We start from the raw sequence: 54,350 nt of genomic DNA on the forward strand, positions 1-54,350 counted from the left end.
TGATATTTTATGTACAGAGGTCCACAGCGTTATGCTCGATAAGCTTGATAATTCGTTCCAGTTCCAACAGCAGGCATTAAGCTTGTTGAGCAAGCGACAAGACATATTAGCGTCGAATATAGCCAATGCAGATACGCCAAATTATCAGGCGCGGGATATTGATTTTGCTTCGCAGTTAAAGGGGGCGATAGAGAAAGGGCAGTCGATTAATTCTTCATTTAATCTGACGCTAACTTCAGGCAATCATATTCCTGCCTCTGTATCCGCAATTGATAACAGTCAACTGTTATACCGGATACCGGATCAACCGAGTATCGACGGGAATACCGTAGATATGGATCGTGAACGCGTCAACTTTGTTGACAATAACGTGAAGTATCAGACCAGCTTAACGGTTCTTGGTTCTCAAATTAAGAACATGATGAGCGTCATTAGTCAGGGTTAATCACTGTTATGTCCTTATTTAGTATTTTAGATATTTCTGGATCAGCAATGGCGGCGCAATCCAAGCGCCTGAACGTCAGCGCCAGCAATATGGCGAACGCGGATAGCGCTGTGGGGCCCGACGGCAATCCTTATCGGGCGCGTCAGGTTGTTTTTGAAGTGAAAGCGGCGCCCGGGCAGGCGATTGGCGGCGTCAACGTGAGCGATGTTGTAGAGAGTAATGCTCCCGATCGCCTCGTATACGAGCCCGGCAATCCACTGGCCGACGATAAAGGGTATGTGCGTATGCCGAATGTCGATGTGGTCAGCGAGATGGTGAACACCATTTCAGCTTCCCGTAGCTATCAGGCCAACGTGGAAGTGATGAACAGCGCGAAAACGCTGATGTTGAAAACACTGACACTGGGTCAATAAGGATACACAGCATGGCCGTATCGGCAGTAATGAATGAAACCAGCGCCACCGCGCGCAGCAGTAACACGATGGGCGATACCGTCGATGAGTTAATGAATAACTTCATGACGCTTCTGGTCGCGCAGATGCAGAACCAGGATCCGACCAACCCGATGGATAACAATCAGCTGACCTCCCAGCTGACGCAGTTCCAGACGGCGGCAGGCGTTCAGCAGCTGAACACAACCGTCAGCGCGGTGGGGATGCTGGTAACCAGTATGCAGCAGATGAACGCCACCCAGTGGATTGGTCGCAACATCCTGATTGAAGGTGACTCCGTTATTTCTAATGCGGAAGACGGTAATCAGGGCTTTGCATTCTCTCTTAGCAGCGATGCAGACGTGGTTTCCGTGGTGCTGACGGATGAGCAGGGGAATGCGTACACGGCCGATCTGAAGAACGTGAAGGCCGGCGTTCAGCAGTACACCATGGACGATCTGGAAAACTTCCAGCCAGCCGATCCAGGAACTATCGAAAACGGCAATTTCACCGTTTCGCTTTCCGCCTCTAATTCGGATGGCAGTACACCAGAAATTGTCTCGCTCAAAAAAGCAACCGTACAGGGGGTGTCGTACACCCCAACCGGCGCGGTACTGGAACTTGGCCTGCTGGGTAATGCGACCCTGGGCGAAGTGTACCTGGTCGAGTAATCCACTTTTATATTTATCAATTTGCGTCAGGAAAGAAATTAATGAGTTTTTCTCAAGGACTTAGCGGACTGAACTCCGCTTCACAGGCCCTGGATGTGGTGGGCAACAACATTGCGAACTCGCAAACCGTTGGCTTTAAATCCGGTTCCATTGCGTTTGCTGATGTTTTCGCCGGTTCACAGATCGGGATGGGCGTACAGGTTGCCGGCGTTAACCAGAACTTCAGCGACGGCGTACTGGGTCAGGGTACCAGCAACCTGGATATGGGTATTTCAGGCAACGGTTTCTTCCGCATGGTGAATGAAGCGGGAAGCGTGTTCTACAGCCGTAATGGTCAGTTCAAGAGTGATGAAAACGGCTTCATCATGAACAACCAGGGCATGTATCTGACCGGTTACCAGGCGACGGGCACGCCGCCGACTATCCAGGAAGGTGCCGCCATCGGGCCGATTCAAATTCCCTCAGGTCAGATGATGGCCAGCGCCTCAACCAGCGGCACCATGAAAGGTAACCTGGATTCAGGAACGGAAGCTGTCGATCCGGATATTGAATTCGATCCGACCGATCCGAAAAGCTACAGCTCCGTAACGCAGGTTGACGCGTACGACAGCCAGGGCAACAAGCACACGATCAACGTGTATTACGTGAAAAACGATGATAACACCTGGACAGCTTACTCCAGCGACACCACCTCTCCGGTGCTGGATGACGATGGTGACGTGGTGTACCAGTCCACAGAGCTGACCTTCGATGCGGCAGGCCAGCTGGTGACTAACCCGGCAACGCTGAATGTAAAGAGCGCAGGCTACAACGGTGCGGATGCGCTGGACTTCGATATCGACATGTTTGGCATGACGCAGCAGGCCACTGACACGGCGATGGACAGCCCAAGCACCAACGGCTATGCGCCTGGCATGATGAATGGCTATGTGATTGGCGACAACGGCGAAGTGATTGCCTCTTACAGCAATGGTGAGAAGCAGGTTCTGGGTCAGGTCGTGCTGTCCAACTTTACCAACCCGGGCGGCCTGCAGTCTGAAGGCAATAACTGCTGGTCAGAAACGCCCCAGTCAGGTCAGCCGGTTAACGGTATTTCTGGCACCGGCAATCTGGGCACCCTGTACGGTAACCGTCTGGAAGCGTCGAACGTGGATCTGAGCCAGGAGATGGTCAACATGATCGTTTACCAGCGTAACTACCAGTCAAACTCGCAGACTATCCGGACACAGTCGGAACTGCTGCAGACTCTCGTAAACCTGGGCTAATGGCGGACTGATATGGATCGCGCGATTTATACCGCCATGGGGGCAGCGAATGCTGCCCTGAACCGTCAGGCGGTGACGTCTAACAACCTCGCGAATACCTCGACGCCGGGGTTTCGTGCCCAGCTCATGGCTTACCGTGCCGTGCCGGTCAACGGGCCGAGCGTAGAAACCCGCACGCTGGTAACGGAATCGACCCCTTATCACGACAGCACCATGGGGATGATTAACCATACCGGTCGCGATCTGGACGTGGCCTTACCGCAGAGCGGCTGGCTGGCCGTCGCAACAGCGGATGGCTCTGAGGCGTATACCCGCGCCGGGAATATTGAAGTGGATGCTGATGGTCAGCTAAGCGTGCGCGGGTTTGCCCTGATGGGGGATGGTGGTCCGATCGCCGTACCGCCACAGTCAGAAATCACCATTGCACCGGACGGCACGATCTCCGCTCTGGGAGCCGGGGATGAACCCTCCGCGATGGCCCAGGTCGGGCGCATTAAGCTCGTCAACGCGGATATTCAGTCCATGCGCATGGGTGATGATGGCCTGTTTTACGGTAACGACGGCGAACTCGCTGCGGATCTGGAAATGAAGCTGATTCCCGGCGCCGTGGAAAGCAGCAACGTTAGCCCGGTGAAATCCATGGTGGATATGATTGCCGGTGCCCGAACCTTCGACATGCAAATGAAAGTGATCAGCACTGTCGATGAGAACGCCCGCTCTGCTAACCAGCTACTTACCATCTCATAAGGCCGACAGGGAGAAATACGATGATTCGTTCTTTATGGATTGCCAAAACCGGTCTGGAAGCACAGCAGACCAATATGGATGTGATTTCCAACAACCTGGCAAACGTTAGTACCAACGGCTTTAAGCGTCAGCGTGCCGTGTTTGAAGACATGCTGTACCAAACGTTGCGCCAGCCGGGCGCGCAGTCTTCCGAACAGACGACGATCCCGTCGGGTCTGCAATTGGGTACCGGGGTTCGACCGGTCGCCACCGAAAGGATCCATAGCCAGGGCAGTCTGACGCAGACCAACAACAGCAAAGATGTCGCGATTCAGGGGAAAGGCTTTTTCCAGGTTCAGTTACCTGATGGCAGCACCGCCTATTCGCGCGACGGTTCGTTCCAGTTCGATCAGAACGGCCAGCTGGTCACATCAAGTGGCTATCAGGTCCAGCCGGCGATCAACATCCCGCAGGATGCGAATACCCTGACCATTGGTAAGGACGGCATCGTGAGCGTCACCATTGTGGGTCAGACGGCACCACAGCAGGTTGGACAGTTGACGCTGGCGACGTTCATCAATGAATCGGGTCTGGAAAGCATCGGTGAAAATCTGTATCGCGAAACCCAGGCGTCCGGCGCACCGAACGAATCCACGCCGGGCCTTAACGGGGCCGGAACGCTGAGCCAGGGGTTTGTCGAAACCTCTAACGTTAACGTCGCTGAAGAGCTGGTCAACATGATCCAGACGCAGCGAGCGTATGAAATTAATAGCAAAGCCGTCTCAACATCGGATCAGATGTTGCAGCGACTTATGCAACTTTGACCGCATCCCGGGTAGCGGCTTTGCTCCACGTGAGAACCGTTACCCGGGCATCCGGATGTCGTGAATGAAATGAAAAATCAACCTTGTTCCGTTATGACCGGGACGTCTCAACGCTGCACCCTTCCTTCCGTTTTCCAAAAGCTGGCTTGTATGTCGCTGGCGGTATTGCTGGGCGGCTGTGCGTATATCCCTCATAAGCCACTTGTAGATGGGCAGACGACTGCAAGTCCGGTTCCGGCGGCTCGTGTAACGGCGAACGGTTCGATCTTTCAAAGTGGACAGGCCATGAACTACGGCTATCAACCCTTGTTCGAGGATCGACGCCCAAGGAATGTGGGCGACACGCTGACCATCGTGTTACAGGAAAACGTCAGCGCCAGTAAAAGCTCATCGGCCAACGCGTCTCGTGACGGTTCCGCCGGTCTGAATTTTGAAACCGTGCCGCGCATGCTGAATGGTTTATTTGGTAGCGATCGCGCGAATACCGCCATCAGTGGCGACAACGGCTTTAACGGAAAAGGCGGCGCAGCCGCGCAAAATACCTTCAGTGGAACCATTACCGTCACGGTGAATCAGGTGCTTGATAACGGCAACCTCAACGTGGTGGGTGAGAAACAAATTGCCATCAACCAGGGCACCGAATTCATCCGTTTTTCCGGCGTTGTGAATCCGCGAACCATCAGCGGCAGCAACACCGTGGTATCGACCCAGGTGGCCGATGCACGTATCGAATATGTCGGTAACGGCTATATCAATGAAGCGCAACAGATGGGCTGGCTACAGCGTCTGTTCCTCAACGTTTCACCTTTCTAAAGGGGGGGATAATGAAACACATTTTTATGACTTTATGCCTCAGCCTGTTTTGTATGGGGGTCATGATCGTTCTGCCGCAGTCGGCATACGCCGAGCGCATCCGTGACCTGACATCCGTTCAGGGTGTGCGGAGCAACTCCCTTATGGGTTATGGCCTGGTGGTGGGCCTCGACGGTACGGGCGATCAGACGATGCAAACGCCGTTTACCACGCAGAGCCTGAACAACATGCTCTCTCAGCTGGGGATCACGGTTCCTCCCGGAACGAATATGCAGTTGAAAAACGTCGCAGCGGTAATGGTGACCGCCGACCTTCCTCCGTTTGCCCGCGCAGGGGAGAACATCGATGTTGTGGTCTCCTCTATGGGTAACGCCAAAAGTTTACGCGGCGGCACGCTGCTAATGACGCCGCTGAAAGGTGTGGATAATCAAATCTACGCGCTGGCGCAGGGCAACCTGCTGGTTTCAGGAACCGGCGCTCAGGGTGGCGGTAACAGTGTGCAGAGCAACCAGCTAAACGGTGCCCGTATTACCAACGGTGCAACGGTTGAGCGTGAAGTTCCTATGAACTTTGGTGAGCAGAATGTGCTTCGTTTACAGCTGAACGACGGGGATTTCTCTCTGGCGCAGCAGATCAGTGATGCCATTAACAACCGTTTTGGCGGCGGCGCCGCCATGCCGGAAGATGCCCGCGTGGTGAAACTCTTTGCCCCGATGGACAGCGCCGCGCGCGTGCGTTTCCTGGCCGATGTGCAGAATATTCAGGTCAACATTGGTCCGATGGATGCCCGCGTTATTGTGAACTCGCGCACCGGTTCGGTCGTGATGAACCGCCATGTGCGGCTTGATGCCTGCGCGGTGGCACAGGGCGATCTGACGGTGGAAGTCTCAACGAATAATGTGGTTAACCAGCCGGATACGCCATTTGCCGGTGGGCAGACTGTGGTGACACAGGATTCTCGCGTCTCGGTCCGGGAAGGTCGCGGCTCGCTGCAACGTGTGAATACCAGTGCGGATCTGAACAACGTGATCCGGGCATTGAACAGTCTTGGCGCGACGCCAAACGACCTGATGTCCATTCTGCAGTCCATGAAAAGCGCCGGCTGTCTGCGCGCTAAGCTGGAGACTAACTAATGAACAGCTCGTCATTACAGGGGGGCGCTGCGTTTGATCTTCGCACCCTCGATTCGCTGAAGCGGGCGTCGAGGGAAGATCCGCAGGAAGGCTTAAAGGCGGCGGCAAAACAGATGGAGGGCATGTTTGTGCAGATGATGCTCAAAAGCATGCGCGAGGCATCCTTCAAAGACGGTCTGTTCAATACGCAGCAGACCGAGATGTTCACCTCCATGTATGACCAGCAGATTTCTCAGGAGATTGCCGCCAAAGGCAATCTCGGCCTGGCTGATATGATGCTGAAGCAGATGGGGGTTGACCCGTCGGAAGGTAAAGCGGTAACCGAAACGGCCTATGTGCCGCTTTCGTTGGATACGTCTTCATTTAAGCCTTCACCTCAGCGTCCTGTGCAGCAGGAGAATAAAGAGGTTCAGGGAGAAACGGCGCGGGCGCGTTTTGCCAACCGCAGCATAAAAAGTGACAGCTTCATCTCGCGGCTGATGACGCCAGCCATTGAAGCTTCGCAGAAAAGCGGTATTCCTCATCAGCTGATTATTGCACAGGCCGCACTTGAGTCGGGCTGGGGCAACCGTGAAATCCTGACGCAGGAAGGCAAACCGAGCCATAACCTGTTTGGTATTAAGGCGACCGGCAACTGGAAAGGGAAGACGACGGAAATCACCACCACGGAGTACGTCAACGGCAAGGCGCAAAAAGTGAAAGCCGCCTTCCGCGTCTACGACTCCTATTCACACGCCCTGGAAGACTACGCGTCGCTCCTGTCCAGAAATCCGCGCTATCAGAATGTGGTCCGTGCATCGTCGCTCGAGGGGGCCGCTCATGCATTGCAGTCGGGGGGTTATGCCACTGACCCGAAATACGCCAAAAAACTGATCTCCGTGATACAACAAGTTAAACAAAATGTAAATGAAGCGTTAAATGCGTACAAAAACGACCTTTCTTCGATTTTTTAGTGGCTTAGTGTTTTAGTTATTTTTACAGGCACCGATAGATCAATAAGAGAGTGAGAATTTTCGCAGTTCGGTAAAGATGTTTAAAACCTTTCAGGTTCCGGACACAGAAGAGAGCACGAGAAACGATGAATCTGATGTATTTGGCTCAAAGTGGCCTAAGTTCTGCACAATCGGCACTGAACGTTGTCGGTAACAACCTGAGCAATGCGATGACACCCGGCTACAGCCGTCAGCACATCCTGCTGGGAGAAGCTGGCGGCAAAACCACGGGCTATGGCTATTTTGGCTATGGTGTTCAGGTTAATGGCGTACAGCGTGCCTACGACGCCTTTGTCAATAACCAAGTACGCAGCGCGGCGACAGAGTATCAGTCGATGGCCAGCCGCTACGAGCAGCTGAGCCAGATTGACAACATGCTGGGCGATGACACCTACAACATCTCTGTTTCTATGGGCGCCATGTTCGGCGCGATGGAAAAAATGAGCAGTGACCCGGTGAGTGCCGCAGCCCGCCAGGAAACGCTGTCTCAGTTCAATGCGCTGTCTTATCAATACCAGACCAACAGCAAGACGCTGAACGGCTTGGAAAAAAGCACCAATACTCAAATTACCCAAAGTGTTGATGAAATTAACGCCACGGCGGAACAGCTGGCGAAGCTGAACCAGGAAATTGCCAAGATCCATGGGCAAACGGGAACGATTCCTCCGAACCTGATGGATCAGCGTGACCAGCTCCTCAGCAAACTTAACGACCACGTGGGGATTCGCGTAACGGAAAACCCAACCACCGGCCGTGTCGATGTCACGATGGCGAACGGTTTACCGCTCGTGAACGGCGATCGCTCTTACAAGCTGGAAGCGTCCCCGGCGGCTGAAAATCCGAATAAAATCGTGGTTTCCTACGTGGATGCATCCGGCAACGCGCTGCCGTTAGACGAATCTAAAATCACTACCGGGAAGCTTGGCGGCCTGTTCAAGTTCCGCAACGAAGATCTGGAAGATTCCCGTAACCAGCTGAACATGCTGGCGTTACAAATGGCAAATCGCCTGAATGAGGTAAACCAGCAGGGTTATGACCTGAATGGCAACCCGGGTGGCGACATCTTCAATATTCCCGATCCTGTCGCGCTGGTGAACCGCAACAACACCGGGGATGCCGATCTTAAGACAACCTATACCGACGTAAGCCAGGTAAAAGCCCAGGACTATACGCTGACCTTTAAAGGACCAGACGCGAACGACTGGGAAGTGAAGGACAGCTACGGCGCGATTGTCCCGACGACGATCGGAGAGTACGGCGAGCTGATGTTCGACGGTATTTCGGTGTCTCCTCAGGGAAATCCGCAGGAAAATGATAGCTTTATCCTCAACCCGGTTGCCGGCGTAGCGGATAAATTGAGCGTCGCCATCACTGATGGCAATCAGATTGCCGCCTCCAGCTCTCCCGATCCTGACGATGAGAGCAACAACGAAAATATAAAGGCAATGATCGCCATTAAAGATGAAGCGCTCATTGGTAAATCGACGCTCACCGAAGCGTACGCGAGCCTGGTCAGCTCCGTGGGTTCAGCCATGACGGCGCTGAAAGCCAACGCCAGCACCAGTGCGAAAACGTATGAAGCCATGCTTTATCAGCAGCAGGCCATTTCCGGCGTAGATCTGAACGAGGAATACATCAATTTGCAGATGTACTCTCAGTACTACCAGGCAAATGCGCAGGTCCTTCAGACCGCCACAACGCTGTTTGACACCATTTTAAGTATCCGATAACCACGCCGCACTCGTCAGAATTCGAGTGAGTAATAAGATAAGGACAGCGTTATGCGTCTCAGTACTCAGTATATGTATCAAAGCAATATTGATAGCTTATCGAAGGCGATGGTCGGCGGTAATGATATCTATATGCGTTTGTCTTCCGGGCAGATCCTGCTCAAACCTTCTGACGATCCTGCGGGAGCCTCTCAGGCGGTGATTTACCAGAACGCGCTGGCGTCAATAAATCAGTTTGATACATCACGTATGTATGCTTACGATTCTCTGGCTCAGGAAGACACGGTTCTCAATTCCCTCAGCAACATCATGACGCAGAATCTGTCAGAGAAAATTGTTGCTGGCGGGAACGGTACCTATTCCGATGCAGACCGTCAGGCGCTGGCGACGGAGTTGCAGGGTATCCGCGACAACATGCTGGATCTGGCGAACAGCAAGAACAGCAACGGCCGTTACATTTTCGGGGGCTATAAAACGGGAACGGAACCGTTCCTGAAAGATGGTACCTATGTCGGCGGCGATACGGCAATGACGCAGCTTGTGGCGGACAGCACCGAAATGAAGGTGGGGCATACGGGCCAGGATGTGTTCATGTCCGGCACCGAACATGACATTTTTGCCGCGCTGGACGAAGCCATTGAAGCGCTGAACAAGCCGATTGAAACGGATGAAGATCGGGAAGCGTTACAAGCAACCCTCGACAGCGTCAATGTTTCCCTCAACAAGTGCATCGACAACCTGGGCAGGGTTCAGGCGGAAGTCGGGACGAGCCTCCAGCAGATTGAAAACCTGAGCTACAGTTCGGACACACAGAAAATCACGTTGCAATCTCGTTTACAGCAAACCGTCGGTTCCGATCCGGATTCAATGATTACTTTAGTTTCACAATCCAAAATGTCTGAGTTCGCGTTGAGTTCATCGATGATGGTATTCCAGACGATGCAGCAAATGTCGATTTTTAACATGTTAAGATAGTGTATGTTGCATGCATTATTTTCGTGAAGTGATTTTATGGAAGCGAAATAAACTGTTACAAGTTCGTTATTAACAGGGTTGAGGGTAAAACAGTTCCCTGTTTGAAATATCGTTTTTCACCAGGTCGGGAAAGTGAAACATTAATTCATTTTGCAGGGGGCTGGGTTCCTAACTTAAATAAAAGTTAAACATCCTTAGAAAATTCCTAGTGTAGTAACGTATGCATATTGTTTGTTTTTTGTACAGGACAGGAGGTGATAGTTACCTGGGTTATCAGGTAAACGTAAAAAACACCTCTAATGAACAGACTGTTCTTTACAAACAAAAATAAATGAAGTGTCGAATTGCGCATTAATGTTTGAGCTTATCAGGCTGTGTGATTTTGACATTTTCAACAATAATTATGCGGTGTTTTATAATGGGAATAAAGGAATTATGGACGGTCTATATACCCCCGGCGGGGTCGTTGATAAAAATGAAGTGTGGGCCCGATATAGCCCATTAGTTAGACATGAAGCATTACGCCTCCAGTTACGAGTTCCTGCCAGTGTCGATCTGGATGATTTAATACAGGCAGGGGCGATTGGGTTGTTAGGGGCAATAGACGATTTTGACCCCAGTAAAGGTATTGTGCTCAGTAAATATATTACGCAGCGCGTACGCTGGGCGTTGATTGATGAGCTACGTGAACGGGACTGGGTTCCGCGACGGGTTCGCAGTAACGCAAGGGAAATTTCAGCTGTTATTCAAAGGCTTGAACAAAGTCTTGGCCGTGCGGCAACCGAAGCGGAAGTCGCTGAAGCAATGAATATTACCTTGGAGGAATATCAGCAGATGCTGGCTGATACCAACACCAGTCAAATTTATTCTCTGGACGAGTTACAGGAAGAAAGCCCCGAAGGCATTGAACAGTCCGATGAGCAGAATACAAAGCTCGATCCACTCAATAGCCTGATGATGAAGAAGTTATTGAAGCAGGTTTCACATGAAATCGGCATGCTCCCTGAACGTGAACAAATGTTGTTAAATCTTTATTATCAACAAGAGCTTAATATGAAAGAGATAGGTATTTTGCTGAACGTGACGGAAACCCGGGTCAGTCAGATACACAGTCAGGCGATCAAACGATTGCGTGCGCGTCTGGATGCGGGAGAATAACGGTAGAGATATTTTTTAACCACCATTGAAAGGGTGCCATTAGTGAAATGGATGAGATATTGGAAATGTATATTTGGCCAGGTATTATGATGAACATGTCACCTTTTCATTAATTTACAAAACAACGTGCGTCTTGTTGAGCTTGCGTTTAATGAATGAAAATCGAACTGATACGTTGATATTTGGGAACGCTCTGTTTTGGTCCGTAAATTTGATTTGCTTCGATTTATATTGTCAGCATAATTAAAACCAATCGACAGGGTTACTGAACATAACTCGCTGCGGAATATAACGCGGTGCGGGCATCAGTCTCCCGTATGTAAATAAATCATATTCATTTCGTTACGCCGAATTGAACGCAGTAGAGCCACAGAGGAATACCATGCACTTCGACGAGCAACTTCAAAGCATTCACGATATTAATCTTTCTTATTTGCTACTGGCCCAGCAGCTGATCAGAGAAGACAAATTTGCTGCAGGTTTTCGTCTGGGTTTGCCGGAAGCGACGATCGACACGATTAAAGATTTGTCGCTGCCGAAGTTGATTAAGCTGGCATCGACGAACCAACTGATTTGCCGTCTGCGCGTAGATAACGAAATGGTTATCGACATGCTGACCAAAGATTCACGTATCGAAGCGTTACAGCAGATCCATACAGGGATCATTTTGTCGACCGACCTGCTTAACTCGATTTCCGAGCATAGCGTACCTACTTCCTGATCAGAGTTTGAAAAATGAGTGAGAAAAGTATTTTAGAGGAAATCAAAGAGGTGCAGATCGCGATGGAGCTGATCTCTTTTGGTGCCCGTATGCAGGTTCTGGAAAGTGAAACCAGCCTGAGCCGTCGTCGTCTGCTGAAGCTATATAAAGAACTCAGAGGCTGTCCACCGCCGAAAGGTATGCTTCCTTTCTCCGAAGACTGGTTTATGGCCTGGGAACAGAACATTCACTCATCTATGTTCTACAACATCCATTTGTATATCCAGAAGACGGAAGTGTGCCGCCCGATTGAAGCCACCGTTAAAGCTTACCGCCTTTACCTGGAGCAATGCCCGATAGCGCCTGGCGATAAGCCGGTTCTGGGGCTGACCCGTGCCTGGACGTTACTCCGCTTCATCGACTGCGGTATGATCGAACAGACCGAATGTAGCGTGTGCGGTGGTGGATTCGTCGTCACCAGCGAACATGCCAAAAACCCGTTTACCTGTAGCTTGTGCTGTCCTCCGTCACGCGCAATCAAAAAGAGTAAGGCCCTCGACTTTTTGGCCGAGCCGGCTCTCGAAGCCTGATAAACGGGCATTAGCAGGAAATACCAGGACCACATCGCGCTGTATGTCGCAGTGCCTCTCCGTATGTGCATTCGAAAGTAACCAGTCACATGGGTGGGATGAGATTTAATTTTAGTAAGGAGTTCATGTGCTTGTTATTGTTGGCTATCTGGTGGTCATACTGACCGTGTTCGGTGGTTATGTATTGAGTGGCGGTAACCTTGGAGCCCTTTATCAACCATTAGAAGTGTTAATCATTGGCGGCGCGGCCGTCGGTGCCTTTATCGTGGGGAACAATGGCAAAGCCATTAAAGCCACGATGAAAACCCTTCCACACCTTTTTAAAGGTTCATCATATTCAAAAGCCATGTATATGGACCTTTTGGCCATGCTGCTGCAATTAATGACCAAAAGCCGCCAGAGCGGGCTGATGTCGCTGGAAGGCGATATTGAAGATCCACAGAATAGTACGATTTTTACGGCCTATCCTCGCCTGATGGCCGATCCGGTTCTGATGAACTTCGTTGTTGACTATATGCGCCTGATGGTCAGCGGCAACATGAATGCGTTCGAAATGGAAGCATTGATGGATGAAGAGATCGAAACCGTGGAGCACGAACACGAAGTCCCGGCCGGGAGTCTGAATAGCGTGGGTGACGCTCTGCCTGCGTTTGGGATCGTGGCGGCGGTGATGGGGGTTGTTAACGCCCTGGCATCGGCCGATCGTCCGGCAGCGGAACTGGGTGAACTGATTGCCCACGCGATGGTTGGAACCTTCCTCGGTATTTTGCTGGCGTACGGCTTTATTCTGCCGCTGGCAACGCTGCTTCGTCAGAAGAGCAGCGAAGAGATAAAGATGTTGCAGTGCATCAAAGTGACTCTGCTTTCGTACCTGAATGGCTATGCTCCTCAGATTGCCATCGAGTTTGGGCGTAAAACGCTGTTCTCCACCGAGCGTCCGACGTTCGTTGAGATGGAAGATCATGTTCGTCAGGCGAAAAGCGGTGGCGGATCTGAAGGTGGATCGTCATGAAGAAGGACAAGCAGGTTATTGTCGTTCGCCGAGGTAAAAAACATAAACATGCTCACCACGGCGGTTCCTGGAAGATAGCCTATGCCGACTTTATGACGGCGATGATGGCATTCTTCCTGGTGATGTGGCTGCTGGCGACGTCGACGCCGACCCAGCGTCAGCAGATAGCGGAATACTTCAGGATGCCGCTCAAGGTGGCTATGAGCAACGGCGATCGAACCAGCATGAGCGATAGCCCCATTCCCGGCGGCGGCGATGATTTTATGAAATCTGACGGTGAAGTTTTGCGTCAGACACTGAACAAAATCGACCAACAGCGTAACGTCCAGGCGCTCGAGCGCGCGCGCGAAAAGCTGGATTCGCTGATTCAGACCGATCCAAGACTCAACAACTTCCAGTCTAACCTCATGCTGTCGCTCACGGATGACGGCCTGCTGATTCAGATCACCGATACGCAAGATCGCCCAATGTTCAACATCGGCAGTTACACCCCCGCCCCCTATATGCGCGATATTCTCCAGGCGCTGGTTCCTGTCCTCAATGAAATGCCAAACCGCATCAGCCTGACCGGTCATACGGATTCGTTGCCTTATTCTGGCGGCTCCGTGGGGTACAGCAACTGGGAGCTGTCAGCGGATCGCGCCAATGCGTCGCGCCGCGTGATGGCGGCGGCGGGGCTGGCGCAGAGCAAGTTTCTCCGCGTCATTGGTACCGCGGACATGATGGGTCTTGTCGACACCAGCCCGGACGATCCCTCTAACCGACGGATCAGTATTCTCGTACTGAGCAAAGATAAAGAGCAGGCGATTTTGAAAGAAGACACGATTATGCCGCCCCGGCCGCCTATTAAATCTCATGCTCAGCCAGCGCCGGAAGATGACATTAATCATTTAATGGGTCAGGTCGAAGGCATTTCCGTTCAACCGGGGCAGTAACTTTAAGCCAAGAAGAGGTGGCGTAAATGGATGTCAGTGATTTTTATCAAACTTTCTTTGCCGAGGCCGACGAGCTGTTGGCGGATATGGAAAGGCATCTTTTAGAGCTGGATGTATCCTCACCCGACAAGGAGATGATGAATGCGATTTTTCGCGCGGCGCACTCCATCAAGGGCGGTGCCGGTACCTTCGGTTTTACTGTGCTGCAAGAAACAACGCATATCCTTGAGAATCTGCTGGATGATGCACGTTGCGGACAGCTTCAGTTAAACAGCGACATTATTAACCTGTTTCTCGAGAGTAAAGACATTATGCAGGATCAGCTTGATGCCTACAAAGCGTCGCAGGAGCCCGACCAGGAGACTTTCCAGTATATCTGTGAGGCACTGCGCCAGATTGCACTAGAAGGAAAACAGGGGGCGGCGAAACCGACACCCACCGCCGCTGAAAAGACGCAACCCGTCCAGGCCGCACAGCCTGCACAGGCCGAAGGGAATGATGCGCCACTGTTAGATATCACCCTCAAAGGGCTGAAAGCGTCTGAACAGTCGCTGATGGTCGAAGAGCTGGGGAATCTGGGGGATATCGTCGACAGTAAGGTCGACGGAGAATGCCTGCAGGTTCGTCTGCGCACGGCGATCGCTGAAGATGACATCATCGCGGTGCTCTGTTTTGTCATTGAACCGGATCAGATTGTTATTGAGCCTGTAAAAACGCGGATTGAGCCGATTGAGTCGGTGGAGCCTGAGCCACAGCCGGAAGCTGAAGCCAAAGCGGAGCCAGCGGTATCGGCCCCGGCCCAGCCGGCGGCGGCAAAACCGGCGAAACGACCAAAGGCCGGGAATCGTGCGCAGCCATCGGAAGCGGGCAGCATCCGCGTCGCGGTTGAGAAGGTCGACCAGATCATTAACCAGGTGGGGGAGCTGATTATCACTCAGGCGATGTTGAGCCAGCTCTCTTCCACGCTCGACCCGGCAACGCATGACTCGCTGATCAGCAGCATCGGACAAATTGAGCGCAATGCCCGTGACCTGCAAGAGTCAGTGATGTCTATTCGTATGATGCCGATGGAGTATGTCTTCAGCCGTTTCCCGCGTCTGGTTCATGATTTGGCGGATAAGCTCAATAAAGAAGTGGAGCTGACGCTGCGCGGCGGTTCGGCCGAACTGGATAAGAGCCTGATTGAACGCATCATCGATCCGCTGACCCACCTGGTGCGTAACAGCCTCGATCATGGGATTGAGCCAACCGACGTGCGCCGTGCGAAAGGCAAACCAGAGAAAGGCAACCTGATGCTTTCCGCAGAGCATCACGGCGGCAACATTGTGATTGAGGTTGTTGATGATGGCGCGGGTCTGAACCGGGAAAAAATTCTCGCGCGCGCCCGCTCTCAGGGCATGGCGCTAAACGAAAATATCAGCGATGAAGAAGTCTGGATGCTGATCTTTGCGGCCGGTTTCTCGACGGCAGAAAAAGTAACGGATGTGTCCGGCCGTGGCGTAGGGATGGACGTCGTCAGACGAAACATTCAGGAGATGGGCGGACACGTTGAGATCCAGTCCGAACAGGATAAAGGCTCGGTTATTCGCATCATTCTGCCGCTGACGCTGGCGATCCTTGACGGGATGTCCGTTCGCGTGGGGGATGAGATCTACGTCCTGCCGCTCGGCACGGTGATGGAATCCCTGAAGCCTTCGGAGAAAGCCCTCTACCAGATGGCAGGTGAAGAACTGGTGTTGCAGGTTCGTGATGAATACATGCCGCTGGTCGAACTCCATCAGGTGCTCTCCATCCCGCGGGCGGCGAAGTCGGTGAACGACGGTGTCGCCGTTATTCTGCAAAGTGCGGGCTGTCGTTACGCATTGCTGGTCGATCAGCTGATTGGTCAGCACCAGGTGGTCGTGAAAAATCTGGAACAAAACTACCGGAAAGTTCCGGGGATTTCCGCCGCCACGATTCTTGGCGATGGCAGCGTGGCCTTGATCCTCGATGTGGCTGCACTGGCATCGATGTGCAAAAAGCAACGTGTCAGTTCCTTAATAACTGATAACCAAGGGTAAAATCATGACATTTTCAGTATCTGAAAAACAATACGGTGAGAAGAATATCGGTCAGGGTTACCTGGTTTTTACATTGGGTAATGAAGAGTATGGCGTTGAGATCCTCAAAGTGCAGGAGATTCGTGGCTACGACCGTGTAACCCGCATCGCCAATGCGCCAGACTTTATTATCGGTGTCACTAACCTGCGTGGGGTTATCGTTCCTATTGTCGATCTTCGCGTGAAGTTCCAGCAGGTTGTCGGTGAGTTCAATGAAAACACCGTGATTATCATTCTGAACATCGGTGAGCGTGTGGTTGGCATCATTGTGGACGGCGTGTCGGACGTTCTGTCACTGACGAACGATCAGATCAAGCCGGCTCCTGATTTCTCTGTCACCCTCTCCACAGAGTACCTGCTCGGACTGGGGACGGTTGACGAGCGCATGTTGATTCTGGTCGATATTGAGAAACTGCTGAACAGTGAAGAAATGTCGCTGGTTGAGAAAATCACGGAACACGCCTACGAATAAGTCTGCCCGCTGTCTCAACGGGCAGCCGGACGGATACGCACTCTGACCCTGGACGAAAGTCCGGGGTTTTTTACGAGTGCGCCCGGCATGGGCGTACTCCTGCGGGTGTGAGTCCCGCCATGAGTTGATCACAGCAAATGAAGTGAAGCGCAACTACATTAGGGCGACTGAGTGTGGAGAGGAAGCGTGGAGCATAAATCGTGAGCCGATGGACAAGAACCGGATATAAGGCGCTGTTAAGCAGGGTGGGCGGGCACGTCTCCGCGAAGCTCTCGTGATCAAGGCGAGGCAGCGTAAATTCGGCGGTTGTACGATGAAGGAGTGCGTTCTTACCCGGGGATATCTCGCAGAGAGCCTGAAAGGGCAACGGCACAGGACCGGAGCGAGAAGTCAGCAGGGGCCATAGTAGCCGGGCAGATGTAAAGTCTGCGCGGTAAAGGGCAAACGAGAGTGAGTGTCTGAATCTATGTTGATATCTGAGGCCATGCGCCAGAAGCCTGAACATACAGGGCAGTCTGCCGAATGTCGGGGTGAAGCCTCGTCCAGGGTAGGCTGTGGTGAAGCCGGAGATCCGGAAGACGCAGGGCCAGCATTGATTAAGGCAATGCTGACGCGAGAAAACCTACAACAAGCCTTTCGCAGAGTGCGAGCCAACCGGGGTGCCGCTGGCGTGGACGGTCTGGACGTAGACCAGACAGCCCTCCAGTTGCAGACGACATGGCCTGTAATTCGGGAGCAGTTGTTAAACGGGATATATCGGCCAAAGCCGGTATTAAGGGTTATGATCCCGAAACCCGGAGGAGGCCAGCGTGAGCTGGGTATCCCGACGGTGACGGATCGATTAATCCAGCAAGCATTGTTGCAGGTGCTACAACCGTTGCTCGATCCTGCTTTCAGTGAACATAGCTATGGATTCAGGCCGGGTCGCCGCGCGCAGGATGCGGTTCTTGCTGCTCAGGCGTTCGCGCAATCAGGCCGCCGTGTAGTGGTTGATGTGGATCTGGAGAAGTTCTTTGACCGGGTTGACCATGACATCCTGACAGGCCGTCTGAGGAAACGTATCGACGATGCCGGAGTAATCTGGCTGGTTCGTGCATATCTGAATGCGGGGATCATGGATGGTGGCACGATAATCCAACGGAAGCTGGGGACGCCTCAGGGCGGGCCTTTGTCCCCATTACTGGCTAACGTTTTACTGGATGAAGTGAATAAGGAGCCTGAACGACGGGGACACAGCTTTGTACGGTACGCCGATGACTGTAACGTATATGTCAGCAGTCGTCGGGCAGGACAGCGCGTGATGGCTCTGCTCGTCAGACTGTTCAACCGTCTGAAACTGAAAGTCAACGAAGCCAAAAGCGCAGTAGCCAGTGCGTTTACCAGTAAGTTCCTGGGGTACGCCCTGTGGGTGGCACCGGGAAAGGTGGTAAAACTCAGAGTTGCGCCTAAAGCAGTGGCAGCGTTCAGGCACCGAGTCCGGAAACTGACTCAACGCAACGGAGGTCGTGGTATGACGGAAGTGATACAACGACTACGCCCTTATCTTCTGGGGTGGCGGGCTTACTTCAGTCTGGCCCAAACTCCCGGAGTATGGAAAAAGTTGGAGGAATGGCTTCGCCACAGGTTGAGGGCACTTCAGCTTAAGCAATGGCGACGTGGCACGACGATGTTCAGAAAACTTTGCGCGATGGGAGCAAGTCTCAGTATTGCCGTCAAAATAGCGCATAACAGCCGACGTTGGTGGCGAAACAGTGACAAGCTTCTCAATAAGGTATTGGATCTGGCATGGTTCGACAGGCAGGGTTTACCCCGCCTCGTGTAACCTCAAACTTTCGAACCGCCCGGTGCGGACCCGCATGCCGGGTGGTGTGGCAGGGGTGCAGGCTGAGATGCCTGCCTCCTATGCCGATTTGTCGTACCGCATGAGATCTTTAGTAACGCCAGCGACAGGGGGAAGAGGGCATAAATAAATATTCTCCAGCATAGCCGGAGGTTTTTCGGATGCGCCTATAAGGCTCTGTTACCAGCCGCGCCCTAACAGGCGCACACGATCTGACATTTGCATCAGACTTCGTTACTTACGGCCCGTAAACGGGCTACCCGGATAAGGGATCGATAACTGCTCACCCATTTTATCTTCTGTAAGCTGGTGCTTTATGTATTCCTGTATCTTCACCGTGTTCTTACCCACCGTATCTACGTAGTATCCCCGGCACCAGAACTCTCTATTCCTGTACTTGAATTTCATATCCCCAAACTGCTCATACAGCATCAGACTGCTTTTCCCTTTCAGATACCCCATAAAGCCGGATACGCTCATTTTGGGTGGGATTTCCACAAGCATATGGATATGTCTGCACAGCATTCCGCTTCCAGAATCCGCACGTTTTTCCACTCACACAGCTTTCTTAAGATGCTGCCTATCGCCCTGCGTTTCTCTCCGTAGAACGCTTGTCTTCGGTATTTGGGCGCAAAAACTATGTGATATTTACAGTTCCATCGGGTGTGCGCTAAGCTCTTTTCGTCCCCCATTGGGACCCCCTTTTGATTTCTTGTTGAACTTTTGCAGTTGCCAGACCGCAAGGTGTTTTAACAAATCAAAAGGGGTTTTAATAACAGGCCCAAAGCTGAAAGCTTTCCGGAACTCCCAGCCTAGCTGGGGGTTTTCTGTGCACAAAAAAAGCCCGACGGATGTCGGGCTTGAGCTTCCTGGGCTGGATTAACGCAGCAGGGACAGTACGTTCTGCGGAACCTGGTTTGCCTGGGAGAGAACGGAGATACCAGCAGACTGCAGGATATTCGCGCGGCTCATTTCAGACACTTCAGAAGCGAAGTCCGCGTCCAGGATACGGGAGCGGGATTCGGACAGGTTGTTAACGGTGCTGTTCAGGTTGCTGATAACAGAATCGAAACGGTTCTGGGTGGCACCCAGGGAAGAACGCAGTTCGTCAACCTGGGCCATTGCCTGGTCGATGGTGTCCAACTGAGTGGTCATCGCCACCAGGCCGGCGGTTGCTGCGCCGGCATCAGCCGCCCCGTATTTGTCGCCCGGGGCAGTTGCAGTCAGGTCATTGATAGCCACGGTCTTCACCTTGCCGTCAGCAGCCACACCAAAGTAAGTGGTGTTGCCATCCTTATCGGTGGTGGAGTACACGTCGCCACCTGCCACAGTTTCCAGTTCAGCCAGCGCAGCAGCATCGAGCTTGACAGTTTCGCCATTGGCATCAGTGATGCTTGCGCCCACGCCCACTTTGGTGGCCACGCTGGTGACGTCAAAGCCGGACATTCCCAGGGTGCTGGAGTCAACCTTGTTCAGGTTGATGTCGATGGTCTGGCCGTCGTTGGAACCAACCTGAATCCCCAGAGTCTGGTCAGCGCTCAGAACCTTCACGCCGTTGAATTCGGTCTGCTCGGAGATACGGTTGATTTCTTCCAGACGGGCGTTGATTTCGTCCTGGATGGATTTACGGTCAGACTCGGAGTTGGTGCCGTTCTGAGCCTGAACGGTCAGACGACGGATGTTCTGAAGGTTATCGTTGACTTCGTTCAGCGCGCCTTCAGTGGTCTGTGCGATGGAGATACCGTCGTTGGCGTTACGTGACGCCTGGGTCAGACCGGTGATGTTGGCGGTGAAACGGTTGCTGATAGCCTGGCCGGCAGCATCATCTTTTGCGCTGTTGATACGCAGACCGGAAGATAGACGCTCAANTGCCGTTCTGAGCCTGAACGGTCAGACGACGGATGTTCTGAAGGTTATCGTTGACTTCGTTCAGCGCGCCTTCAGTGGTCTGTGCGATGGAGATACCGTCGTTGGCGTTACGTGACGCCTGGGTCAGACCGGTGATGTTGGCGGTGAAACGGTTGCTGATAGCCTGGCCGGCAGCATCATCTTTTGCGCTGTTGATACGCAGACCGGAAGATAGACGCTCAATGGAGGTGCCGAGAGCGGACTGAGATTTGTTCAGGTTGTTCTGAGCAACCAGGCTGAGGGCGTTAGTATTGATAACCTGTGACATGAATTAGCCTCTTACTTAAATTAGTATTAGTTAAAGACGCGGGACGAAGTGCAGTTAGCGTGTTATTCGTTCGCATATTAAAAACATCGGCGCGACCAGGAATCACTGAAATTTTTTTTTAAGTCATGCTATTCAAATGTTGCTTAAATAACCACATGTTAATTTTTTGTGGGTGTTTATTTCAATTTCCCTTGCCGTGGTAAAGAAAGGAAAAGAATGGGAATGGCGAGAATTATCCGAATCCACTGAAACGGGCTCATAAGTGTGCGCATTTCAGGCGTTAATACAATTATGCGATATGCGTTATAATCGCATCCGGACATCCGTTAAAATAGGGGACGCGGCAATTCGTTAAAATGCACGCAATATTGATGATATTTATTCTGCTGGTCCTGAAAATGAGTACGAAACTTCTTAAAGTTATCGGGTCAATGTCCTGAAAAGCGCAAGAGTGTGTATTATCTGTACCTGAGCGGTTGCCTGTGCAGAGACAAAAAATTAAACTTTATTTTTTTAAAACCGATATCTGGTAGTGTGTTGATAAAAATATAAAGCAGCGCCATAAAGGAGACGTAATGGCTTCAATATCATCATTAGGTATCGGGTCAGGCATAGATACAGCAGCCATGCTTGAGCAGATTAAATTAGGTGAACAGTCACGTTTGACCCCGTACACCAGCCTGCAGTCAAGCTATAAATCAAAGGTTTCCGCATGGGGGCTGATTTCAAATTCAATGTCTGCGCTGCAGACGAATGTTGGTAAGCTGAATGGTGAAGCCTTTAATACCCTGACGGTAAGCACTAACACCTCATTCAGCGCTACCGCGACGTCGGATGCCCGTGCAGACACGCATGCGGTGACCGTACATCAGCTGGCGACAGCACATAAGATTAAGACCGACGCCTACGAAAGCCAGGATGAGCGTCTGGGCGAGAATACGGGTGGCACCCGTACCATGACCATTTCGCAAAAAGATGGCAGCGAAATGGAAGTCGAACTGGCTGATGACGAGACTTCTCTTGCACAGATAGCCAAAGCCATTAACCGTGAAAACGGTGATGTCACGGCGAGCGTACAGCGTACGGATGACGGCTATCAGCTGGTACTGAGTTCGAAAACCACCGGCACAGACGGTGAAATTAGCGTCAACGTTGAGGGTGACGACACCCTGGCTGGCGTGCTCAATACCACCGGCGGCGGCGATACGGGCGAAGATGACAGTCCGGGCACCGGAATGAAAGTGGTCTCTGCCGCGACGGATGCCAAACTGACCGTCGACGGCAGTAACTATACGCGCTCGAGCAACACCATCACCGATATTCTTGATGGCGTCACGCTGACGCTGAAAGCCGTGACGGAAGCGGGCGAGCCTGAGCAGCTCACGCTGAACAAGGATAACTCTGCCATCGAGAGCAGCGTGCAAGAATTTGTCACGCAGTACAACTCGTTGATGGGACTGACGAGCAGCTCCAGCAAATATGTGCCTTATGATTCGTCGAGCCTCTCTAACAATGAGCTGGCGACGACCAACTCAGAAAACGGCGCGCTGATGGGGGATGCCACCCTGCGCGGTATGGTGGGTGAGCTTCGTTCTGCCGTGAACGGCGTGTACGGAAATTCCGATTCGACGTACCGTTCGCTGGCGGATATCGGTATTAAGATTGACGCTTCGACCGGCCAGATGACGCTGGATGAGGACAAGCTGAAGCAGGCGATCGCTGATGATGCGGACGGTATCGCCTTTATGTTTATGGGTACCGAGGAAAACCCGGGCCTGGCGGCGACCCTCGACGGCATCATCACAAAATATGTGGGTGATTCTGAGAACAAAGTGGATGGGATCATTAAGAACTCCACTGACAGTCTGAATTCTCAGGTCGACATTCTGCAAACGCAGATCGATAAAACCCAGCGTCTGATTGACGCCTCCGTAGAGCGCTATCGTGTGCAGTTCCAGCAACTGGACTCCACGATGGCACAGCTAAACAGCATGAGCGCACAGCTCTCTGCACTGTTGCTGACACTCTAAATTTTTTACAGATAGCGATTTTCAGGCAAAGGTGACGTTACTTTGCCTGTTTAAAACGGAGCTTATTATGTACGGTCAAGGAATAAAAGCATATGCACAGGTTGACCTGGAGAGTCAACTGGCCGGTGCGACACCGCATCAATTGATCAGTATGCTATTTGATGGAGCGCATAACGCCATTTTACGTGCGAAAATTTATTTCGAAAATGGAAATATCGCCAAGCGCGGTGAAATGATTTCGAAAGCAATTAACATTATTGATAACGGATTACGCTCCGCTCTCGATCACGAGCAAGGGAAAGAAATTGCTCAGGAACTTGAGATGCTATACGAATATATGTCGCGCACGCTGCTTGAATGCAACATGCGTAACAACCCGGATAAGTTAACCCACGTTGATGAGTTACTGATGAGTCTTGCCAATACGTGGAAAGAAATTGAACCCTCGCAGAAACAGGTGCGCCATGGATAAATCCATTACTGCCAATTACGAAAATATTTATCAACAAAACTTAGTATTACTTGAGATGGCCAGGCAAGGAGAATGGCAGAGTTTTATCGAGCTTGCAGCAGATTACATTGTGACGTTGCAGGACGCCATCACCGGTCATTCATATGATCTGTGCTCGGATGAAAAAGAACAGCTCAAGTATTATCTTCAGCGTCTGATGGATAACGAAGATATTATTATGAATGCAATGAAAGGGCGCCTTGATGTATTACGTCGGGATATGTCCGCATTGAACCTTGGAAAAAAATGCAATCAGGCATACTCCTCCAACTTCACATCGACACTTCAGTAATCTGAGACAAGGCTGTTTTCGTCTTCAAAATAGCCTTTGTCTATTCTCTTCGTTGTAAAAGTCTCCCGTCCTTCAGGGGACAGCATTGTTTTCCTCTTTTTTGCAACGCCTCTTTCTGCGTCATCCACGGCTTTTCCTGGCTGTCGGTTTCCCTTCTTTGTGCATCGTTTCTTACCGCCGTTGCTGCTGTCGCCATGTTTGATGGGGGCGCTCATGACCGGTGCTGATGTGCTCAGCGCGGTCAACAATAAAGAAAACGAGGGCGTCGTTGGCCCCGAAGGGGAAAAGAGGGGGATTAACGGTAATTAATGGTGAGCTGGTTGCTGACGACATTCAACGTCGGGCGAAGCTGCCCCTGGCTGTTTACGGAGTAAACGAAACGATAGGGAACCTGCGCCTGCATTGGAACGGTCACCGTCTGACGGCCGGTAAGCCCCGGCAGCCTGATACAGCGCCGGGCTGTGCACAGTTTGATTTCAAGGCCGGGGGGCGGGGGGGAAAGAAGCTGAATCTGCCAGCTGATGGACGTGGTCATGGCCTGGGCTGGAACACCCGCCGGAGCGGTCAGCGTGCGCGAGGCCAGGATTTGTTTCCCCGTGCTGATGGTGCCGCCCGCGGTTTTTTGCGTCCACGACCCGCTGGCGGCGTTCACCGCCAGCGGGAAAAACAGCCCGGACAACAGGATACGCTTTATGCGTATCACTCTTTGCCACCAATAATGTAAGTCATACGCACGGTACGGTTGTTGGTGATTTCCAGGTTGGAGAGCACCGTCAGCTGCGGGAATACGCGACGCAGGAAACGCGACAGCATAAAGCGCAGCGGCTGATTGACCAGCAGAACGATCGGCGCGCCAATCGCTTCTTGCTGCAAAATTGCTTTCTCGGTCTGGCGCATAAGATTTTCCGCAATGCCCGGCTCAATTGCGCTGCCGCTCTGGCTTGCCTGAATCAGCAGGCGCTCGAGGTTAAGATCCAGCCCAATCACCTGAATTTCGCCGGTCCCCGGGAACCACTGCTGGGTGATGGCCCGGCTCAGGCGAATACGAACCTGTGCGGTCAGCTCATCCGGGTCGGCCTGCACGCCAGCGAATTCAGCCAGCGTATCAACAATGGTGCGCATATCACGGATGGAAATGCGTTCCGCCAGCAGGTTCTGCAATACCTTATGGAAGTTCGTCAGGGTAATCACGCCAGGGATCAGATCCTCAACCAGCTTCGGCATCTCTTTTGTCAGACGGTCCAGCAGCATCTGGGTTTCCTGGCGACCAAACAGCTCGTCGGTATGGGTCGCAATCAGGTGATTAAGGTGCGTGGCAATCACTGAACTTGGGTCGACCACGGTGTAGCCGAGCGTCTGAGCATGTTCGCGCATTACTTCATCAATCCACACCGCAGGAAGGCCGAATGCCGGCTCCTGGCACGGCGTGCCGGGCAGCTCGCCCTCTGCGCAACCTGGGTTAATTGCCATCCAGCGCTCCGGCAGCGCTTCACCGCGACCAATTTCAACACCCTTTAACAGAATACGGTACTCCGTCGGGGAGAGATCCAGGTTGTCCCGGATGTGTACGGCCGGGGGTAAGAAGCCCATTTCCTGGGCGAACTTTTTACGAATACCGCGAATACGGGTCAGCAACTGCCCGTTCTGATCGCTATCCACGATAGGGATCAGACGGTATCCCACTTCCAGACCCAGCACATCTTCCATCTGCACGTCAGACCAGGACGCTTCTGAAACGCGCGCCGCTTCTGCCTGTGCTTTTGCAGCGGCTTTATCTTCTTTTTGCTGGCTCTTGCTGCCGCCACTTTCTTCCATCTGGCGTCCGCGCATCCACCAGGCAATCCCCAGTAAGGATGCGGTAAACAGCAGGAAAACAAAGTTAGGCATGCCCGGGATCATCCCCAGCAGGCCGACAATGGCGGCGGTCAGCACCATCACGCGCGGATTGGTAAACAGCTGGCTAATCATCTGCTCGCCAACATCTTCATCCGTCGAGACGCGGGTGACGATAACACCGGCGGCGGTAGAGATGATTAACGCGGGGATCTGACCTACCAGGCCATCACCGATGGTTAAGATGGTGTAGGTTTCGGCAGACTGCGATAGCGTCAGATCGTGCTGCATGATACCGATCAGCAGACCGCCGATGATGGTGACGGCCATAATGATCAAACCGGCGATGGCGTCACCGCGCACGAACTTGCTCGCACCGTCCATTGAACCGTAGAAATCCGATTCCTGAGTGACGTCTGCGCGGCGGCGTTTCGCTTCTTCTTCACCAATCAGACCGGCATTAAGATCGGCGTCGATTGCCATTTGTTTACCCGGCATACCATCGAGCACAAAGCGCGCGCCCACTTCGGCGATACGTCCCGCACCTTTGGTGATAACCATGAAGTTAATGATTATCAGGATGGCAAAGACCACGATACCTATCGCAAAGTTACCGCCCACGAGGAAGTGACCAAAGGCTTCAACAACGCGCCCTGCGGCGTTCGAACCGGTGTGGCCTTCCATCAGAATGATACGCGTGGATGCGATATTTAGCGCCAGGCGTAGCAATGTCGCGAACAGCAGCACCGTCGGGAAAGCGGAGAAATCCAGCGTTTTCTGGGTAAACATCGCCACCAGAAGAATCATCAGCGACAGAACGATGTTAAAGGTAAAAAACAGATCCAGCATAAATGCGGGCAGGGGCAGAACCATCATGGACAAGATGATGAGGATAAGCACCGGCCCGGCCATGATCTGCCACTGGGTATCTTTCAGGTTTGGTAATCGTAATTTTTCGGCGTATCCAGCCATCACTCTTTACTCTCTTTTGCAAAATCCATTGCCGGTGGCACGGACAAACTCTTCGGTTTAACAGGGGCGACACCGCCCGTCTGACGCCAGCGGCGCAGGCCGTAAACCCAGGCCAGCACTTCAGCAACCGCGCTGTACAATTCAGCCGGAATAGGGCTGCCAATATCGCAGTGGCGGTAGAGCGCACGCGCCAACGGCGGCGCTTCCAGCATAGGAATGTTGTGTTCTTTCCCTGCTTCCCGAATACGTAATGCCACCTCACCTGCGCCTTTCGCCAGGACTATTGGGGCGCCCGTTCCGCCTTCCTTGTAGCTCAGCGCGACGGAATAGTGGGTTGGGTTATTGACGATAACGTCAGCTTTTGGCACATCGGCCATCATGCGCGAGCGGGCTGATGCACGCTGGAGCTGCTTGATGCGCCCTTTCACGTGCGGATCGCCTTCGCTCTGTTTAAATTCGTCGCGAATTTCCTGACGACTCATGCGCAACTTTTTCAGATTACTGAATATCTGATAAAAAACGTCGTAGCCCACCATCGGGATCAACGACAGAATGACAACCAGCAGACAGCCTGCGATCAGCCCGCGCGCATCATTCAGCGCATTGGCGACGGAGCCTGTACCCAGCTGCATCATCTGCATCTTGTTGCTGTAGAGAAACAGCCCGCCGGCGATCCCAACCAGCGTTACTTTCAGAATACTTTTCAACAGCTCTGACACGACCTGGGCGGACACCATGCGCTTAAGTCCGGACAGAGGATTAATGCGCTTCAGGTCAAATTTCAAAGACTTACCGCTTAAATTGATCCCACCCAACAGCATGGATGCGGAAATAGCGGTCAGAAAAAGGCCCAACAAAATCGGCAAAATAGAGGTTGCCGCCATGGTGAGCAGCAATCGTAGCTGACGAACCATCGACATGGGTTCAAGCAGCATCATGCGATCGAAGCTCAGCCCGTTTTGCAACAGCAAGACCAGCTTGCGGGCGACGATATCACCGCCTAACAGAATCAGCCCCCAGCCCATCAGCAGCATCAGCAGCGAGGTCAGTTCCTTGGATCGGGGAACATTACCGTCTTTTCGCGCCTTCTCTTTTTTCTGGGGTGTGGGTTCTTCTGTTTTTTCTACATCACTATCTTGCGACATGCTTTCGGTACATCTTTAAACAGTAAAACAACAAAAATCGCTGCTGAGCCTCGCGCTGTGCGGGCGCAGACAGCGTTGTGGCAATTAAAAACCAAGGCTTTCAAGCAGGTCATCAACCTGATCCTGAGACGCGACGACGCCAACTTTAGAGTTGTCAATTTGCGGGCCATTCTTCAGGTTGTGGGTCTCCACTTCCTCTTTCTGGCGCTCCGGTATGTTTTCCAGCAGAACCTGAATCAGCTCTTTCTCAACATTCTCAATCAGGTTCATCATGCGTTGGATCACCTGGCCGGTCAGATCCTGGAAGTCCTGAGCCATCATGATTTGCATCAGCTGCTCGTTGGTTTGACCCGCCAGTTTCGGCGTATCACTCAGAAACTGACGGGTGTCATTGACGAGATCTTTGGCTTCGGCCAGCGCAATAGGGTCGGCGAACCAGGCATCCCAGCGTTCGGTCAGCGCTTTCGAACGGTCGTTCAGCTGATCCTGCAACGGACGGGCAACTTCAACACAGGTCAGGGCGCATTCCGCGGCCTGAGAGGTTTTTCCAACGACATAGCAGAGGCGATCGCGTGCATCCGGAATGGCGTCAGCCGCGTCCATAATGGCGCGGTCGAGACCCAGATTAGTCAGGCTGTCACGCAGCAGGCGAGTCAGATGCCCAATGCGTGAGAAGATATCTTTATAGCTATCGTCGGTCGTAGCATTGCTCTGCGAATTCATCCTTACCACCCAAGTTTTTCAAAGATTTTGTTGAGTTTCTCCTCAAGCGTTGCCGCTGTGAAGGGTTTGACTACGTATCCACTTGCGCCCGCCTGAGCCGCGGCAATAATGTTTTCCTTCTTCGCTTCCGCCGTGACCATCAGGACCGGCATCTGGCTCAGCTCGCTGGATTTGCGGATTTCAGACAGCAGTTCCAGGCCGTCCATGTTGGGCATATTCCAGTCGCTGATAACGAAATCGAAAGAGGATTCACGCAGTTTCGCCAGCGCATCCTGCCCGTCTTCAGCTTCATCTACATTGTTAAAGCCCAGATCTTTTAAGAGGTTGCGAACAATACGGCGCATTGTGGCGAAATCGTCAACAACTAAGAAACGTAAGTTTTTATCTGCCATTTTTTTTCCTGATATCGATAAGCCCCCAGGGGAGGCGCTGAGTTAATAAGTAAAATACTTAAATTCGACGAGCCTGACCGACAACGCTGTTGAGCATGTGCTGGCTCATATCTGCAAGGTCGACCACCTCGCACGCAGCGTTCAGGGCAATCGCCTCGCGCGGCATACCGAACACCACGCAACTTCTCTCGCTTTGGGCGAGGGTGTGTGCCCCGGCTTTGCGCATCGCCAGAAGGCCTTTTGCGCCATCGTTTCCCATCCCCGTGAGGATCACACCGATGGCATTTTTCCCCGCGCAGGAAGCAACAGAGTTAAACAGCACATCTACCGAAGGGCGGTGACGATTAACGGGGGCGGATTCGTTCAGCTTGAGGTGGTAGTTCGCGCCGCTACGGATCATCTCCATGTGCAGCGCGCCGGGGGCGATATAAGCATGCCCCGGCAGGACGCGATCGCCATCTTCTGCTTCTTTCACCGAGATCTGACAGAGCTTGTCGAGACGGTCAGCGAATGAGCGTGTAAAGCCCGGCGGCATATGCTGGGCAATCACCAGGCCCGGACAGTTACGTGGTAAAAGCGTTAACACCTGGCGCAGCGCTTCGGTTCCCCCCGTGGATGAACCGATGGCGAAGATTTTTTCACTGCTCAGCAGCGGCGCGGCAATTACGTGCGGAGTGGCAACACGCTGCTCGAGACGGTGAACCACGGCGAGCGATGCGGTGCGGATTTTCTCGGCAATCGCTTCGCTGTAGCTGTTCATGCCTTCTTTCAGCCCCATTTGCGGTTTGGTGACAAAATCCAGCGCCCCCAGCTCCAGCGCGCTCAGGGTGATTTCAGACCCTTTGCTGGTCAGGGAAGAGACCATGATGACCGGCATAGGACGCAGACGCATCAGACGTTCCAGAAAATCCAGACCATCCATACGCGGCATTTCAACGTCGAGGGTCAGTACGTCAGGGTTGAAGCGTTTGATCAGATCGCGGGCAATAATGGGGTCTGGTGCCGTCGCCACCATCTCCATATCGTCATGAGAATTGACGATATCGGTCATGATGTTGCGGATCAGCGCGGAGTCATCTACGCAAAGTACTTTGATTTTCTTCATCGTTTCTCCTGTGCCAGGGTATAGACCGACTGGCCGCGCAGACGAAACGGCCCGTTTATGTTGTTGAAGTGCTCTGAGTGGCCAACAAACAAAAGCCCGCCAGGCTTAAGCAAACGAGAAAAACGGTTCATCAATTGCTGCTGGGTTTTCTGATCGAAATAGATCATCACGTTGCGGCAAAAAATGGCGTCGAAAGGGGCAGGAATATCCCAGTTCTGGTCCAGTAAATTCATATGCTGGTAATGGATCGTATTCAGCAGGTCGCTACGCACTTTCACCAGATTTTTCTGGGAACCCGTACCGCGCAGAAAGTAGTTTCGTTTTTGCTCAATCGACATACAGTCAAGATCGTTCAGGCGATACACGCCCGCCATCGCGGTCGAAAGCACTTCTGTATCGATGTCTGTGGCCCAAACCCGCGGACCGGCACTGGTGCTGCCCAGCGCTTCATCCAGCGTAATGGCAACCGAACACGGTTCTTCACCTGTAGACGATGCCGTACACCAGACGTTGTAATTTCCACGGCGCTTGCGGGCGTGTTCTGCCAGCAGCGGGAAGTGGTAGGCTTCACGAAAGAATGACGTCAGGTTCGTCGTCAGGGCGTTGACAAACGCCTGCCACTCGTCGCTGTGTAAATTGTTTTCCAGCAGCTGCAGGTAGTCAGAAAATCGGGTTAAATGGCGCTCACGTAAACGGCGGGACAGGCGGTTATAAACCATATCACGCTTCTGATTGGTCAGAACGATGCCGGCGCGCTGATAAATAAGTTCGCTAACTTTTTCCAGTTCGCGGTCTGAAATACTTGATTCAATATTCACTTTCTTAGTATTCATGTTAATGACATCGTTTTCGTTGCCCATAAATGACACCCTTACGATGTCTGGTGTGTATCATTAATTCTATTATCCTGTCGGTTTACTCAGGATAATATCAACGGGCTCGGGTGTTAATATACAGTTAATTTTGTTATGACAGGGTGTTTTTTACGTTGATGTAGATGCTTAAACACTCATGTTCATTATTTCCTGGTACGCGCTGACCATTTTATTTCGAACCTGAATACCCATATTTAATGCGATGGACGATTTTTGCAGCGAAACCATGACGTCATTCAGGCCAATATCCGTTGCCCCTGCAAGGTAGGCCTCAGACTGCGTCTTTGCAGTAATTTGCGTTTGATTAATATTACTTACACTATTAAACAGCATCTCTGAGAATGATGCGGTCTTATCATTTCCAAAGTCTGAGATAAATGAGCTCTTTATGGGAGAGGTCGATATTTGCTGTGTCTGGAATTGAATCTGCTCCAGAACTCCCCCCATCGATTGAATAGCCATTACTTTTACCTTTTATTCTGAAAAACCAGGAAGTGGATGCACTTCTTTTATAGCTAAAGATTAACATGTCGACACCTTGTAAGAATAATTCAATAAGCCGACAGAAGTTTCAGCTTATCAGTACTTAAAATTTTCACATTTAGAAGATAATACACATTATGGAATTCTGTCGGCGGATGCACCGCTTCGTTTTCTGTCCATCCTTACAGGAGTACTGATACGCAATATTGCGTCCAGATTGCGTCACTTATTTTCATACAGGACTACGGCATGAATGCCACAACAAACGGAACAAAAACTAATTACATCGCCAGTGTGGTGACTGCACTCGACCGACTGCGTGCAAACCCTAAACTCATTCTGCTTATTGCGGCTGCGGCCGCTATTTCTGTGGTTGTCGCGCTTTTGCTGTGGGCTAAGGCGCCGGATTACCGCGTGCTTTACAGTAATATCAGCGATCAGGATGGCGGGGCTATCGTGTCGCAGCTGTCCCAGATGAATATCCCATATCGTTTCGACGATCGCGGCGGGGCGATTATGGTTCCTGCTGATAAGGTTCATGAAGCGCGATTATATCTGGCACAGCAGGGATTGCCGAAAGGTGGCGCGGTAGGCTTTGAACTGCTCGACCAGGAAAAATTCGGCATCAGCCAGTTTAGCGAGCAGGTTAACTATCAGCGTGCGCTGGAGGGAGAACTGGCGCGCACCATCGAATCGCTCGGACCGGTACAGTCGGTTCGCGTCCATCTCGCGGTACCCAAACCGTCGCTGTTCATCCGTGAACAAAAGCAGCCGACGGCGTCCGTCACGGTGAATCTGTATCCGGGCCGGACCATGGATACAGGGCAGGTCAGCTCAATTTCGTACCTCATCGCCAGCGCGGTTCCCGGTCTGAACGCTGACGGTGTGACCGTGGTCGATCAAACGGGCCGACTGCTGACTCAGCAAGGTGTTCAGGGACAGCAGACGTCGCAGCTGAAATACACAAGCGAAGTGGAAGCGGATTACCAGCACCGCATTCAGTCCATCCTGGCTCCTATTGTGGGTAGTCAGAATGTGAAAGCGCAGGTGACGGCACAAATTGACTTTACGCAGCATGAGCAAACGGCAGAGCAGTTCCAGCCAAACACCGCAACGGACAAAATGTCGATCCGTAGCCGTCAGAGCACGGATTCACAGCAGGGCGGTCGCAATATTAACGGCGGTGTTCCCGGCGCGCTGAGCAACCAGCCGCCAGCCCCGACTACCGCGCCGCTCACTCAGCCTGTGGGGCAAAATAACGATGCGCAGGGCAATAACGCGGCCCCCAATGCGGCCAATGCCCCCAATGCGGCTAATGCAGCCAATACGGCGCAACAGCCACAATTGATGCCTTACAACAGTAATACGGGTGAAACGACCAACTATGAGCTGGATCGCACGCTGACGCACATTAAACGCAGCACCGGCTCCGTTGAGCGTCTTTCCGTGGCGGTCGTCGTTAACCATCTGATCGGCAAAGCAGGCGAGCCTGAAGCGCTCAGCCCGGAGCAGCTGACGCAGATCACAGCGCTGGTGAAAGAGGCGGTCGGTTTTTCCGAAGCGCGTGGCGATACCGTCAACATCGTTAACTCCCCGTTCAGCACAGCGGATGATGAAGTCATGCTGCCGCTATGGAAGCAGCCGGAAGTCATTGACCTGATGTTCGCTGCGGCGCGCTATCTGCTGATCGCTATCGTGGCATTCATTCTGTGGCGCAAAGCGGTTCAGCCTGCGTGGATGCGTCACCAGGAGCTGCTCCTGCAACGCCTTGAGCTGGAGAAAGAGGCCCGTGAGGCACAGCTTAACGCCCTCAAGCAGGAGAAAGAAGAGAACGACCGCGGCAAAGCGCAACGGAAAATTGATGCTGAATTACATACGCAGCAACTGCGTGACATGGCGGAGCAGGAGCCACAGGTTATTGCGCTTGTTCTTCGTCAGTGGATGAACAAGGAGCACCCGTAACATGAACGCTTATGAAAAAAGCGCCATTGTCATGCTGACGCTGGGCGACGAACGCGCAGCAGAAGTTTTTAAACATTTGAATACCCATGAGGTCACGCAGATCAGTTCGGCGATGGTCAGCATGAGCGGCTTCACCCATGACGAGTTATCCGGCGTGCTGAAAGACTTCCAGCATGACGCCACGGAATTCGCAGTGCTGAGTGTGAACACCAGCGACTATCTGCGCAGCGTGCTGGTGAAAGCGATGGGTGAAGAACGCGCCTCCAGTCTGCTGGAAGATCTGCTGGATTCGCAGAACGGTAGCAACGGCATTGAAACCCTCAACTTCATGGAGCCAGCGACGGTTTATGATCTGATTCGCGACGAGCATCCGCAGATCATCGCCACGATCCTGGTTCACCTGAAACGTTCGCAGGCCGCGGACGTGTTGGCCAAGTTTGATGACCGGGAACGTAACGACATTATGCTGCGTATTGCCACCTTTGGCGGCGTACAGCCGGCCGCGCTACAGGAACTGACGGAAGTGCTGAACGGACTGCTGCACGGTCAGAATCTGAAGCGCAGCAAGATGGGCGGTGTTCGTCCTGCGGCGGAGATCCTGAACCTGATGAAATCTCAGCAGGAAGATGCGGCGATCGAAGCCGTTCGCGAATACGACCACGAACTGGCACAAAAAATTATCGACGAGATGTTCCTGTTCGAAAACCTTGTCGAAATGGAAAACCGCAGCATCCAGCGTATCCTGCAGGAAGTCGACAACGAATCGCTCATCATTGCGCTCAAGGGTGCCGAAGCGCCACTGCGCGAAAAATTCTTCAGCAATATGTCTCGTCGTCAGGCGGACATCATGATGGAAGATCTCAACTCCCGCGGGCCGGTACGTATGTCCCAGGTCGAGGCGGAGCAGAAAAGTATTCTGCTTATTGTTCGTCGTCTGGCGGAATCCGGCGAAATAGTGCTTGGCGGCAGCGAGGATGTGTATGTCTGATAACCTCTGGAAAAGCTGGCAGCCGCAGGATTTGCTGGCTGATGAATACCCACTTGAGCTGGACACGCTGACGCCCGTTGCCGCAGCCAGCAACACCACGCACTTCGAATCGGATGAGCTGTTACAGGCCGAACTGACGCGCATCCGCCAACAGGCGGAGAAAAAAGGCTTTGCTCAGGGCGAAGCGCGCGGGATCGAAGAGGGGAAAAAGCGCGGCTACGAGGAAGGATTGCAGTCAGGACGGAAAGAGGGGCTGGAACAGGGGCTGGCTGAGTCCCGCGCACAGCAGGACCAGGGCGTCGAGCGCCTTAACCGCCTGTTTGCCGAATTTAAATCCGCGCTGGATAGCCTGGACTGCGTGATCCCTTCACGCCTGGTTCAGCTATCCATGACGGCGGTGCGATCGATGCTGGGTAAGCAGATTACGATCGACAACGCGCTGCTGCTGGAAAAGATCCAACGCCTCGTGGAAGAGGACACCCTGTTCAAAAGCGACATTCAGCTGTGGGTCAGCCAGGAGGATGTCGCTCTTGTGGAAGAAAGTCTTGGCCCGATGCTGACCTCGCTGGGCTGGGAGCTGCGGGGTGATGCGGCCATGTTGCAGGGGGGATGCCGAATCACCGCTGCGGATGGCGAGCTTGATGCCACGCTGGAAACACGCTGGCAGGAGCTGTGTAACCTCAGCCGTGAGGGTTACTTCTGATGATGAACCGGCTAACCGACTGGCTGGGCGAGCTTGATTCGCGCGAAACGCAAATGGAATCGTTGCGCCCGTACCGTCAGTATGGACGATTAACCCGCGCGACCGGGCTGGTGATGGAGGCCATCGGACTTAAATTACCGATTGGTACGCTGTGCATTGTTGAGCGTAAGCAGGGACAGGGTATTCAGAAAATAGAGAGTGAAGTGGTTGGCTTTAACGGCGAAACCCTTTATCTGATGCCCCTTGAGAACGTGGATGGCGTATTGCCTGGTGCCCGCGTTTACGCAATGGAGAGCGAAGATGGGAAGCAACTCCCGCTTGGGCCGGAGCTGCTTGGTCGCGTTCTTGATGCCGGGGCCAGGCCGCTGGATGGCCTGCCGCCACCCAGCCGACACTATCACAACACTTTGTTTACTCAGCCATTTAACCCTCTCCTGCGCGATCCCATTAAGAACGTTCTTGATGTCGGCGTCAGGGCGATTAACGGCCTGCTCACCGTAGGACGCGGCCAGCGTATGGGGCTGTTTGCGGGCTCCGGCGTGGGCAAAAGCGTTTTGTTAGGCATGATGGCGCGCTTCACGAAGGCGGACGTCATTGTGGTGGGGTTGATCGGCGAGCGCGGCAGGGAAGTTAAAGACTTTATCGAAAATATCCTCGGCAAAGAGGGGCTAAGCCGCTCGGTGGTCATTGCCGCGCCTGCGGATGTGTCGCCGATCCTGCGTATGCAGGGGGCCGTTTATGCGACGCGCATTGCGGAAGATTTCCGCGATCGCGGTATGGACGTGCTGCTGATTATGGATTCCCTTACCCGCTATGCGATGGCGCAGCGTGAAATCGCGCTGGCTATCGGGGAGCCACCGGCAACCAAAGGCTATCCGCCTTCAGTATTTGCGAAATTACCGGCGTTGGTGGAACGGGCAGGCAATGGCATCAAAGGCGGGGGATCTATCACGGCCTTTTATACCGTCCTGACCGAAGGGGACGATCAGCAGGACCCCATTGCTGACTCCGCGCGCGCCATTCTTGACGGGCACGTGGTGCTGTCGCGCCGCCTGGCTGAAGCGGGGCATTACCCGGCCATCGATATCGAGGCATCCATCAGTCGTGCCATGACGGAATTGATCGATAAAGAGCATTACGGGAAAGTCCGTCATTTCAAACAGCTGCTTTCGGCGTATCAGCGCAACAGAGACTTGATTAGCGTGGGGGCCTACGCCACGGGTAGCGACCCCGTACTGGATAAAGCGATTTCAATCTATCCGCAAATGGAAGCCTTCTTACAGCAGGCCATTTATGAAAGCGCCGACTATGAAGAGTCCACTCAAAAGCTCAGTGAAATTTTTGCCAATAATACCGACCAGTAAGGTTAAGACCCCGTTATGAGAAGTCGTTCACCTATGGATGTTCTGCGCGATCGGGCGCAGCAGAAGCTCGACGACACCACCCTTCAACTCGGTAAAGTCCAGCAGGACTATTCTCAGGCCGTCACGCAGCAGGAACAGCTTGAATCTTATCAGCAGGAGTATCTGCAAAAGTTACACAATACGGTGGCAAGTAAAGGAATGCTGATTTCGGATCTGGTGAATCAACAATCGTTTATCGACTCACTGGGCCGGGTCGTGCGCCAGCACTCAACGCATGTGGCTGCCTGCCAGCAGTCCGTTAACCAGGTGCTTGTTTCCTGGCGTGACGATCGCCAGCGTCTGCATGCGTTTGACACCCTGAAAAGCCGGGCCGACGGCGTACAGGCACTGAAAGAGAATCGGCAGGAACAGAAAATGATGGATGAATTTGCCCAGCGCGCCAGCGCAGGGAAGGAGCTTTTATGAATGTGATAACAACACCTGGACTGGACGCTATTCTGACCCAGGGCAGTCAGGTTCTGCCTGACGCCGGGCAGGATGAGACAGGAAACTTTGCGGCAGCGCTGGAAGAGAAAATCAATGCGCTGACGCCAGCCGATACCTCAACCTATATTCAGCCTGATGTTGCCATTGTGCTCCTGGAAAACGTGGATACCGCGCTGGCTCAGGAGGAGACGCTCGCCGCCCAGCAGGCTGGCGCCCCCGTATTACAACTGATGATTCAGGTCGATAAGGTGGTTCAGGCCCTGAGTCCGGACGTCACGACGGCAGAGGGCGAGGAAAGTCTCAACACCACGGAAATGACCACGACGCTGCCTCAGGCCTCAAATGCTCAGGCCTCAAATGCTCAGGCCTCAAATGCTCAGGCCTCAAATGGCCCGACAGCCGCAGCGCAGGCCTCGCTGCCCGTCAGCAATGCGGATAAACGCGATCAGCAGCCAGTGACCGCGTCTCCGGCGCAGTCCGTTAAAATGTCTGAAATTGCAACGGGTACCGTAACGCCAGCTTCTCAATCGCCTGAAATGAGCACAAACATGACGGCAATTCCGGATGCCCCCTCAGCACCGTTAGTCGGGGCAAGCCTGTCGACACAAACGCCGGCTCAGAGTCTGCCGTTAGCCCAACCCGTGGCTACGCCTGTCCCTACCGCGGTCCTGAACCCGGAGCTGGGAACCGAAGCCTGGCGACAGTCGCTGAACCAGCAAATGAGCATCTATACGCGCAACGGCATACAGAATGCGGAACTCCGTCTGAACCCGCAGGAGCTGGGCGTTATCCGCATTAATATGCAGCTGAACAGCGATCAGGCGACGCTGCATTTCGTTTCAGAAAACCACCAGGTTCGCGCCGCACTTGAAGCCGCCATGCCACAGCTGCGTACTTCGCTTGCGGAATCCGGCATTCAGTTGGGAGAAAGCAGCGTTGGCGCGGAGTCGTCCTCATCGTGGGAGGACAACGGACAGCCTGCGCGTTTCGCTGCGGATCACGCAGGGGATGAGGAGAACGGGGATGTTATCGCCGATTTGGCAGAGCCTGATTCGGTCATCATGCAGAGTGCGATGCGCCCGGTTGGGATAAATACGTTTGCATGACGGAAATAGTTAACTGTTAAGTTGCCGACACTAATTCGACCTAATCGCTGAATTGTCTGAGAGAGGGTGTGTAATAGAATACATCCCTCATTCAGAGATGTTTTACCTGATTTGCTTAGTAATTTATAACAAGGTTTTCACATAATGCCAAAAAAGAATCAAAATTCAGCGGGAGGAAAGAAAAAAAACCTCACCATTCTTCTTCTTCTGTTAATCATGACAGGCACGTGTGTGATCGCTGGTTATACATTATATGAAATGAAGAGCATCAAGCAGCTGGCAGTGGACGGTGCGCCTGAACAGACCGTTTCCATTGAATCTGTGGTACCGGTCTATATTCCACTGGAAACCTTCACTGTCAGTCTGAAACCTACGCAGCGTGAGAACGACCGTATCCTGTACATTGGCCTGACCTTGCGCGTTCGGGATGATAAATCCCAGGAGTTGATCGAGAAATATCTACCTGAAGTGCGCAGTCGTTTACTGGTGCTATTTTCTAAGCAAACGGCAGATGAATTATCTACTGATGATGGGAAATATCAATTGGTCGATAATATTAAAACAGTCATGAATAAACCCCTTGCGGCTGACCAAAGCGCGGTCGTTACTGACGTATTATTCAATGCATTCATATTACGGTAATTTCAATGTCTGACAGTTCATTATCTCAGGCTGAAATTGATCGCCTGTTGAACGGAGGAAGCAGCACCGATAGCGAAACTGAAATAACCCAATCGCCGCTGGGCGAAGGCGTAAAACCTTACGATCCCAATATTCAGCGGCGTGTCATTCGCGAACGTTTACATTCTCTTGAGATTATTAATGAACGTTTCGCGCGTCAGTTTCGAATTGGTTTATTTAACCTGCTTCGTCGTAGCCCGGATGTTACGGCCGGAAACATTAAAATACAGCCCTACCATGAGTTTGCCCGAAATCTGCCGGTGCCAACTAACCTGAACCTGGTTCATATGAACCCGCTAAGGGGGACGGCACTGTTTGCTTTCTCGCCAAATCTGGTCTTTATGGCGGTGGATAACCTGTTTGGCGGTGACGGTCGTTTCCCGACGAAAGCGGACGGTCGTGAATTTACGCCAACGGAACAGCGGATCATTCAGCGGATTATGACGATGGCACTTGAGGCCTACGACTATGGCTGGAGTACCATTTACAAGCTAAAAACGGAATATGTTCGTGCGGAAGTGCAGGTGAAGTTTACCAACATCACTTCTTCACCCAACGACATTGTGGTGACGACGCCGTTCTACGTTGAGATTGGCGCGCACCGTGGGGAGTTCGAAATTTGCATTCCCTTCAGCATTATTGAGCCATTGCGTGAATTACTGACTAATCCACCCGTGGAAAATTCGAAACAGGAAGATGCGCAGTGGCGACAAACGCTGGCCTCCCAGGTTCGGGCGACCGAGCTGGAACTGGTGGCGAATTTTTCAGAGATCGAGACCCGACTCTCCCGGATTATGCAGCTGAAACAGGGCGATATTATCCCTGTCGATAAACCGGAAAATATTGAAGCCTTTGTCGGCGGTGTTCCCGTGCTGTCCGGTAAATACGGCTGCGTGAACAACCAGTACGCTCTGAAGGTAGAGCAGATGATGAACCCTGTTTTAGGATCTTTTAAGAAGGAGTAATTGCTGATGAGTAACATCACCCCATCCTCTGGTGGCGATAAGGAATCCATTGACGATCTCTGGGGAGATGCAATGAGCGAGCAATTATCCACTGAGAGCAGTGCTGCGGCGCCGCTTTCCGCCAAAGATAATCTGGCTGCGCATTTTTCACAGGATCTGGACCTTATTCTCGATATTCCGGTCAAAATGACGGTGGAATTAGGCCGTACAAAAATGACTGTGAAGGAATTACTGAGCCTGAGCCAGGGGTCGGTTGTGGCACTGGAAGGCCTCGCCGGAGAACCGCTGGATATTTTAATTAATGGTTATTTGATCGCACAGGGAGAAGTGGTGGTGGTATCCGACAAGTTCGGTATCCGTATCACGGACATTATTACTCCTTCGGAGCGAATGCATCGTTTGAGTAGATAATGAAGAGTCATACCCTTACTGAGATTCAAACATCAATTCCTAATGTCGATAACAGCCCGCCAGGCTCTGTTCTTTTCAACGTCGGTGGCGCGCTATGCTTAATCATTCTGTTTATCGCCGGCATTGCATGGATTGCGCGCCGTGCTGGTTTTGCTCCCCATGCGATTCGCGGCAACAAACTTCTTACGGTGAAAAGTAGCCAGTCGCTGGGGCAGCGTGAACGTGTCGTTATTGTCGAAGTTGATGACAAATGGCTGCTGCTGGGGGTGACGCCGTCCAGTATCAACTGTCTCGCCACTCTGGAAAAACGCGATGATGAGCCGCAGGATGCGGTGGCCTCGCGCACGATTGATTTTCAGTCGGTGTTAAGCAATATGCTGAAAAAGCGCAAAACGGAGCCAACAGAATGAGTTTGTTCAGGCATCCGTCTCGCAGCGGCTGGACGCTGCTGTCAGTACATCTTTTGCTGGCGATCGGACTTCTGCTGTCCGTGGATCCCGCCCAGGCCGCAAACAGCGATTTAATGCTGACGCGCTCTGACAGCGGAGAATCGTGGTCGCTTCCGGTGCAGACGCTGGTTTTACTGACCTCGATTACGTTTTTACCTGCCATTTTGTTGATGATGACAGGCTTTACGCGAATCATTATCGTGCTGGGTCTGCTGCGAAATGCGCTTGGCACGCCCTCAACGCCGCCGAATCAGGTACTGCTTGGGCTGGCGCTGTTCCTCACGTTTTACGTGATGTCGCCGGTGTTTAATGATATTCATCGCGACGCGTGGGTGCCCCTGACTGAAGATAAGATCTCGCTTGAAACCGCGCTGGATCGTGCGGTGGTGCCGCTGAAGTCGTTCATGATGGCGCAAACCCGTGAAACAGACCTGGCGCTGTACACGCGTATTGCGAAGTCTGAAAATTTCGATACGCCTGCTGACGTACCGCTGAATATTTTGCTGCCTGCGTTTGTCACCAGCGAGCTTAAAACGGGTTTCCAGATTGGTTTTACCGTCTTCATCCCTTTTCTGATTATCGACCTGGTGGTCGCGAGCGTCCTGATGGCGCTGGGTATGATGATGGTTCCTCCGGCGACGATTTCACTGCCGTTCAAACTGATGCTCTTCGTGCTGGTCGACGGCTGGCAGCTGTTAATGGGCTCGCTGGCTCAAAGTTTCTTTAGTTAGACAGGATAAAAAATGACACCTGAAAGCGTAATGGCGATGGGATTTCAGGCCGTGAAGGTCGGCCTGATGATTGCGGCGCCTCTTTTGGTGACTGCATTGCTGACTGGTTTGACCATCAGTATTTTGCAGGCCTCCACACAAATTAATGAAATGACGCTGTCGTTCATTCCGAAGATCCTCATGATTCTGGCGGTGGCGATTTGCCTCGGCCCGTGGATGATGAGTCTTTTTCTTGATTATATGCGTACGTTGTACAGCAACTTACCCTACATGATCGGTTAGGGTCATGCTTACTCTGCCCGTTGAGAGCCTGTATCAGCAAATCAGCCATGTTTTTTGGCCTACGCTCAGGGTATTGGCTATCTTCACTACCGCGCCTATTTTTAATGAGACTGAAGTTCCGAAAAAGGTGAAGGTTGGCCTCGCCATAATTATTGCGTTCCTTATTAGCCGTAATTTACCCGACGAAAATCTGGTCATGATTTCCTATCAGGGATTATGGGTGACCGCGCAGCAGTTAATGATTGGCGCAGCAATGGGATTAACCGTTCAGCTAATTTTTGTTACGGTAAGAACCGCGGGTGAAATTATGGGCCTGCAAATGGGATTGTCATTCGCGACTTTTTTTGATCCTTCCGGCGGCGGCAATATGCCGGTGATAGCCAGGATACTGAATCTGTTGGCGACCCTGTTGTTTCTGTCATTTAATGGCCATCTGTGGTTTTTAACAATCCTCAGCGAAAGTTTTACCGTCCTGCCCGTAAACAGTGATGCTGCGGTGGATACCAGCGGTTTTTATTATTTAGCCCATGTCACCGGGTTAGTTTTCCGCTGCGGGTTAATGTTAGGCTTGCCCATTATTACCCTGCTGCTGTCGATTAACTTTACGCTTGGCCTGCTGAACCGTCTGACGCCGCAACTCTCTATCTTTGTCGTGGGCTTCCCGCTAACCCTGTCGACAGGAATGACCGCGTTGACGCTGGAGATGTATACGCTGTCGCCGTTCATTGAGAGCCTGATGGCTGATATCTTTAACCATCTCTCAGTTATTATTATCATGCTAAGCGGTGGATGATTTTTCTGTATTTATTTTGCACACACTTTTGCTCGCTTTTCCCCCGGTTGCTGAAGGATATAATTATTGCATCCGCAGAGAGAATGATTAGGATCGACATGTCAGACGTATAAAAATAATAGTTCCTGACGTGGTGTGTTTTTTAGATTTATATCCATGGCACAACAACATTAATTTTAATCACCTCCATCTGTCACTGACTCTGGGTAATATATGAAAGAATATAGCATTTCTGCGCTTATAAAAGGGGTACTGTTCGTTCTGTGTCTCGGTATTGTTACCGTTTCGCTGTACTCGATTAAATCGATGTATAACGTCAGTGATACTTTCAGCAATCTGGAAGCGGACACAGATAAACTTCGCGATTTGCGTTTAATGAGTGTCCATCTGACCATGGCCAGAGGCGACCTTAACTTTGTCCATAATGATACCCATGCCAGCAAGGAGCTGCTCGATCGAAAAGTCATTGCCGTACGTGACAGTATCGGAAATGCTAAAAAATATGCCGATGCCTTTTACCATGCTGAAGGGATCGACGATCGCGGCGCGCAGCTGACACAGGCTATCTATCAGCGCTTCAATGACCTGATTGACGGGTATAACGGCAACCTGAAACAGCTGGAAGCTTATATTAACAGCGGCTTCAATAATGGCGCGAGGGAAACGGCGCTGGACCAGGCCATTGAAGAGTACGCCACCTACAGCAAAACGCGCAGCAACCGCTATATAGACGAGTTTGAAGCCAGCCGCTCCTCTTACATTATGGTGGCTATTATTCTGCTCTGTGCCGCCGTGGCGCTCTCTGTATACTTCTGGTTCATCATTAAACGTAATGTTTTTCAGCGCCTTACGTTGACCGCGACGATGCTGCAAAAAATTGGCAAAGGCGAGCTTTACCATCAGTTTGAGATCGGATCGCGCAATGAAATTGGCTTGATGCTGGTGTCTTTGCAGGAGATGAAAGATTCACTGATTAGCATGATCTCTTCGGTTCGTTTGAAGTCCGATCACCTGAATAACGAAGCGGTAAACATTGAACGCGGCAACCTTGAGTTAGCGTCACGTACAGAGCAGCAGGCCAGCGCACTGCATCAGACAGCCGCGAGTATGGAAGAGATAAAAACCATCGTCGCCAACAATGCGGAAAACGCGCGCCAGGCGAACGACCTGGTGCAGCAGGCGCGCAGCACGGCGGGCAGCGGGTCTGAGGTGATGTCAGACGTTGTCATTACGATGGATAAGATTTTGTCCAGCGCGCGAAAAATTTCCGAAATCAATAATGTGATTGACGGAATTGCGAATCAGACCAATATCCTGGCGCTGAACGCCGCCGTTGAGGCTGCCCGCGCCGGGGAGCAGGGGCGCGGTTTTTCCGTGGTGGCAACGGAAGTCCGTCATCTGGCCAAACGCAGCGCTGACGCTGCAAAAGAGATCAGTTCGCTTATTAATGACTCGATGAAAAATGTCGATGACGGCGCACGATTGATTGAAGACGCCGGTACCACAATGCAGGAGATCGTGGCTTCCGTTACCCACGTCAGCGACATTATGCTGGAGATCACTCAGGCTTCTAAGGAACAAAGTTCGGGGATCAGCCAGATTTCTGAGGCCGTTAACGAGATGGATCTCGCGACCCAGCAAAATGCGACGCTGGTCGAGCAGTCTGCGCAAATCACCCGGGACATGAATAACCTGGCGAAGGCGTTGTTTGATACCGTCGCGGTGTTCCATGTGGATGAAAACCCGCCCGCGCGGGAAGAACGTCCTGTCGTTGCACTGAAAACGCCGTCTAAAAAATCTCAGTCGACCAGACAGAAAATACGTGCGGAAGAGGGCACCTGGACCGAGTTCTAATCCTTAGTGAAATACGATAACGCCAGCTTGTCTGGCGTTTTTTATCCAGAAGCGCCGTAAAACCCCGTTCTTTTAGGTCGGGGATATAAGGCTTGCCGTTGACCTTCTACCTAATCGTTTCTTGATTTTTACATAAAGCAGCACAAAATGTAAGCCATGAAACGTGCATATAAATACAGATTCTATCCTACTCCCGATCAGGTTGAGCTTTTGGCTCAAACGTTCGGTTGTGTGCGTTTTGTCTATAACAGCATCTTGCGCTGGCGCACTGACGCGTACTATGACCGACAAGAGAAGATCGGCTATACGCAAGCCAGCGCACGATTAACCGCACTGAAAAAAGAGTCAGAATTTGCCTGGCTTAATGACGTTTCAAGCGTCCCGCTACAGCAAGCGCTACGCCACCAACAAGCCGCCTTTTCCAACTTCTTTGCAGGGCGGGCGAAATATCCGACCTTCAAAAGCAAGCGCCATAAACAGGCGGCTACGCTGACCGATGCCGCGTTTAAATACCGCGACGGCAAGCTATACATGGCAAAGAGCAAAACGCCTTTAGACGTGCGTTGGTCGCGCCCTTTGCCGTCCGTGCCGTCTACCGTCAACGTGTCCAAAGATTCAGCGGGGCGCTACTTTGTTTCGTGCCTCTGCGAGTTTGAACCTGTATCACTGCCGATCACCGCGAAAACGGTCGGCATTGATGTTGGTTTAACAGATTTGTTCGTCACTGATACCGGATTCAAAACTGGCAATCTCCGCCACACCGCTAAATATGCGAAGCGTCTCGCGTTGCTACAGCGCCGTTTGAGCAAGAAGAAAAAAGGCTCAACGAACCGCGCCAAAGTCGCCCGCATCCACGCGAAAATTGCTGATTGCCGACGGGATAACTTGCACAAGCTATCCCGCAAACTCATTAACGAGAATCAAGTTGTTTGCGTCGAATCCCTGAAAGTGAAAAACATGATCCGCAATCCGAAACTATCCAAAGCGATAGCAGACGCAAGCTGGCGCGAATTCGTTCGCCAGCTTGAATATAAGGGCGAATGGTCGGGGCGATCAGTGGTCGCAATTGACCAGTTTTTCCCGTCCTCAAAACGCTGTAGCGGTTGCGGCTATACCATGCCAAAAATGGCGCTTAACGTTCGTTCGCTCGTGGGTATGTCCTGAATGTGGGGCTAACCATGATCGTGACGTAAACGCCGCGAAGAATATAAAAGCGGTCGGGCTGGCCGCGTTAGCTTGTGGAGAGTCTGTAAATCCTAAAGCCGCTTAAAGTGGTTTAGGTTCGACTCCGCGAAACAAGAATCCCCTTCCTTTAGGGAGGGGAGTGTCAAATCAAGCTGTCGAATACGGTTGACATCCTCCATGCCCTGAAGGACGTGGATTCCTGCTACGTTCAGGCTGTCGCCTGAATCATTTCGGTGGGTTCCTGCTTCAACGGGCGGCCTGACTGCACCATCCCTCCACAGGCAAGCACGGCCGTGTCCCGCCGCTAAAATGTTACGAGCGCCGTTTACATCGGCGTTCGCTGTATATCCACACGCCTGACACCTGAATTTACTTTGTGACAGGCGATTTTCTTTCGCTGTATGACCGCAGCACGCGCAACGCTGGCTTGTGTACGCTGGCGGAACAGCCAGTACCTGACCGCCACGCCAGAGCTGCTTGTACTCAAGCTGGCGGGGCATTTCATACCAGCCCTTACTTCGCTTCATCCTGTGGTGGTGCGCCGATTTCCATCGTGCGCCAGTACATCGAACAGCAGCAGACACCTCACTGAAAACCAAGGAGGGCTACGCCGTCCGCGCTATCCTTTCCCGTCCTTTCAGGGCGGGCAGAGTCAAATCCCACCCGATGTCCTTATTTATCATTAGCCTGTGAGAAATCCCATTCAGGGACGATATTCTCATGCCTCTGTCAGGTTCGTTCGGTCCGATACCTCTCTTTTGCGTAACCCTGCCGTGCTAAACCAGAGGCAAGGGGCCAAATTGGGTTAGCGGGAACGGGTGAAGGTGACCGGTTCACCGGTACCGTCTCAGACCGCCGATAGATTGCGTGGGTTTGCCGGTTCTGTGAAGGTTGACTCTCCGGACGTGATGCCCGGAGGACTTTTACTCGTGCTCTGAGAAAAAAAATCCCCCTGTGCCGAAACACTGGGGGAGGCGTTTTATCTTACGTTTTCCCGGCCCTGATGGTCAGAAAATCAGAACTGTTCCCAGCTGTCGTTTTCTTTGCTGCTATCCGTGGTTACCAGCGAGCGCGTTTTAGAACCTTCCAGAACACGCGGCGATTTTTTTTCGACAGTGCGGTTAGAGAGTTCATTCGCGTAGCTGTCCTGTAAACCTTCGCTGATATGGAACACGGCTACGGCTTTATTCAGACGGCTTGCCTGAGCTTCCAGTTCAGCAGAGGCTGCAGCAGACTCTTCCACAAGGGAGGTATTCTGCTGAGTCACGCGATCCATTTCTGCAACAGCGATACCGACCTGTTGAATGCCGTTGCTTTGCTCTTCAGAAGCACAGGCAATCTCATTCATGATGTCAGTGACGTTGCTGATAGCATTGATAATGTCACCCATCGTTTCGCCGGCATTTTCCGCAAATTTGGCACCGCAGGAGATCTTATTAACGGACTCATCAATGAGGGTTTTGATCTCTTTTGCTGCCTGAGCGCTGCGCTGGGCGAGGTTACGTACCTCACTGGCGACGACGGCAAAGCCCCGGCCCTGCTCACCGGCGCGGGCAGCCTCAACGGCGGCGTTCAGCGCCAGGATATTGGTCTGGAAGGCAATCCCATCAATAACGCTGGTGATCTCTGCAATTTTCTGCGAGCTGTCGGCAATATCATTCATCGTCATTACGACATTTTCGACCACTTTCCCACCTTGTCCGGCGGTTTCAGATGCACTGTGCGCCAGCTGACTCGCCTGCTGGGCATTTTCGGCATTCTGCTTAACGGTCGCCGTCAGTTCTTCCATGCTGGCTGCGGTTTCTTCCAGCGAAGCGGCCTGTTGTTCAGTACGTGCAGAAAGATCGCTGTTGCCGTTCGCGATTTCCGTCGCGCCGGTATAGATAGCATTTGCACCGGTACGGACTTCACCCACCGTTTTAGCCAGCGCTTTTTGCATGTCGCGCAGACGGGTCGCAATTTGCCCCATCTCGTTGGTGCCTTCAACACCTATCGATGTGATGAGATCGCCTCCGGAAATGCTCTTAATGCCGTCGAGGATCTTGTTCATCGGCGCAATCAGAATGGTTTTAATGCCGTACAAACTGATGATGATAATGGAGGTCGTTACCATTAAGAGGCCCAGGGTAGACCAGAACGCGGTATTGGATGATTGCTCGGTCTGCGTCGCCAGATAGTTTGAAATGCGCTCGACTTCTTTACGATACTCGCTCAGTGATGACTCGAAAGCGTCGTGATGAACTTGAGTCGGGTATTCCAGAAAACCATTAATATCATTGGTTTTTAGGAGTTGAATCACCTCAGAAAGGCCTTTGGCGTAAGCGTCGAAATCTTTGGCCAACGTATCAACAATGCCTGTTGTAACTAATGGGTTAGAGGGGGCGTTCTGGAAGTCATTCCAGTAACGTTGAGAATCTTTTAACTCTGATTCGGCCTGAATCAGAAGCTCACGAACCTGAGGGTCTGTAGACTGGTTGTTTTCCTGCGTTAAGGAGCGGGAGCTACGGTTAATAGTGACGCGCGACTCCAGCATTGAGGCCCATGCCTGGTTAATAAAGTCAGCACGATTATTCAGGCGTGTCATTGTCTCCAGAGCATCATTGCTCGTACTTTGCGCTCGGATGGAAAGACCGGAAGAAAGAACCTGAAATGTCAGCAGGATGACCAGAAGGATGATTAAGCTGGTAGAGATTTTAACACGATTTAACATGGTATTGATCCAGAGTAAAGAGATGTACCTCAGTTAGCCTTCAGACAAGAAATCCGGAGCTTCTCGCTCCGGATTTCATCATTTATGACTGCCAACTTAACGCAGCAAGGACAGTACGTTTTGCGGAACCTGGTTTGCCTGGGAGAGAACGGAGATACCGGCAGACTGCAGGATATTCGCGCGGCTCATTTCAGACACTTCAGAAGCGAAGTCCGCGTCCAGGATACGGGAGCGGGATTCGGACAGGTTGTTAACGGTGCTGTTCAGGTTGCTGATAACAGAATCGAAACGGTTCTGGGTGGCACCCAGGGAAGAACGCAGTTCGTCAACCTGAGCCATGGCCTGGTCGATGGTGTCCAGCTGAGTGGTCATGGCCAGATGAGTCGCGGTGACGTCTACACCAACATCGAATTTATCTGCCAGCGCATCTTCGCTCAGGTCAACTTTAATAGTCGTAGCCACGGTGTCGCCATCTTCATCCTGACCTACCGCGAAGTAAGTCACGTTACCGCCCGCGTCGGTGGTGGAGTAGATTTCCGCATTGTCTAACTCGGAAGCCGTTTTCATAGCCGCCAGCGCAGCGTCATCCAGCTTGAAGCTTTCGCCACCTTGCACAACGCTCGCACCAGCGGTGACATGGGTCGCGACGCTGGTGACGTCAAAGCCTGTCATGCCGAGAGTGGACGAGTCCACTTTGTTCAGGTTGATGTCGATGGTCTGGCCGTCGTTGGAACCAACCTGAATACCCAGAGTCTGGTCAGCGCTCAGAACCTTCACGCCGTTGAACTCGGTCTGTTCGGAGATACGGTTGATTTCTTCCAGACGGGCGTTGATTTCGTCCTGGATGGATTTACGGTCAGACTCGGAGTTGGTGCCGTTCTGAGCCTGAACGGTCAGACGACGGATGTTCTGAAGGTTATCGTTGACTTCGTTCAGCGCGCCTTCAGTGGTCTGTGCGATGGAGATACCGTCGTTGGCGTTACGTGACGCCTGGGTCAGACCGGTGATGTTGGCGGTGAAACGGTTGCTGATAGCCTGGCCGGCAGCATCATCTTTTGCGCTGTTGATACGCAGACCGGAAGATAGACGCTCAANTGCCGTTCTGAGCCTGAACGGTCAGACGACGGATGTTCTGAAGGTTATCGTTGACTTCGTTCAGCGCGCCTTCAGTGGTCTGTGCGATGGAGATACCGTCGTTGGCGTTACGTGACGCCTGGGTCAGACCGGTGATGTTGGCGGTGAAACGGTTGCTGATAGCCTGGCCGGCAGCATCATCTTTTGCGCTGTTGATACGCAGACCGGAAGATAGACGCTCAATGGAGGTGCCGAGAGCGGACTGAGATTTGTTCAGGTTGTTCTGAGCAACCAGGCTGAGGGCGTTAGTATTGATAACTTGAGACATGTCTTCTCCTTGATGATTGCTCTGGAGGCAGGCATTTCGTGCTGCCGTCTAGAATAAACATCGGTGGAAAATGAAATTACTGAAATTTTTTTGGCGGAAAAGTGACAGAAAAAAATAAACACAAAGATATTATCCCCTCTTAACGAGAGCTTCCGGGCGGTTTTATCAGGGAAAAAACGTGATATCCATGACAAACGAATGTGACCATGATGGCAAAAGGGGAATTCAGTTCGGTGAAAAATAGCGGCATAGCATTTTGCTATGCCGCTTCAGAAGGGATGGCGGAGAAGATACGGTTAGCGCCGGACTGCCTGAATTATGCTTCTTCGTTGCCTTCCTCTTCGTCGTGACGGGGAGCACAAATCACGCGGTTTTTACCCTGATGTTTTGCTTCATACAGCAAAGCATCAATGCGGGCAATGAAGGCCTCGGGATCTTCGCGTTCCCAGCTGCCCATCCCCGCACTGAATGTCACTTTCAGACCCTTTTCACGCCAGTCGTGTTCTTCGACCGCGACGCGCCATTGATTGAGTTGTTCTTCCGCCCATTCCGGGTCGTCGCTTTCAAAGACCACGGCCATTTCTTCCCCGCCGTAGCGGAAGAGTAGCGCGCCGCTGAATTCGACCACCTTCATGCCGGCTTCCGCTACTTTGCGAAGCACGATATCACCGAAGATATGGCCATAGGTGTCATTGAGCGATTTGAAGTTATCGATGTCCACCATTGCCAGACAGAACGGTTTTTTCGATATGACATTTTGCGCCAGTTTCTCATCGAACGCCCGGCGGTTAAGCAGGCCGGTAAGCTCGTCCGTCGTGGACTGCTTGCGGAAGGTCTCTACTTTTTGGCTATTGTTAATTAATTCCTGCGCCATTACTTCTTCGGTCGCATTGAACGGCGTACCCGAATTGATGCTGGAGATCACGCGCATAAACATATTTTTCATTACCGACTGCACGAGAAGCCAACAAATGATGATCATCACAACCGAAATGACCTGAGCATAGATAACTTTCGAGCTTTCTTCCCACACGATCGCGGAGAGTATTTTTTCTTCAACCTTATAAATGAACAACCAGTCGGGATTAGTATAGGAATAGTAGTAAAAGTAATTTTTGTTATCTTTGTCATAGACGAATCCCGACGCGTTACGCATTTTTGCAATAACATTTTCCGGGACCAATACTTCATTTTTAAGTGACGGGTCTGGATGAATAACCACGCCGCCTTTCCGCGTAACGATAAAGGATTCACCTTCCAGCGGCGTCACTTTCTGGCGCAGGGCGTGGCCCATTTTTTTAATATCAACTTCAAATGACAGAATAGCCGTCATAACTGCTTGCTTATCGTAAGTTGGAACTGAAATGTTAACTTTACGTTCGCCGGTATACAGATCTAAATAAGGCTGGCTATAGGTAATAGATGAAAATGATGACGAATCATTTATATACCACGGTAATTCACGAAGCGTTGCCCCCTGGTTTTCATGGCTGGAAAAGTGAGAGGGGATAGTCAAAATCTCATCGTTTTTATCGATAAGAGAAATGTTAGAGACGCCCGGCAGGAGTGACAGAGCCCTGAGTAAGTTATCTTTGAACGTCGAGTCGCTAACGCTTTTAAGATCGGTAAAGCTGCCGTCTCTGGTGAGCACTTTTGACATCGATGTGATTGAGTGCTCCATCATTTGCAGCGTATTTTCAGTTTGACCACGAGCAAAGTTGTAAACAAAGGTGTTGTTAACTTTATGATAAGATTTACGGATGTCATCCAGTTGTTTTTGTGCAATGAAAAAACAAAAAGCAATAAACATCATAAATATTATCAAAAAGCTTAAGTTCAACGTTCGGCTAAAATTTACCTGCCTTTTACTCGAGTTACTCACTACTCATCTCCGGCGTCCTGGCTGAAAAAACAGACGATTATAAATGTGAGATCTATAATCCATCAACTTTATCATGAACTAGTTGTTTGTAATGTTACGTCTTTTCGACATAAAGTTATGAAAACATGAGGGGTATTACTATATAATACTTCAGTAAGGTTGGAGTATCAACAGAGTAACGGCTGGTTGCTATTTGAAAAATAGAATATTCCTGCTCTTATACGGCAGAAATGTGAAAAACTTAAATGTATTATTCTGAATTATTCGGTTTTTATTTATGGGGATGAACTGAAATTTAAATCGCGATTTAAAAAATATCAAATAATTCAGGCACATTAATACTAAAATCTCGCCAGGAAAGTCGTTACTTTTCCCCGCTATGAACGAATTGCTACGTTGTCATGATGCGGGCATCGTCCATCACATTTAAAACCGTGATTTTTCCAGACGGTTTGAGCCGCCCGGTAATTCAGCATTGCTGCTGGTTATTCATTGTACAGCCAGACATCACGACTCATTCGGTTTGGGTACGGGGGTTACCGCCTGTCATGGGGCCTGCGGAAGGAGGAATGTGTTTGACATTGCAGTGTATAGTATTTGCTATACATAACCCTTATGCTATGCTTGTAAAGCAATTGCTATACAAGAGGTTCAATGTATGAAATCAGATGTTCAGCTCAATCTTAGAGCGAAGGAATCCCAGCGGGCACTTATCGATGCCGCCGCAGAAATCCTTCACAAATCACGCACAGACTTTATCCTGGAAATGGCGTGCCAGGCTGCAGAGAATGTCATTCTCGATCGTCGGGTATTCAATTTTAATGATGAACAATATGCCGAATTCATCGGTATGCTCGATACTCCGGTCAGAGATGATCCAGCCATCAATAAGCTGCTTGCAAGGAAAACTCAGTGGGACGAATAACTGCACCAGAACCTTTATCTGGTTCCCATCAGCTGGCGGAGTTTGTAAGCGGAGAGGCTGTGCTCGATGAATGGTTAAAGCAAAGAGGGATAAAAAATCAGACTATCGGTGCTGCCAGGACGTTTGTTGTCTGTAAGAAAGACACGAAACAGGTGGTTGGTTTTTACTCGCTGGCAACAGGTAGCGTCAACCACACCGAAGCCACCGGTAGTCTGCGTCGTAACATGCCTGATCCTATACCCGTAATCATACTTGCTCGTCTGGCCGTCGATCTTGCATTTCGGGGCAAAGGGCTTGGCGCCGATCTTCTGCACGATGCGGTACGGGGCTGCGGATGTTTTCCTGGACTGTTATGTTGTGATCCCAAGATGCTGCCGGTACTTCACCGGGCTCATTGCACCCAATGATAACTTGATGCGCTTCTCGTTATACCAGCGTATGTACCTGTCCAGGAAGCAGATAAATTTTTCCTGCGTGATGCCTGCCCAGTTTCTGCCGTAGAACATTTCATTTTTGACCCGCCCGAAGAAGCCTTCACACGCCGCATTATCCGACGAGCATCCTTTGCGCGACATAGACCTTATAAGTCCGAATCTGTTGATACGATCAAGCCAGCCCGGCCATCGATAATGGCCACCCCGATCGCTGTGTATCACCGGTTTGTCATTTGCGTTCAGCGTATCGAGCGCATCATCGAGCATGGTATTCACCAGCGTCGCGTCCGGACGTGTTCCTATCGACCAGCTCACTACCTGGCCGTCAAAGCAGTCGATAACCGGCGACAGATAGACTTTTCCAGCCGGAAGCTGGAACTCGGTAATATCGGTCAGCCACTTTTCATTTGGCCTGCAGGAACTAAAATCCCGGGCGAGCAGATTTTCCGGTGCCGGGCTGATTTCTCCGCAGTAAGAACTGTATCGCCGTCGCCTCGTACGCTTAACTACGAGCTGTTCTTCTGCCATCAGTCTGCGGACGACCTTCTCAGAAATAACCCTGTTGTTACCACGAAGCATCGCGTGAAGACGCCGGTAGCCGTAACAGCGGTAATTCTCTTCAAAGATATCAGCCATGATCACGCGTATTTCCGCATACTTATCATGCAGGCGCTGGCTGGCTTTGTGGTAAAAATAGCAGCTACGGGCAAGTTGCAGAACGTTCAGTAACTCAGTAACGGGATACGTTTCCTTAAGGGCATCAACGATCTGGGTTTTCTCCCTGTTCTTCAGGGTCAGAAGGCTGATGCCCACGTCTTTTTTTATCAGTTCATTCGCTTTTGTCAGTATGTCACGTTCGAGCTGCAGTTGATGAATCTGCTGTCTGAGCTGCTGGATTTCTTCCTGCAGCTCATCCTGTTTTTTGTCGTGAGAAACGCTATTTCGTTTGCGCATGGAGCGATAAGCCTCGTCACTGATAAGGTCTTTCTTCCATTTGTACAGGACCGGAACGCTGACGCCTATGCTTTGTGCCACTTTACGCGCGGTTCCGCGCCTGCTACAGAGCTCACGAACGGCCTGAGACCTTTCTTCCGGACTGAAGCATTTATTCGTGCCTGAGCGAATAACCAAAGGACGGCTGTTAGGGTAAAACTTCTGAATCCAGGATTTGAGAACCTCGTTGCTGGGGTAACCGATGGCGCGACGAGTGAACGACAGGCATCCACCATGAGTGAGATAATGCTCAACAGCAGCAATTTTCTGCGCACGTGAATAGCGCTCCCTTGGCTTTAAATCTCTGGGTAAATCGCCCTTCTCTTCATAAATCTGAACCCAACGCCTGAGTTGCTTTGTGGACGGATATCCCAGCTCTCTGACAACCGCAGAGGTCTTTTTACCGTATCGGTAATAGAGTTCGACGGCCCGGATACGATCCTCGTATGAATGCATAAATTAACTCCTGACGGTCCAGGAATTCGTCCGCACCCCCAAGCCCGACATAACGATGAAGTTGTAATCTGAACGTGGTCACTGCCAGAGAATCTTCTGACAACGGTAATGCAATGGAATCCGCAGCAACATCATAGAGATGTTCAAGAAACTGCTTTTTATACTGTTTCCTGCCAACAACATCCCATGACTGTTTTACAAACAAATCCCGGTTCAATGATGTAATACAAGACGGTGTAG

General features: G+C 51.8%; 51 protein-coding genes and 8 pseudogenes. 40 read left to right on the forward strand and 19 right to left on the reverse strand.

The genetic code is table 11. The features are described 5' to 3' along the window. Positions 1-31: 31 nt before the first annotated feature. The 19 genes from flgB (at position 32) to ltrA (ending at position 18,793) form a co-directional block, all read left to right on the forward strand. The gene (gene flgB, locus C3432_RS25990) at positions 32-445 is read left to right on the forward strand and encodes a flagellar basal body rod protein FlgB (RefSeq protein WP_103780342.1); all 414 of its coding nucleotides are present in this window, start codon (positions 32-34) and stop codon (positions 443-445) included. A gap of 8 nt (positions 446-453) precedes the next feature. Next, the gene (flgC, locus tag C3432_RS25995) at positions 454-858 is read left to right on the forward strand and encodes a flagellar basal body rod protein FlgC (protein ID WP_103780344.1); all 405 of its coding nucleotides are present in this window, start codon (positions 454-456) and stop codon (positions 856-858) included. 11 nt (positions 859-869) lie between these two features. Beyond that, a complete protein-coding gene (locus C3432_RS26000; RefSeq protein ID WP_103780346.1) occupies positions 870-1,547 on the forward strand; it encodes a flagellar hook assembly protein FlgD in 678 nt (225 codons plus the stop codon). 41 nt (positions 1,548-1,588) lie between these two features. Then, on the forward strand, positions 1,589-2,812 hold the full coding sequence (gene flgE / locus C3432_RS26005) for a flagellar hook protein FlgE (RefSeq protein ID WP_103780348.1): 1,224 nt from the start codon (positions 1,589-1,591) through the stop codon (positions 2,810-2,812). 12 nt (positions 2,813-2,824) lie between these two features. Next, entirely contained in the window at positions 2,825-3,559 is a 735-nt protein-coding gene (locus C3432_RS26010) for a flagellar basal body rod protein FlgF (protein ID WP_103780350.1), read from the forward strand. A gap of 20 nt (positions 3,560-3,579) precedes the next feature. Next, positions 3,580-4,362, forward strand: a complete 783-nt coding sequence (gene flgG, locus C3432_RS26015; protein ID WP_103780353.1) for a flagellar basal-body rod protein FlgG — start codon at positions 3,580-3,582, stop codon at positions 4,360-4,362. A 150-nt stretch (positions 4,363-4,512) separates the two neighbouring features. Then, entirely contained in the window at positions 4,513-5,175 is a 663-nt protein-coding gene (gene flgH, locus C3432_RS26020; protein ID WP_258041673.1) for a flagellar basal body L-ring protein FlgH, read from the forward strand. 26 nt (positions 5,176-5,201) lie between these two features. Next, a complete protein-coding gene (locus tag C3432_RS26025) occupies positions 5,202-6,308 on the forward strand; it encodes a flagellar basal body P-ring protein FlgI (RefSeq protein WP_374755491.1) in 1,107 nt (368 codons plus the stop codon). After that, complete coding sequence (flgJ, locus tag C3432_RS26030; protein WP_103780358.1) at positions 6,308-7,261, forward strand: flagellar assembly peptidoglycan hydrolase FlgJ; 954 nt, start codon at positions 6,308-6,310, stop codon at positions 7,259-7,261. Before C3432_RS26025 ends, flgJ begins: the two co-directional genes overlap by 1 nt. Before the next feature lie 125 nt (positions 7,262-7,386). Then, on the forward strand, positions 7,387-9,030 hold the full coding sequence (gene flgK / locus C3432_RS26035) for a flagellar hook-associated protein FlgK (protein ID WP_103780361.1): 1,644 nt from the start codon (positions 7,387-7,389) through the stop codon (positions 9,028-9,030). Positions 9,031-9,081: 51 nt separating this feature from the next. Beyond that, positions 9,082-10,005, forward strand: a complete 924-nt coding sequence (gene flgL, locus C3432_RS26040; RefSeq protein ID WP_103780363.1) for a flagellar hook-associated protein FlgL — start codon at positions 9,082-9,084, stop codon at positions 10,003-10,005. A 435-nt stretch (positions 10,006-10,440) separates the two neighbouring features. After that, entirely contained in the window at positions 10,441-11,163 is a 723-nt protein-coding gene (locus C3432_RS26045) for an RNA polymerase sigma factor FliA (RefSeq protein WP_103780449.1), read from the forward strand. A gap of 382 nt (positions 11,164-11,545) precedes the next feature. Beyond that, positions 11,546-11,884, forward strand: coding sequence for a flagellar transcriptional regulator FlhD (gene flhD / locus C3432_RS26050; protein ID WP_103780365.1), 339 nt, complete (start codon positions 11,546-11,548; stop codon positions 11,882-11,884). 14 nt (positions 11,885-11,898) lie between these two features. Then, positions 11,899-12,453 (forward strand): flagellar transcriptional regulator FlhC, encoded by a 555-nt coding sequence (gene flhC, locus C3432_RS26055; RefSeq protein WP_103780367.1) that lies wholly within the window; start codon positions 11,899-11,901, stop codon positions 12,451-12,453. Positions 12,454-12,580: 127 nt separating this feature from the next. Next, complete coding sequence (gene motA / locus C3432_RS26060) at positions 12,581-13,465, forward strand: flagellar motor stator protein MotA (protein WP_103780369.1); 885 nt, start codon at positions 12,581-12,583, stop codon at positions 13,463-13,465. Next, positions 13,462-14,400 carry a flagellar motor protein MotB gene (gene motB / locus C3432_RS26065; RefSeq protein WP_103780371.1) on the forward strand — a complete coding sequence of 313 codons (939 nt, stop codon included), beginning with the start codon at positions 13,462-13,464 and terminating at the stop codon, positions 14,398-14,400. Before motA ends, motB begins: the two co-directional genes overlap by 4 nt. A gap of 26 nt (positions 14,401-14,426) precedes the next feature. Further along, positions 14,427-16,460, forward strand: a complete 2,034-nt coding sequence (cheA, locus tag C3432_RS26070; RefSeq protein ID WP_103780373.1) for a chemotaxis protein CheA — start codon at positions 14,427-14,429, stop codon at positions 16,458-16,460. A 4-nt stretch (positions 16,461-16,464) separates the two neighbouring features. Further along, on the forward strand, positions 16,465-16,971 hold the full coding sequence (cheW, locus tag C3432_RS26075) for a chemotaxis protein CheW (RefSeq protein WP_103780376.1): 507 nt from the start codon (positions 16,465-16,467) through the stop codon (positions 16,969-16,971). A 454-nt stretch (positions 16,972-17,425) separates the two neighbouring features. Then, a complete protein-coding gene (gene ltrA / locus C3432_RS26085) occupies positions 17,426-18,793 on the forward strand; it encodes a group II intron reverse transcriptase/maturase (protein WP_219816772.1) in 1,368 nt (455 codons plus the stop codon). Between the two features lie 384 nt (positions 18,794-19,177). On the opposite strand, the pseudogene tnpA reads toward ltrA, so the two are convergent. The 3 pseudogenes from tnpA to C3432_RS28180 all read right to left on the reverse strand — a co-directional run. Beyond that, positions 19,178-19,503: pseudogene (tnpA, locus tag C3432_RS26095) on the reverse strand (IS200/IS605 family transposase); the annotation flags it as partial. Between the two features lie 187 nt (positions 19,504-19,690). After that, a pseudogene (locus C3432_RS26105) lies at positions 19,691-20,692 on the reverse strand (FliC/FljB family flagellin); the annotation flags it as partial. Between the two features lies 1 nt (position 20,693). After that, positions 20,694-20,987: pseudogene (locus tag C3432_RS28180) on the reverse strand (flagellin N-terminal helical domain-containing protein); the annotation flags it as partial. Between the two features lie 575 nt (positions 20,988-21,562). Here C3432_RS28180 and fliD point away from each other — a divergent pair. The 3 genes from fliD to C3432_RS26125 all read left to right on the forward strand — a co-directional run bounded on the left by fliD (position 21,563) and on the right by C3432_RS26125 (position 23,820). Next, complete coding sequence (gene fliD, locus C3432_RS26115) at positions 21,563-23,017, forward strand: flagellar filament capping protein FliD (protein ID WP_103780383.1); 1,455 nt, start codon at positions 21,563-21,565, stop codon at positions 23,015-23,017. A gap of 67 nt (positions 23,018-23,084) precedes the next feature. Continuing rightward, positions 23,085-23,489, forward strand: coding sequence for a flagellar export chaperone FliS (gene fliS / locus C3432_RS26120; protein WP_103780386.1), 405 nt, complete (start codon positions 23,085-23,087; stop codon positions 23,487-23,489). Continuing rightward, positions 23,482-23,820 carry a flagellar protein FliT gene (locus C3432_RS26125; protein WP_258041665.1) on the forward strand — a complete coding sequence of 113 codons (339 nt, stop codon included), beginning with the start codon at positions 23,482-23,484 and terminating at the stop codon, positions 23,818-23,820. The genes fliS and C3432_RS26125 overlap by 8 nt, the downstream gene beginning before the upstream one ends. Here the strand turns inward: C3432_RS26125 and C3432_RS26130 are convergent. From C3432_RS26130 to fliE, 9 genes are all read right to left on the reverse strand, one after another. Further along, positions 23,814-24,035: a hypothetical protein gene (locus C3432_RS26130; protein ID WP_103780388.1), complete on the reverse strand. Its 222-nt coding sequence runs from the start codon at positions 24,033-24,035 to the stop codon at positions 23,814-23,816. The genes C3432_RS26125 and C3432_RS26130 overlap by 7 nt on opposite strands. A gap of 80 nt (positions 24,036-24,115) precedes the next feature. Continuing rightward, positions 24,116-24,523, reverse strand: a complete 408-nt coding sequence (locus tag C3432_RS26135) for a flagellar protein FlhE (RefSeq protein WP_258041666.1) — start codon at positions 24,521-24,523, stop codon at positions 24,116-24,118. Beyond that, positions 24,520-26,625: a flagellar biosynthesis protein FlhA gene (gene flhA / locus C3432_RS26140; protein ID WP_103780390.1), complete on the reverse strand. Its 2,106-nt coding sequence runs from the start codon at positions 26,623-26,625 to the stop codon at positions 24,520-24,522. The genes C3432_RS26135 and flhA overlap by 4 nt, the downstream gene beginning before the upstream one ends. Next, complete coding sequence (gene flhB, locus C3432_RS26145) at positions 26,625-27,770, reverse strand: flagellar biosynthesis protein FlhB (RefSeq protein ID WP_103780392.1); 1,146 nt, start codon at positions 27,768-27,770, stop codon at positions 26,625-26,627. The genes flhA and flhB overlap by 1 nt, the downstream gene beginning before the upstream one ends. Positions 27,771-27,854: 84 nt before the next feature. Next, complete coding sequence (gene cheZ / locus C3432_RS26150; RefSeq protein ID WP_103780395.1) at positions 27,855-28,493, reverse strand: protein phosphatase CheZ; 639 nt, start codon at positions 28,491-28,493, stop codon at positions 27,855-27,857. A gap of 2 nt (positions 28,494-28,495) precedes the next feature. Then, positions 28,496-28,885 carry a chemotaxis response regulator CheY gene (gene cheY / locus C3432_RS26155; protein ID WP_103780397.1) on the reverse strand — a complete coding sequence of 130 codons (390 nt, stop codon included), beginning with the start codon at positions 28,883-28,885 and terminating at the stop codon, positions 28,496-28,498. Positions 28,886-28,943: 58 nt separating this feature from the next. After that, positions 28,944-29,990, reverse strand: a complete 1,047-nt coding sequence (locus C3432_RS26160; RefSeq protein WP_103780399.1) for a protein-glutamate methylesterase/protein-glutamine glutaminase — start codon at positions 29,988-29,990, stop codon at positions 28,944-28,946. Continuing rightward, the gene (locus C3432_RS26165) at positions 29,987-30,850 is read right to left on the reverse strand and encodes a CheR family methyltransferase (RefSeq protein WP_258041667.1); all 864 of its coding nucleotides are present in this window, start codon (positions 30,848-30,850) and stop codon (positions 29,987-29,989) included. Before C3432_RS26165 ends, C3432_RS26160 begins: the two co-directional genes overlap by 4 nt. A 141-nt stretch (positions 30,851-30,991) precedes the next feature. Continuing rightward, complete coding sequence (gene fliE, locus C3432_RS26170; protein WP_103780401.1) at positions 30,992-31,327, reverse strand: flagellar hook-basal body complex protein FliE; 336 nt, start codon at positions 31,325-31,327, stop codon at positions 30,992-30,994. A 270-nt stretch (positions 31,328-31,597) separates the two neighbouring features. Between fliE and fliF the strand changes: the two genes are divergently transcribed. The 15 genes and pseudogenes from fliF to C3432_RS26245 all read left to right on the forward strand — a co-directional run bounded on the left by fliF (position 31,598) and on the right by C3432_RS26245 (position 45,393). Beyond that, positions 31,598-33,310, forward strand: coding sequence for a flagellar basal-body MS-ring/collar protein FliF (gene fliF / locus C3432_RS26175; RefSeq protein ID WP_103780403.1), 1,713 nt, complete (start codon positions 31,598-31,600; stop codon positions 33,308-33,310). 1 nt (position 33,311) lies between these two features. Next, positions 33,312-34,298 carry a flagellar motor switch protein FliG gene (gene fliG, locus C3432_RS26180; protein ID WP_103780405.1) on the forward strand — a complete coding sequence of 329 codons (987 nt, stop codon included), beginning with the start codon at positions 33,312-33,314 and terminating at the stop codon, positions 34,296-34,298. After that, complete coding sequence (locus C3432_RS26185; protein WP_103780407.1) at positions 34,291-35,001, forward strand: flagellar assembly protein FliH; 711 nt, start codon at positions 34,291-34,293, stop codon at positions 34,999-35,001. Before fliG ends, C3432_RS26185 begins: the two co-directional genes overlap by 8 nt. Further along, positions 35,001-36,365, forward strand: coding sequence for a flagellar protein export ATPase FliI (gene fliI / locus C3432_RS26190; RefSeq protein ID WP_103780409.1), 1,365 nt, complete (start codon positions 35,001-35,003; stop codon positions 36,363-36,365). Before C3432_RS26185 ends, fliI begins: the two co-directional genes overlap by 1 nt. Before the next feature lie 15 nt (positions 36,366-36,380). Further along, positions 36,381-36,830: a flagellar export protein FliJ gene (gene fliJ, locus C3432_RS26195; protein ID WP_258041668.1), complete on the forward strand. Its 450-nt coding sequence runs from the start codon at positions 36,381-36,383 to the stop codon at positions 36,828-36,830. Beyond that, complete coding sequence (locus tag C3432_RS26200; protein ID WP_258041669.1) at positions 36,827-37,957, forward strand: flagellar hook-length control protein FliK; 1,131 nt, start codon at positions 36,827-36,829, stop codon at positions 37,955-37,957. Before fliJ ends, C3432_RS26200 begins: the two co-directional genes overlap by 4 nt. Before the next feature lie 144 nt (positions 37,958-38,101). Further along, the gene (gene fliL / locus C3432_RS26205; protein ID WP_103780414.1) at positions 38,102-38,599 is read left to right on the forward strand and encodes a flagellar basal body-associated protein FliL; all 498 of its coding nucleotides are present in this window, start codon (positions 38,102-38,104) and stop codon (positions 38,597-38,599) included. 5 nt (positions 38,600-38,604) lie between these two features. Further along, positions 38,605-39,603: a flagellar motor switch protein FliM gene (fliM, locus tag C3432_RS26210; protein WP_103780416.1), complete on the forward strand. Its 999-nt coding sequence runs from the start codon at positions 38,605-38,607 to the stop codon at positions 39,601-39,603. Between the two features lie 6 nt (positions 39,604-39,609). Further along, positions 39,610-40,014, forward strand: coding sequence for a flagellar motor switch protein FliN (fliN, locus tag C3432_RS26215; RefSeq protein WP_103780418.1), 405 nt, complete (start codon positions 39,610-39,612; stop codon positions 40,012-40,014). Next, on the forward strand, positions 40,014-40,424 hold the full coding sequence (fliO, locus tag C3432_RS26220; RefSeq protein WP_103780420.1) for a flagellar biosynthetic protein FliO: 411 nt from the start codon (positions 40,014-40,016) through the stop codon (positions 40,422-40,424). The genes fliN and fliO overlap by 1 nt, the downstream gene beginning before the upstream one ends. After that, positions 40,421-41,194, forward strand: a complete 774-nt coding sequence (gene fliP, locus C3432_RS26225; protein ID WP_103780422.1) for a flagellar type III secretion system pore protein FliP — start codon at positions 40,421-40,423, stop codon at positions 41,192-41,194. Before fliO ends, fliP begins: the two co-directional genes overlap by 4 nt. Positions 41,195-41,206: 12 nt before the next feature. Next, the gene (fliQ, locus tag C3432_RS26230) at positions 41,207-41,476 is read left to right on the forward strand and encodes a flagellar biosynthesis protein FliQ (protein ID WP_103780424.1); all 270 of its coding nucleotides are present in this window, start codon (positions 41,207-41,209) and stop codon (positions 41,474-41,476) included. A gap of 4 nt (positions 41,477-41,480) precedes the next feature. Continuing rightward, positions 41,481-42,269: a flagellar biosynthetic protein FliR gene (fliR, locus tag C3432_RS26235; protein WP_103780426.1), complete on the forward strand. Its 789-nt coding sequence runs from the start codon at positions 41,481-41,483 to the stop codon at positions 42,267-42,269. A 213-nt stretch (positions 42,270-42,482) separates the two neighbouring features. Next, positions 42,483-44,123 (forward strand): methyl-accepting chemotaxis protein, encoded by a 1,641-nt coding sequence (locus tag C3432_RS26240; RefSeq protein WP_103780428.1) that lies wholly within the window; start codon positions 42,483-42,485, stop codon positions 44,121-44,123. 156 nt (positions 44,124-44,279) lie between these two features. Further along, a pseudogene (locus tag C3432_RS26245) lies at positions 44,280-45,393 on the forward strand (RNA-guided endonuclease InsQ/TnpB family protein). Here the strand turns inward: C3432_RS26245 and C3432_RS26250 are convergent. Beyond that, positions 45,380-45,808 carry a zinc ribbon domain-containing protein gene (locus C3432_RS26250; RefSeq protein WP_374755489.1) on the reverse strand — a complete coding sequence of 143 codons (429 nt, stop codon included), beginning with the start codon at positions 45,806-45,808 and terminating at the stop codon, positions 45,380-45,382. The pseudogene C3432_RS26245 and the gene C3432_RS26250 overlap by 14 nt on opposite strands. A 10-nt stretch (positions 45,809-45,818) precedes the next feature. On the opposite strand from C3432_RS26250, the pseudogene C3432_RS26255 reads away from it, so the two are divergent. Continuing rightward, positions 45,819-45,900 (forward strand): annotated as a pseudogene (locus C3432_RS26255) (IS200/IS605 family transposase); the annotation flags it as partial. A 423-nt stretch (positions 45,901-46,323) separates the two neighbouring features. On the opposite strand, the gene C3432_RS28270 reads toward C3432_RS26255, so the two are convergent. The 4 genes and pseudogenes from C3432_RS28270 to C3432_RS26275 all read right to left on the reverse strand — a co-directional run bounded on the left by C3432_RS28270 (position 46,324) and on the right by C3432_RS26275 (position 51,302). Beyond that, positions 46,324-48,018 carry a methyl-accepting chemotaxis protein gene (locus C3432_RS28270; protein WP_103780430.1) on the reverse strand — a complete coding sequence of 565 codons (1,695 nt, stop codon included), beginning with the start codon at positions 48,016-48,018 and terminating at the stop codon, positions 46,324-46,326. Positions 48,019-48,114: 96 nt separating this feature from the next. Then, positions 48,115-49,125: pseudogene (locus C3432_RS26265) on the reverse strand (FliC/FljB family flagellin); the annotation flags it as partial. Then, entirely contained in the window at positions 49,109-49,420 is a 312-nt protein-coding gene (locus C3432_RS28200; protein WP_258041664.1) for a flagellin N-terminal helical domain-containing protein, read from the reverse strand. The pseudogene C3432_RS26265 and the gene C3432_RS28200, both read right to left, overlap by 17 nt. Positions 49,421-49,736: 316 nt before the next feature. Further along, complete coding sequence (locus tag C3432_RS26275; RefSeq protein WP_146050981.1) at positions 49,737-51,302, reverse strand: sensor domain-containing diguanylate cyclase; 1,566 nt, start codon at positions 51,300-51,302, stop codon at positions 49,737-49,739. Between the two features lie 658 nt (positions 51,303-51,960). Here C3432_RS26275 and C3432_RS26280 point away from each other — a divergent pair. Both C3432_RS26280 and C3432_RS26285 read left to right on the forward strand, forming a co-directional pair. After that, complete coding sequence (locus C3432_RS26280) at positions 51,961-52,227, forward strand: type II toxin-antitoxin system TacA family antitoxin (protein WP_103780436.1); 267 nt, start codon at positions 51,961-51,963, stop codon at positions 52,225-52,227. After that, positions 52,215-52,559, forward strand: a pseudogene (locus tag C3432_RS26285) (GNAT family N-acetyltransferase); the annotation flags it as partial. The gene C3432_RS26280 and the pseudogene C3432_RS26285, both read left to right, overlap by 13 nt. A gap of 18 nt (positions 52,560-52,577) precedes the next feature. Here C3432_RS26285 and C3432_RS26290 read toward each other — a convergent pair. Both C3432_RS26290 and C3432_RS26295 read right to left on the reverse strand, forming a co-directional pair. Then, on the reverse strand, positions 52,578-54,110 hold the full coding sequence (locus tag C3432_RS26290) for an IS3 family transposase (RefSeq protein WP_103780438.1): 1,533 nt from the start codon (positions 54,108-54,110) through the stop codon (positions 52,578-52,580). Between the two features lie 36 nt (positions 54,111-54,146). After that, positions 54,147-54,350 (reverse strand): annotated as a pseudogene (locus C3432_RS26295) (IS110 family transposase); the annotation flags it as partial.

The sequence above is a fragment of the Citrobacter amalonaticus genome (assembly GCF_002918555.1).
In the GTDB taxonomy this organism is placed as follows: domain Bacteria; phylum Pseudomonadota; class Gammaproteobacteria; order Enterobacterales; family Enterobacteriaceae; genus Citrobacter_C; species Citrobacter_C amalonaticus_A.

Excerpts from the sequence above, each read along its gene's own strand:
- C3432_RS26185 (WP_103780407.1), top strand. The coding sequence starts at position 34,291 with ATGTCTGATAACCTCTGGAAAAGCTGGCAGCCGCAGGATTTGCTGGCT.
- fliS (WP_103780386.1), top strand. The coding sequence starts at position 23,085 with ATGTACGGTCAAGGAATAAAAGCATATGCACAGGTTGACCTGGAGAGT.
- cheZ (WP_103780395.1), bottom strand. The coding sequence starts at position 28,493 with ATGAATTCGCAGAGCAATGCTACGACCGACGATAGCTATAAAGATATC.
- flgC (WP_103780344.1), top strand. The coding sequence starts at position 454 with ATGTCCTTATTTAGTATTTTAGATATTTCTGGATCAGCAATGGCGGCG.
- C3432_RS26200 (WP_258041669.1), top strand. The coding sequence starts at position 36,827 with ATGAATGTGATAACAACACCTGGACTGGACGCTATTCTGACCCAGGGC.
- C3432_RS26000 (WP_103780346.1), top strand. The coding sequence starts at position 870 with ATGGCCGTATCGGCAGTAATGAATGAAACCAGCGCCACCGCGCGCAGC.
- cheY (WP_103780397.1), bottom strand. The coding sequence starts at position 28,885 with ATGGCAGATAAAAACTTACGTTTCTTAGTTGTTGACGATTTCGCCACA.
- fliL (WP_103780414.1), top strand. The coding sequence starts at position 38,102 with ATGCCAAAAAAGAATCAAAATTCAGCGGGAGGAAAGAAAAAAAACCTC.
- flhD (WP_103780365.1), top strand. The coding sequence starts at position 11,546 with ATGCACTTCGACGAGCAACTTCAAAGCATTCACGATATTAATCTTTCT.
- C3432_RS26165 (WP_258041667.1), bottom strand. The coding sequence starts at position 30,850 with ATGGGCAACGAAAACGATGTCATTAACATGAATACTAAGAAAGTGAAT.
- C3432_RS26045 (WP_103780449.1), top strand. The coding sequence starts at position 10,441 with ATGGACGGTCTATATACCCCCGGCGGGGTCGTTGATAAAAATGAAGTG.
- fliJ (WP_258041668.1), top strand. The coding sequence starts at position 36,381 with ATGAGAAGTCGTTCACCTATGGATGTTCTGCGCGATCGGGCGCAGCAG.
- flgG (WP_103780353.1), top strand. The coding sequence starts at position 3,580 with ATGATTCGTTCTTTATGGATTGCCAAAACCGGTCTGGAAGCACAGCAG.
- flgB (WP_103780342.1), top strand. The coding sequence starts at position 32 with ATGCTCGATAAGCTTGATAATTCGTTCCAGTTCCAACAGCAGGCATTA.
- cheW (WP_103780376.1), top strand. The coding sequence starts at position 16,465 with ATGACATTTTCAGTATCTGAAAAACAATACGGTGAGAAGAATATCGGT.
- fliM (WP_103780416.1), top strand. The coding sequence starts at position 38,605 with ATGTCTGACAGTTCATTATCTCAGGCTGAAATTGATCGCCTGTTGAAC.
- fliI (WP_103780409.1), top strand. The coding sequence starts at position 35,001 with ATGATGAACCGGCTAACCGACTGGCTGGGCGAGCTTGATTCGCGCGAA.
- flhA (WP_103780390.1), bottom strand. The coding sequence starts at position 26,625 with ATGGCTGGATACGCCGAAAAATTACGATTACCAAACCTGAAAGATACC.
- fliE (WP_103780401.1), bottom strand. The coding sequence starts at position 31,327 with ATGGCTATTCAATCGATGGGGGGAGTTCTGGAGCAGATTCAATTCCAG.
- C3432_RS26240 (WP_103780428.1), top strand. The coding sequence starts at position 42,483 with ATGAAAGAATATAGCATTTCTGCGCTTATAAAAGGGGTACTGTTCGTT.
- flgH (WP_258041673.1), top strand. The coding sequence starts at position 4,513 with ATGTCGCTGGCGGTATTGCTGGGCGGCTGTGCGTATATCCCTCATAAG.
- fliN (WP_103780418.1), top strand. The coding sequence starts at position 39,610 with ATGAGTAACATCACCCCATCCTCTGGTGGCGATAAGGAATCCATTGAC.
- fliO (WP_103780420.1), top strand. The coding sequence starts at position 40,014 with ATGAAGAGTCATACCCTTACTGAGATTCAAACATCAATTCCTAATGTC.
- flhB (WP_103780392.1), bottom strand. The coding sequence starts at position 27,770 with ATGTCGCAAGATAGTGATGTAGAAAAAACAGAAGAACCCACACCCCAG.
- C3432_RS26290 (WP_103780438.1), bottom strand. The coding sequence starts at position 54,110 with ATGCATTCATACGAGGATCGTATCCGGGCCGTCGAACTCTATTACCGA.
- fliP (WP_103780422.1), top strand. The coding sequence starts at position 40,421 with ATGAGTTTGTTCAGGCATCCGTCTCGCAGCGGCTGGACGCTGCTGTCA.
- C3432_RS26125 (WP_258041665.1), top strand. The coding sequence starts at position 23,482 with ATGGATAAATCCATTACTGCCAATTACGAAAATATTTATCAACAAAAC.
- flgK (WP_103780361.1), top strand. The coding sequence starts at position 7,387 with ATGAATCTGATGTATTTGGCTCAAAGTGGCCTAAGTTCTGCACAATCG.
- C3432_RS26280 (WP_103780436.1), top strand. The coding sequence starts at position 51,961 with ATGAAATCAGATGTTCAGCTCAATCTTAGAGCGAAGGAATCCCAGCGG.
- C3432_RS26250 (WP_374755489.1), bottom strand. The coding sequence starts at position 45,808 with ATGCCCCGCCAGCTTGAGTACAAGCAGCTCTGGCGTGGCGGTCAGGTA.
- motB (WP_103780371.1), top strand. The coding sequence starts at position 13,462 with ATGAAGAAGGACAAGCAGGTTATTGTCGTTCGCCGAGGTAAAAAACAT.
- flgL (WP_103780363.1), top strand. The coding sequence starts at position 9,082 with ATGCGTCTCAGTACTCAGTATATGTATCAAAGCAATATTGATAGCTTA.
- flhC (WP_103780367.1), top strand. The coding sequence starts at position 11,899 with ATGAGTGAGAAAAGTATTTTAGAGGAAATCAAAGAGGTGCAGATCGCG.
- cheA (WP_103780373.1), top strand. The coding sequence starts at position 14,427 with ATGGATGTCAGTGATTTTTATCAAACTTTCTTTGCCGAGGCCGACGAG.
- fliG (WP_103780405.1), top strand. The coding sequence starts at position 33,312 with ATGAACGCTTATGAAAAAAGCGCCATTGTCATGCTGACGCTGGGCGAC.
- C3432_RS26025 (WP_374755491.1), top strand. The coding sequence starts at position 5,202 with ATGACTTTATGCCTCAGCCTGTTTTGTATGGGGGTCATGATCGTTCTG.
- C3432_RS26130 (WP_103780388.1), bottom strand. The coding sequence starts at position 24,035 with ATGAGCGCCCCCATCAAACATGGCGACAGCAGCAACGGCGGTAAGAAA.
- flgE (WP_103780348.1), top strand. The coding sequence starts at position 1,589 with ATGAGTTTTTCTCAAGGACTTAGCGGACTGAACTCCGCTTCACAGGCC.
- fliQ (WP_103780424.1), top strand. The coding sequence starts at position 41,207 with ATGACACCTGAAAGCGTAATGGCGATGGGATTTCAGGCCGTGAAGGTC.
- fliF (WP_103780403.1), top strand. The coding sequence starts at position 31,598 with ATGAATGCCACAACAAACGGAACAAAAACTAATTACATCGCCAGTGTG.
- fliR (WP_103780426.1), top strand. The coding sequence starts at position 41,481 with ATGCTTACTCTGCCCGTTGAGAGCCTGTATCAGCAAATCAGCCATGTT.
- flgJ (WP_103780358.1), top strand. The coding sequence starts at position 6,308 with ATGAACAGCTCGTCATTACAGGGGGGCGCTGCGTTTGATCTTCGCACC.
- C3432_RS26160 (WP_103780399.1), bottom strand. The coding sequence starts at position 29,990 with ATGAAGAAAATCAAAGTACTTTGCGTAGATGACTCCGCGCTGATCCGC.
- C3432_RS28270 (WP_103780430.1), bottom strand. The coding sequence starts at position 48,018 with ATGTTAAATCGTGTTAAAATCTCTACCAGCTTAATCATCCTTCTGGTC.
- fliD (WP_103780383.1), top strand. The coding sequence starts at position 21,563 with ATGGCTTCAATATCATCATTAGGTATCGGGTCAGGCATAGATACAGCA.
- C3432_RS26010 (WP_103780350.1), top strand. The coding sequence starts at position 2,825 with ATGGATCGCGCGATTTATACCGCCATGGGGGCAGCGAATGCTGCCCTG.